At 33.3% G+C, this 57671-nt stretch carries 50 protein-coding genes and 4 tRNA genes (1 of these 54 cut by a window edge); 31 read left to right on the top strand and 23 right to left on the bottom strand.

The genetic code is table 11. From position 1 onward, the window contains the following. Positions 1-504: type I restriction endonuclease subunit R, EcoR124 family (locus IEV63_RS02830; RefSeq protein WP_444544427.1), on the top strand; the 504-nt coding region annotated here is incomplete at its 5' end. 145 nt (positions 505-649) lie between these two features. Here IEV63_RS02830 and IEV63_RS02835 read toward each other — a convergent pair. From IEV63_RS02835 to IEV63_RS02850, 4 genes are all read right to left on the bottom strand, one after another. Next, a tRNA-Arg gene (locus IEV63_RS02835) sits at positions 650-723 on the bottom strand. A gap of 157 nt (positions 724-880) precedes the next feature. After that, the gene (locus IEV63_RS02840) at positions 881-1726 is read right to left on the bottom strand and encodes an OmpA/MotB family protein (RefSeq protein WP_188405249.1); all 846 of its coding nucleotides are present in this window, start codon (positions 1724-1726) and stop codon (positions 881-883) included. A gap of 94 nt (positions 1727-1820) precedes the next feature. Next, positions 1821-2525, bottom strand: a complete 705-nt coding sequence (locus tag IEV63_RS02845; protein WP_188405250.1) for an acetolactate decarboxylase — start codon at positions 2523-2525, stop codon at positions 1821-1823. 4 nt (positions 2526-2529) lie between these two features. Further along, positions 2530-3129: a class I SAM-dependent methyltransferase gene (locus tag IEV63_RS02850; protein WP_188405251.1), complete on the bottom strand. Its 600-nt coding sequence runs from the start codon at positions 3127-3129 to the stop codon at positions 2530-2532. 68 nt (positions 3130-3197) lie between these two features. On the opposite strand from IEV63_RS02850, the gene IEV63_RS02855 reads away from it, so the two are divergent. Further along, positions 3198-4802, top strand: a complete 1605-nt coding sequence (locus IEV63_RS02855) for a DUF4139 domain-containing protein (protein ID WP_188405252.1) — start codon at positions 3198-3200, stop codon at positions 4800-4802. Positions 4803-5092: 290 nt separating this feature from the next. On the opposite strand, the gene clpB is transcribed toward IEV63_RS02855, so the two are convergent. Next, a complete protein-coding gene (gene clpB, locus IEV63_RS02860; protein WP_188405253.1) occupies positions 5093-7702 on the bottom strand; it encodes an ATP-dependent chaperone ClpB in 2610 nt (869 codons plus the stop codon). A 417-nt stretch (positions 7703-8119) separates the two neighbouring features. Between clpB and ytxJ the strand changes: the two genes are divergently transcribed. Both ytxJ and IEV63_RS02870 read left to right on the top strand, forming a co-directional pair. Continuing rightward, positions 8120-8527, top strand: a complete 408-nt coding sequence (gene ytxJ, locus IEV63_RS02865; protein WP_188405254.1) for a bacillithiol system redox-active protein YtxJ — start codon at positions 8120-8122, stop codon at positions 8525-8527. A gap of 66 nt (positions 8528-8593) precedes the next feature. After that, positions 8594-10132, top strand: a complete 1539-nt coding sequence (locus IEV63_RS02870) for a YifB family Mg chelatase-like AAA ATPase (RefSeq protein ID WP_188405255.1) — start codon at positions 8594-8596, stop codon at positions 10130-10132. 117 nt (positions 10133-10249) lie between these two features. On the opposite strand, the gene yidC is transcribed toward IEV63_RS02870, so the two are convergent. The 9 genes from yidC to IEV63_RS02915 form a co-directional block, all read right to left on the bottom strand. Further along, positions 10250-12145 carry a membrane protein insertase YidC gene (gene yidC, locus IEV63_RS02875; protein ID WP_188405256.1) on the bottom strand — a complete coding sequence of 632 codons (1896 nt, stop codon included), beginning with the start codon at positions 12143-12145 and terminating at the stop codon, positions 10250-10252. 108 nt (positions 12146-12253) lie between these two features. Further along, on the bottom strand, positions 12254-13873 hold the full coding sequence (gene pyrG / locus IEV63_RS02880) for a CTP synthase (RefSeq protein WP_188405257.1): 1620 nt from the start codon (positions 13871-13873) through the stop codon (positions 12254-12256). A 470-nt stretch (positions 13874-14343) separates the two neighbouring features. After that, a complete protein-coding gene (locus IEV63_RS02885) occupies positions 14344-15555 on the bottom strand; it encodes an RsmB/NOP family class I SAM-dependent RNA methyltransferase (RefSeq protein ID WP_188405258.1) in 1212 nt (403 codons plus the stop codon). Positions 15556-15585: 30 nt separating this feature from the next. Next, positions 15586-16131: a hypothetical protein gene (locus IEV63_RS02890; RefSeq protein ID WP_188405259.1), complete on the bottom strand. Its 546-nt coding sequence runs from the start codon at positions 16129-16131 to the stop codon at positions 15586-15588. 1 nt (position 16132) lies between these two features. Next, positions 16133-16663 carry a hypothetical protein gene (locus tag IEV63_RS02895; RefSeq protein ID WP_229737161.1) on the bottom strand — a complete coding sequence of 177 codons (531 nt, stop codon included), beginning with the start codon at positions 16661-16663 and terminating at the stop codon, positions 16133-16135. A gap of 30 nt (positions 16664-16693) precedes the next feature. After that, the gene (locus IEV63_RS02900; RefSeq protein ID WP_188405261.1) at positions 16694-17233 is read right to left on the bottom strand and encodes an RNA polymerase sigma factor; all 540 of its coding nucleotides are present in this window, start codon (positions 17231-17233) and stop codon (positions 16694-16696) included. 92 nt (positions 17234-17325) lie between these two features. Next, positions 17326-17856 carry a DUF4136 domain-containing protein gene (locus IEV63_RS02905; RefSeq protein WP_188405262.1) on the bottom strand — a complete coding sequence of 177 codons (531 nt, stop codon included), beginning with the start codon at positions 17854-17856 and terminating at the stop codon, positions 17326-17328. 5 nt (positions 17857-17861) lie between these two features. Next, entirely contained in the window at positions 17862-19895 is a 2034-nt protein-coding gene (hutU, locus tag IEV63_RS02910; RefSeq protein WP_188405263.1) for a urocanate hydratase, read from the bottom strand. After that, on the bottom strand, positions 19896-20057 hold the full coding sequence (locus tag IEV63_RS02915; protein WP_188405391.1) for a C1orf53 family protein: 162 nt from the start codon (positions 20055-20057) through the stop codon (positions 19896-19898). A gap of 303 nt (positions 20058-20360) precedes the next feature. Between IEV63_RS02915 and IEV63_RS02920 the strand changes: the two genes are divergently transcribed. From IEV63_RS02920 to hemL, 7 genes are all read left to right on the top strand, one after another. Next, positions 20361-20951: a hypothetical protein gene (locus IEV63_RS02920; RefSeq protein ID WP_188405264.1), complete on the top strand. Its 591-nt coding sequence runs from the start codon at positions 20361-20363 to the stop codon at positions 20949-20951. 50 nt (positions 20952-21001) lie between these two features. Further along, positions 21002-21886, top strand: coding sequence for a S8 family peptidase (locus IEV63_RS02925; RefSeq protein WP_188405265.1), 885 nt, complete (start codon positions 21002-21004; stop codon positions 21884-21886). Beyond that, positions 21849-22076 (top strand): T9SS type A sorting domain-containing protein, encoded by a 228-nt coding sequence (locus tag IEV63_RS02930; RefSeq protein ID WP_188405266.1) that lies wholly within the window; start codon positions 21849-21851, stop codon positions 22074-22076. The genes IEV63_RS02925 and IEV63_RS02930 overlap by 38 nt, the downstream gene beginning before the upstream one ends. A gap of 125 nt (positions 22077-22201) precedes the next feature. Next, complete coding sequence (gene guaD / locus IEV63_RS02935) at positions 22202-23533, top strand: guanine deaminase (RefSeq protein ID WP_188405267.1); 1332 nt, start codon at positions 22202-22204, stop codon at positions 23531-23533. Beyond that, positions 23533-24477 carry a 1-aminocyclopropane-1-carboxylate deaminase/D-cysteine desulfhydrase gene (locus tag IEV63_RS02940; protein ID WP_188405268.1) on the top strand — a complete coding sequence of 315 codons (945 nt, stop codon included), beginning with the start codon at positions 23533-23535 and terminating at the stop codon, positions 24475-24477. Before guaD ends, IEV63_RS02940 begins: the two co-directional genes overlap by 1 nt. After that, positions 24474-25364 (top strand): glucosaminidase domain-containing protein, encoded by an 891-nt coding sequence (locus tag IEV63_RS02945; protein WP_308419924.1) that lies wholly within the window; start codon positions 24474-24476, stop codon positions 25362-25364. The genes IEV63_RS02940 and IEV63_RS02945 overlap by 4 nt, the downstream gene beginning before the upstream one ends. After that, on the top strand, positions 25361-26650 hold the full coding sequence (gene hemL, locus IEV63_RS02950; RefSeq protein WP_188405269.1) for a glutamate-1-semialdehyde 2,1-aminomutase: 1290 nt from the start codon (positions 25361-25363) through the stop codon (positions 26648-26650). The genes IEV63_RS02945 and hemL overlap by 4 nt, the downstream gene beginning before the upstream one ends. A 10-nt stretch (positions 26651-26660) precedes the next feature. Here the strand turns inward: hemL and IEV63_RS02955 are convergent, their stop codons facing one another. The 4 genes from IEV63_RS02955 to IEV63_RS02970 form a co-directional block, all read right to left on the bottom strand. Next, positions 26661-27224 carry a hypothetical protein gene (locus tag IEV63_RS02955; protein WP_188405270.1) on the bottom strand — a complete coding sequence of 188 codons (564 nt, stop codon included), beginning with the start codon at positions 27222-27224 and terminating at the stop codon, positions 26661-26663. Between the two features lie 41 nt (positions 27225-27265). Continuing rightward, positions 27266-27349: transfer RNA gene (locus tag IEV63_RS02960), tRNA-Leu, on the bottom strand. A 63-nt stretch (positions 27350-27412) separates the two neighbouring features. Further along, positions 27413-27485, bottom strand: a tRNA-Lys gene (locus IEV63_RS02965). A gap of 311 nt (positions 27486-27796) precedes the next feature. Further along, a tRNA-Lys gene (locus IEV63_RS02970) sits at positions 27797-27869 on the bottom strand. 117 nt (positions 27870-27986) lie between these two features. On the opposite strand from IEV63_RS02970, the gene IEV63_RS02975 reads away from it, so the two are divergent. Next, positions 27987-28517, top strand: a complete 531-nt coding sequence (locus IEV63_RS02975; protein WP_188405271.1) for a shikimate kinase — start codon at positions 27987-27989, stop codon at positions 28515-28517. Beyond that, positions 28517-29221 (top strand): DUF4197 domain-containing protein, encoded by a 705-nt coding sequence (locus tag IEV63_RS02980; RefSeq protein ID WP_188405272.1) that lies wholly within the window; start codon positions 28517-28519, stop codon positions 29219-29221. Before IEV63_RS02975 ends, IEV63_RS02980 begins: the two co-directional genes overlap by 1 nt. A 2-nt stretch (positions 29222-29223) precedes the next feature. On the opposite strand, the gene IEV63_RS02985 is transcribed toward IEV63_RS02980, so the two are convergent. After that, entirely contained in the window at positions 29224-30006 is a 783-nt protein-coding gene (locus IEV63_RS02985) for an alpha/beta fold hydrolase (protein WP_188405273.1), read from the bottom strand. A 180-nt stretch (positions 30007-30186) separates the two neighbouring features. Here IEV63_RS02985 and IEV63_RS02990 point away from each other — a divergent pair, with 180 nt between their 5' ends. From IEV63_RS02990 to IEV63_RS03055, 14 genes are all read left to right on the top strand, one after another. Beyond that, complete coding sequence (locus tag IEV63_RS02990; RefSeq protein WP_188405274.1) at positions 30187-30630, top strand: FixH family protein; 444 nt, start codon at positions 30187-30189, stop codon at positions 30628-30630. Continuing rightward, complete coding sequence (locus IEV63_RS02995; protein WP_188405275.1) at positions 30630-31331, top strand: sulfite exporter TauE/SafE family protein; 702 nt, start codon at positions 30630-30632, stop codon at positions 31329-31331. The genes IEV63_RS02990 and IEV63_RS02995 overlap by 1 nt, the downstream gene beginning before the upstream one ends. 73 nt (positions 31332-31404) lie before the next feature. Continuing rightward, the gene (locus tag IEV63_RS03000) at positions 31405-32427 is read left to right on the top strand and encodes a quinone-dependent dihydroorotate dehydrogenase (protein WP_188405276.1); all 1023 of its coding nucleotides are present in this window, start codon (positions 31405-31407) and stop codon (positions 32425-32427) included. Then, positions 32427-33038, top strand: a complete 612-nt coding sequence (locus IEV63_RS03005; RefSeq protein WP_188405277.1) for a LysE family translocator — start codon at positions 32427-32429, stop codon at positions 33036-33038. The genes IEV63_RS03000 and IEV63_RS03005 overlap by 1 nt, the downstream gene beginning before the upstream one ends. 54 nt (positions 33039-33092) lie before the next feature. Continuing rightward, the gene (locus IEV63_RS03010; protein ID WP_188405278.1) at positions 33093-33956 is read left to right on the top strand and encodes a hydroxymethylglutaryl-CoA lyase; all 864 of its coding nucleotides are present in this window, start codon (positions 33093-33095) and stop codon (positions 33954-33956) included. Between the two features lie 200 nt (positions 33957-34156). Beyond that, entirely contained in the window at positions 34157-35485 is a 1329-nt protein-coding gene (ffh, locus tag IEV63_RS03015; protein WP_188405279.1) for a signal recognition particle protein, read from the top strand. Positions 35486-35516: 31 nt separating this feature from the next. After that, positions 35517-36407, top strand: a complete 891-nt coding sequence (locus IEV63_RS03020) for a bifunctional 5,10-methylenetetrahydrofolate dehydrogenase/5,10-methenyltetrahydrofolate cyclohydrolase (protein WP_188405280.1) — start codon at positions 35517-35519, stop codon at positions 36405-36407. Positions 36408-36582: 175 nt separating this feature from the next. Further along, positions 36583-37386, top strand: a complete 804-nt coding sequence (locus tag IEV63_RS03025) for a sulfite exporter TauE/SafE family protein (protein ID WP_188405281.1) — start codon at positions 36583-36585, stop codon at positions 37384-37386. Positions 37387-37443: 57 nt separating this feature from the next. Then, positions 37444-38853 (top strand): MBL fold metallo-hydrolase, encoded by a 1410-nt coding sequence (locus IEV63_RS03030; protein ID WP_188405282.1) that lies wholly within the window; start codon positions 37444-37446, stop codon positions 38851-38853. 146 nt (positions 38854-38999) lie between these two features. Beyond that, positions 39000-39671, top strand: a complete 672-nt coding sequence (locus IEV63_RS03035) for a peroxiredoxin (RefSeq protein WP_188405283.1) — start codon at positions 39000-39002, stop codon at positions 39669-39671. 124 nt (positions 39672-39795) lie between these two features. Then, entirely contained in the window at positions 39796-40788 is a 993-nt protein-coding gene (locus tag IEV63_RS03040) for a c-type heme family protein (protein ID WP_188405284.1), read from the top strand. Continuing rightward, positions 40778-41599, top strand: a complete 822-nt coding sequence (locus IEV63_RS03045) for a carbonic anhydrase (protein ID WP_188405285.1) — start codon at positions 40778-40780, stop codon at positions 41597-41599. Before IEV63_RS03040 ends, IEV63_RS03045 begins: the two co-directional genes overlap by 11 nt. A gap of 70 nt (positions 41600-41669) precedes the next feature. Beyond that, positions 41670-42353, top strand: a complete 684-nt coding sequence (locus IEV63_RS03050; protein WP_188405286.1) for an aspartate/glutamate racemase family protein — start codon at positions 41670-41672, stop codon at positions 42351-42353. Between the two features lie 160 nt (positions 42354-42513). After that, a complete protein-coding gene (locus IEV63_RS03055) occupies positions 42514-43770 on the top strand; it encodes an NAD(P)/FAD-dependent oxidoreductase (RefSeq protein ID WP_188405287.1) in 1257 nt (418 codons plus the stop codon). Between the two features lie 422 nt (positions 43771-44192). Here the strand turns inward: IEV63_RS03055 and IEV63_RS03060 are convergent, their stop codons facing one another. The 4 genes from IEV63_RS03060 to IEV63_RS03075 all read right to left on the bottom strand — a co-directional run bounded on the left by IEV63_RS03060 (position 44193) and on the right by IEV63_RS03075 (position 50822). Continuing rightward, positions 44193-44756: a TolC family protein gene (locus tag IEV63_RS03060; RefSeq protein ID WP_188405288.1), complete on the bottom strand. Its 564-nt coding sequence runs from the start codon at positions 44754-44756 to the stop codon at positions 44193-44195. A gap of 125 nt (positions 44757-44881) precedes the next feature. Beyond that, the gene (locus tag IEV63_RS03065) at positions 44882-48136 is read right to left on the bottom strand and encodes an efflux RND transporter permease subunit (RefSeq protein ID WP_188405289.1); all 3255 of its coding nucleotides are present in this window, start codon (positions 48134-48136) and stop codon (positions 44882-44884) included. Between the two features lie 182 nt (positions 48137-48318). After that, the gene (locus tag IEV63_RS03070; RefSeq protein WP_188405290.1) at positions 48319-49389 is read right to left on the bottom strand and encodes an efflux RND transporter periplasmic adaptor subunit; all 1071 of its coding nucleotides are present in this window, start codon (positions 49387-49389) and stop codon (positions 48319-48321) included. A gap of 131 nt (positions 49390-49520) precedes the next feature. Beyond that, positions 49521-50822, bottom strand: coding sequence for a TolC family protein (locus tag IEV63_RS03075; RefSeq protein WP_188405291.1), 1302 nt, complete (start codon positions 50820-50822; stop codon positions 49521-49523). 422 nt (positions 50823-51244) lie between these two features. On the opposite strand from IEV63_RS03075, the gene IEV63_RS03080 reads away from it, so the two are divergent. The 4 genes from IEV63_RS03080 to IEV63_RS03095 form a co-directional block, all read left to right on the top strand. Next, positions 51245-54481 (top strand): VCBS repeat-containing protein, encoded by a 3237-nt coding sequence (locus tag IEV63_RS03080; RefSeq protein WP_188405292.1) that lies wholly within the window; start codon positions 51245-51247, stop codon positions 54479-54481. Then, on the top strand, positions 54481-55830 hold the full coding sequence (locus tag IEV63_RS03085; RefSeq protein WP_188405293.1) for a vanadium-dependent haloperoxidase: 1350 nt from the start codon (positions 54481-54483) through the stop codon (positions 55828-55830). Before IEV63_RS03080 ends, IEV63_RS03085 begins: the two co-directional genes overlap by 1 nt. 321 nt (positions 55831-56151) lie before the next feature. After that, positions 56152-56889, top strand: a complete 738-nt coding sequence (locus tag IEV63_RS03090; protein WP_188405294.1) for a glycosyltransferase — start codon at positions 56152-56154, stop codon at positions 56887-56889. Further along, on the top strand, positions 56886-57671 hold the 5' portion of the coding sequence (locus tag IEV63_RS03095) for an ArnT family glycosyltransferase (protein ID WP_188405295.1). The gene runs 627 nt beyond the window's last position; only the first 786 of its 1413 coding nucleotides appear in the window; the start codon lies at positions 56886-56888; the stop codon falls past the right edge of the window. The genes IEV63_RS03090 and IEV63_RS03095 overlap by 4 nt, the downstream gene beginning before the upstream one ends.

Consider the following 57671-nt stretch of genomic DNA (forward strand, 5'->3'; position numbering starts at 1 on the left):
GCATCCATTTTAAATGATATTGACTTCGAAATTGAGTTAATGCATAAAGATGAAGTGAATGTAGCTTACATTTTAAATCTTTTAGATCAAATCAATGATAATGATGATACTGAAGAGCAACAAAAGAAACGACAACAAGTTTCAGATTTGTTATCGGGTGATATCGACTTGCGAAGTAAAAAAGAACTCATAGAAAAATTTATTGACGAACAATTAGTAGGCAATAAAGTGGCTAGTGTTCAAGATGCTTTTGATGCGTATTGGAGTAAAGAACAGCGAAAAGCTTTTTTTCAGTTATGTGAAGAAGAAAATCTCAAACAAACTAAGGTAGAAAAAATAATAGAAGAAAAACTATTTGCTGATGAAGTTCCAGCATTACGTGAAAAAGTCCGCAAAGCCATGAAAGAAAAACAATCTATTTTAATTCGTAAAAAAAGCATTCCTAGAATAATAGACAAAATCAACAACTTCATCAATACTTTTATTGAAGGTATGGCAGCTTAGCGATTTTATTTTTAATAAAAATAGAACAAGTAAAAATCTGAAAAGTCAAACTTTTTGGTAGTATTAAAACACAGTTTGTGTCACAAATGTGTTACAAGTGTAAAAAAAAAAAGAGCTACATTTCTGCAACTCTCTGATTATCAAGTGATCGCGACAGGATTCGAACCTGTGACCGTCTGCTTAGAAGGCAGATGCTCTATCCAACTGAGCTACGCGACCATTTCACTATTTCAATAAGCAAAAAAAAACGAAATCAAGTTTTATTTTGCGGTTGCAAATATACGTATAATTACAAGTTTAGCAACTTTTCATTTAAGTTTTGTATAATAAAAAAACCGCTTCAACATCGAAGCGGTTTTTACTATAGTAATGTAGCTTAATTAGCGCCTTTCATTCCATCTTCAATCATACCAAAGAACTGGTCTAATTTAGGTAGAACTACAATGCGTGTTCTTCTATTTTTAGCTTTACCATCGCGTGTTTCGTTAGATGCAACGGGCAAATATTCACCACGTCCAGCAGCCGTCATTCGTTTTGGATCTACGTTAAATTCGTCTTGTAAAATGCGAACAACAGATGTAGCGCGTTTCACACTTAAATCCCAGTTATCTTCAATTACTTCTCTAGCAATAGGATCAGTATCTGTATGCCCTTCTACCATAAATTCGAAGTCTTTTTTATCGTTTACAACTTTAGCAACTTTCTCTAAAACTTTTCTAGCTTCTTTAGTAACGGTATATTGTCCGCTTCCAAATAATAATTTGTCAGAAATAGATACAAAAACAACACCTTTTTCAACCGAAATTTCAATGTCTTCGTCATTTACGTTATCCAATGCACCTTTAAGGCTAGTAACTAAAGCTAGTGTTACACTATCTTTTTTGTTAATCGCATCGCGCATGGTTTTTATTTGCAAGTCTTTTTCTTGCATGCTTTCTAAGGACTTTTGAAGATTTTCAGCTCCTTTTTTAGAAATGGTTGCCATTTCGCCTTGTGTATTTAATAAGGCATTGTTGGTTTTTTCTAAAACACTTATTTGTCGCTCGTAGCTGGTTTTCAAATTTGCTTTTTCATCTTCACAAACACTCAGCTTCATATTAGCTGATTTTAACTCGGTGCTTGTTTCTTGATACTTGTCTTCAAGTTCGCTGAATTTCTTTTTTGAAATACATGAACTCATCAATAGGGCAGCAATACTTACTAATACAATCGTTTTCTTCATTTTTATTGTAAATTTATTAGACACTGCAAATTTAAAGTCTTTTTGGCTACTTGCAACTGCTTAACACTACTTTAATTAAATATTTTAAAGTTTTTTATTTTACTAGATAACTAGGTAGTTTAATAATAAATTTTGAACTTAGCACAATCTGGTCTAAATGCCCAGTCTCTGCTGTATTTGTATTTACGTAATGCAAGTGTAAATAGCTTCCTTTGTGGGTAAAAATTCCTTCATGATGCTTACTGTAAAAACCTAATAAACTTCCATTTTTGTTATTTTTTGTGAATTTTACTTTGGCTTTTTTGTGCATTTCGTGGTTGTGGAGTTTTTCAGATGGATTTTTGTTGATGATGTGTGTTTGTATTTCATCAAAATTTGCTTCAATTATAAATGGAAAAGCTTCATTTGTATTAATTCCTTTTTCTGATGCAATTTCTTCAATTGTTTTTTCTAATTCTTTCAAACTTTTTATGGGTTTTTCAATAAAAAAAGAATCCCACTTGCTAGGGTAGCTGTACACTAAAAATGAAGCACTTAAACTTTTAGGTTTGGTGTTTACAACTTTCTTATTTTGTATGGCACTAACATAAATTTCGCCGTTTAAAATGGTAATTTCACCTTGCAACTCTGCAACCGGCCCAAGTGCAAATAGGCTTTTTTGCACTAGGGTGTCTAGTTTAACTTTAGCGCTTAAATCAATCCCTTTCATTACATCCATGGCTTTACCAATGGTGTATACTTTTTGTGCGTTTACTGTGCTAAACAATATAAGTAAAAGGAGTACTAATATTTTTTTCATTTTATTATTTTGTTGCAAATAAACGAATAATTTCAGCTTTTCCTTTATGGAAATTTCCTTCTTGTAATTCGATGACTTCATGCTTTAGTGAAAGAATTTGTAAGGCTTTAAAATCCTGTTGAAGCATTGCTTCAGTGTACAACATTTCTTCATTTTTAGGACCACCAGAAGCTCTGTTATGATGAAGTTGTTTAACGTGAAATGCTTCTAAAATAAGAGTGCCGCCAGGCTTTAAACTCTTTATGATATTTTGGTGTAATACATGGCGTAAATCAGCTGGCGGGTGGGCAAAAATTAAAGCAGCGGCATCGTATGTGTTTTCACTAAAATCGTAATGGTGTAAATCCGATATTTCATAATTTACATTTACGTTTTTAATTTTTGCTAAAGATTCAGCTTTCTGTTTGGCAGCTTCAGAAAAATCGAATGCATCAACTTTCCAGCCTTGAGTTGAACAAAAAACCGCATTTCTTCCTTCTCCTTCAAAGGGAAGTAAAATTTTGCCAGGTTCTAATTCTTCAATTTTGTTTGCTAAAAACTCGTTTGGTTTTGTTCCGTAGGCAAATTCTTCAGCCTTATAACGTTCGTTCCAAAATTCTTTCATTAAATTTTCTTTCAAAACAAAACAAACTTCATCAGATATCCTGTAACTTTGGTTACAAATTAAATGTTATGCTAAAGCAAATTATTCTTGGTTTTTTATGCTTCCCACTTTTTTTGTTTGCTAATGAAAAAGAAATTGAATTAAAAACAAAAAAAGTAACTGTTTTTTTATCTGGTGCTCAAATTACAGCTCATGCACAATTAAATTTACTAACCGGGAACAACACCTTGGTGTTTTCCGATGTATCACCCAATATAAATCCGAATAGTATACAGGTGAAGGGTTTAAACAAAGTGAGTGTTAATTCTATTCAATTTGATGTAACTTATTTAAAAGAACAGAAAATTTCTGCTGAGTTAGCTCAGTTAAAAGAAAAATTAGAAGTTTTAAAAGATAAGATAGCTGCCAAACAAAGCAGTATTGACGCCTTAGAAACCGAAGAATCGGTTTTGATGCAAAATAAAAAAATAGCTTCGACTGAAACCAATACAAGTTTAGCCAAGTTAAAAGATTATGCATCATACTACCGAGAACGAACGGAAGTGATTTACAATCAATTGTATAAAATTAAGAAAGAACGCGATCAATTTCAGGAAGAACTAAACAATGTTCAACGAGAAATACATAGTCTAGAAAGTAAAAACAGAACTTCTCGGGGCAAAATTAAACTTTTATTAAACAGTGAAGTTACGCAAAACACAAATTTAGAAATATCCTACTTAGTGCAAGATGCTGGCTGGTATCCAAACTACGAGTTACGTGCTGAAAATATAAGTTCTCCCATAAATTTATTGTACCAAGCTAAAATTTTTCAAAATACAGGCGACGATTGGAATGATGTGGATGTTAAGCTATCTACAGCTGATCCGAGTTTGAATAACGTGAAACCAAACTTGTTTCCTTATTATTTGAATTTTAACAGTCTTGCTCCCTCACCACCAGCACCTGAGGTAATTGAAGTTGTTGAAGATGAGTCAGTACTTATTCGAGGCATGAGCTCTACCGTAAGAAATTCGTCAAGTAAACTTTCTAATCTTAACGATGTAAAAAAAATGGAAAAACTAACCGTCATGAATTTTAAACTCCCCAAAAAATACAGCATCAAATCTAACGACGAGCCATTAAAAGTCAAACTCGATCAACAAGATGTTGAAGCGGATTTTGAATATTATTCAGCTCCAGTTTTAGATCCCAAAGTCTATTTAACAGCTACTTTAAAAAATTGGCAGTCCTTTGACTTACTCCCTGGTGAAGCTAGAATCTATTTTGAAGATACCTTTACAGGAACTATTTTTATGGACGCCAATGTAAATACCGAAGATTTTGTGGTTTCTTTAGGAAGCGACCAAAATATAGTGGTAGAACGCGAACAGGTGAATAAACTACAAAGCAAATCTTTTTTTAGAAACAATTCAATTGTTGAAAAAGAATACGAAATCAGTATTAAAAATAACAAAAATGAAGCGGTGGAGGTGAAGCTAGAAGATCGAATCCCAATTTCACAAAACAGCGATATTAAAGTAAGCGATGAAGTGTATGAAGGAGCCGATTTAAATAAAGAAAAAGGTATTTTAACTTGGAATGTGGAACTGGAATCTAAATCTAAAGTGACTAAAAAATTTGCTTTTAAAGTTAGCTATCCAAAAGGTAAGCGCATTAATTTAGAGCGGTAGCAATTCGAAATAAATTTATGGATTGGCTTTTTACAACTAATATAATTTCAATTTTATAAGTCAGTTTTATCGGTATACTTACCCAAGATTGAAGGGAAGAAGTTGAATTGATAGTTGTTTCAAAAACAGGTTTTTAAATGTTGAATTAAATCTTGATTACACCAAGAGAGCAGACGACCTTTTTGCAGCTTAGGATTTTATTGAAGAACAAGCATTAGAGTTAAAAAAAAAATCGGCTTTACTTGTTGTAAAGTAAAGCCGATTTCCAAATCAAATTAACTAATCAAAATTTATTTTTTATCCAAAGCAATTTCATTTTGGTTTCGAAAAACTAATTCACCATCAAACTGATCTAGTAAAATAATGCTTTCTGCACTTACTTTTTGCGCTAAAATTTCTTTAGAAAGCTGATTCAAAACTTCTCGTTGTATAGTTCGTTTTACAGGTCTTGCACCATATTGTGGATCGAAACCTAAGTTGGCCAAATGCGTAATGGCTTCTTCGGTCGCATCTAAGGTAATACCTTGTTTACTCAGCCTGTTTTTTAAAGCTTTCAATTGTATTTTAACAATGGCTTTAATATCCATTTGCGTGAGTGGCGTAAACATAACCACATCGTCAATCCGGTTTAAGAACTCTGGTCGAACGCTTTTTTTCAACAAACTTAAAACTTCATTTTTTGCTGCTTCGGTAGCCATTTCAGCATCTTGTAAACTATCAAATTTTTCTTGAATAATGTGGCTCCCAATATTCGATGTCATTACAATAATGGTGTTCTTAAAATCGGCGACACGTCCTTTGTTGTCGGTTAGTCTGCCTTCGTCTAAAACTTGCAATAAAATATTGAAGGTATCGGGATGCGCTTTTTCAATTTCATCTAGCAAAACAACAGAGTACGGTCTTCTTCTAACGGCTTCAGTAAGTTGTCCGCCTTCATCGTAACCCACATATCCTGGAGGTGCGCCCACCAACCTAGAAACGGCATGCCGTTCTTGGTATTCACTCATATCAATTCTAGTCATGGCATTTTCATCGTCAAACATAAATTCGGCTAAAGCTTTGGCCAGTTCCGTTTTACCAACACCTGTTGTTCCTAAAAATAAGAATGATCCTGTGGGTTTGTTTTGGTCTTGTAATCCAGCTCGGCTTCTGCGTACAGCATCGCTTACGGCAATAATTGCTTCGTCTTGTCCTACTACACGTTTGTGTAATTGCTCTTCTAATTTTAGTAATTTTTCGCGTTCGGTTTGCAGCATTTTTGTAACTGGAATTCCAGTCCATTTGGCTACCACTTCAGCAATATCGTCGTAATTTACTTCTTCTTTAATCAAGTTATTTTCCCCTTTTTGTGCATCAACCGCTTCTTGATACGTAGCCAATTTTTCTTCTGCATCTTTAATTTTCCCGTAGCGAATTTCTGCTACTTTTCCATAATCTCCATCGCGTTCAGCTCGTTCAGCTTCTAAACGAAAATTTTCAATATCGGTTTTGGCTTGCTGAATTTGGTCTACTACATCTTTTTCGTTTTTCCACTTGGCATTAAGTTCATTTCGCTCTTCTTTTAAATCGGCCAATTCTGAACGAAGCATTTTCAACTTATCTTCATCTTTTTCGCGTTTAATGGCTTCAATTTCTATTTCTAATTGCATGATTTTTCTGTCTAATACATCCAACTCTTCTGGTTTAGAATTGATTTCCATGCGCAATTTAGAAGCGGCTTCATCCATTAAATCGATGGCTTTGTCAGGTAAAAATCGATTGGTAATGTAGCGTTGAGAAAGCTCTACTGCACCGATGATGGCATCATCCTTAATACGTACTTTATGGTGAGTCTCGTATTTTTCTTTAATTCCACGTAAAATCGAAATAGCTGCTTCGGTATCGGGCTCGTTCACCATCACTTTTTGGAAACGACGCTCTAGAGCTTTGTCTTTTTCAAAGTATTTTTGAAATTCATCTAAGGTAGTAGCTCCGATGGCACGTAATTCTCCACGAGCTAAAGCGGGTTTTAAAATATTAGCTGCATCCATGGCACCTTCACCACCGCCAGCACCTACTAAAGTGTGAATTTCATCAATAAATAAAACAATATCGCCATCGCTAGAAGTTACTTCTTTAATTACCGCTTTTAGGCGCTCTTCAAACTCACCTTTGTACTTGGCACCGGCGATTAATGCACCCATATCTAAGGCATAAATCTTTTTCGATTTTAAGTTTTCAGGTATATCGCCAGCAATAATTCGATGTGCTAAACCTTCTGCAATAGCGGTTTTACCTGTTCCGGGCTCTCCGACTAACATGGGGTTGTTTTTGGTTCTTCTCGAAAGAATTTGTAATATTCTTCTAATTTCTTCATCACGACCAATTACAGGGTCTAATTTTCCTTCTTCGGCCATTTTATTCAAGTTGTTGGCGTATTTGTCTAGAGAATTATAAGTTTCTTCAGCACTTTGTGAAGTCACTTTATCGCCTTTTCGAAGTTCATCAATCGCTGCTTGAAGTCCTTTTTCGGTGGCTCCTTGATCTTTTAAAATTTGTGCAATCTTAGATTTACTCTTAAAGATAGCCAAGATTAAATGCTCAATAGACACATACTCATCGCTTCCTTTTTTAGCAAGTAATGAAGCTTCATTTAAGGTTTTTCCAGCTTCTCTAGAAAGCATAATGTCTCCACCTTCTACTTTTGAAAAACTAGCTAAACTTTTGTCTACTATTTGTGTTAGTAAACTCGGATTAATATTTAGTTTTTTCAATAAATATGGAGTTACGTTTTCATCTACTATGGAAATGGCTTTAAATAAATGCTCATTTTCAATTTGCTGATGCTGTAATTCTTGAGCAAGTTGCTGCGCTTGCTGTACAGCTTCTTGAGACTTTATGGTATAATTGTTAAAGTTCATCTTTTCTTTTTACAATAGTATTAGCAACTAATATGCCGAGTAAAAAATGTGTCAAAATGACAATTAAATGGATTAAAATAATGTCAAAATGACATTGTTATAAATGTTTTCTTGTATGTTTAATACAAACATTTCTAGTCTTCGCTTATTTCAACAAAGCTCAGCACAAGCAAGGGAAGAAGTTTGGATTGAGAATTAAGGACAAATAAACAAAACATCAGATTACAAACTCTCTATTATTATCTAACGACCTTTTCTCTTTAGGCGATTTACTGCGTATAATCGAAGTGGAAATGCCTAAAAGGTAAAGGGTGTTTTTATTCAAAAACTGAAACTCAAATCATTCTTGAATAAAACAAACATTTAAGATTTAAATGCTTATTAATTAATAAATTTGAATCTTAATTCAACATATCAATGGGGCTATTTAAAAATCTATTTTCAACTAAGAGCGAAACGAATGAGAATTCAAATCAATCAAATGCTACGAATTGGTTCAAACTAACAAAGGCAGATCAGCTTTCTAGTTTAAAACAGATTTCTAATAAAAAGTTAGTTGTTATTTTTAAACATTCTACCCGATGTGGAATTAGCCGTATGGTGTGGAATCAATTTCAAGCTTCTGCTGATTTTCCAAAAGATGAAGTAGAATTGTTTTACTTGGATTTATTGTCTTATCGAGAAGTTTCTGATGCCATAGCACAAGAATTTCAAGTGCTGCATCAATCGCCACAACTCATTATTTTAAAACACGAAGAAGTAGTACATCATGCATCGCATTCGGCTATTACGGTTTCTTCAATACATTCATTTTTAAATAATTAAGCGATATTTCGCTTTCATTTTTAAAAAATAGTAGTAAATTAGTTTTGTAAACTAATTTTTCATCCTATGCTCGTAAAAATCTACGGAAGCGCTGTTTTTGGGGTAGAAGCGCAAACCATTACCATTGAAGTTAATACCGCAAAAGGAATCGGTTACCATTTGGTAGGACTACCCGATAAAGCCATACAAGAAAGCAGTTTTCGTATTCAAGCTGCTTTAAAAAATACAGGCTATAATTTTCCTGGTAAGAAGATTACCATTAATATGGCACCAGCCGATTTACGCAAAGAAGGTTCGGCTTACGATTTGAGTTTAGCCATTGGCGTTTTAGCAGCTTCATCGCAAATTATTTCTGAAGATTTACACAAATACATCATTATGGGCGAATTATCCTTAGATGGAAGTTTGCAGCCCATTAAAGGGGCTTTACCTATCGCCATCAAAGCGAAAGAAGAAGGTTTTGAAGGTTTTATTTTACCTAAGCAAAATGAAAAAGAAGCAGCGATTGTCAATGGTTTGAAGGTGTATGGTGTTGAACATATCGAGCAAGTAATCCGCTTTTTTCATGAAGGAAAAAAACTGGAACAGTGCATTGTAGATACTCAACAAACCTTTTACGACTGCCTAAGTAAACCTGAATTTGATTTTGCCGACGTGAAAGGTCAAGAATCCATTAAACGCTGTATGGAAATTGCTGCAGCTGGTGGACATAATATTATTATGATTGGTCCGCCAGGTTCTGGTAAAACCATGTTAGCGAAACGTTTACCGAGTATCTTGCCGCCCATGTCTTTACAAGAAGCTTTAGAAACCACTAAGATTCATTCTATTGTTGGACGGGTAAAAGAAAATCAAGGTTTAATTGCCGAACGCCCATTTAGAAGTCCTCACCACACTATTTCTGATGTAGCACTCGTTGGAGGCGGCAGCTATCCACAACCTGGAGAAATTTCTCTCTCGCACAATGGAGTTTTATTTTTAGATGAATTACCCGAATTTAAACGTACGGTTTTAGAAGTAATGCGCCAACCTTTAGAAGATCGCGAGGTAACCATTTCGAGAGCGCGATTTACCATTACGTATCCGTCTAGTTTTATGTTGGTGGCGAGCATGAATCCGAGTCCTGGTGGTTATTTTAACGATCCCGATGCGCCGGTAAGTTCTTCACCAGCAGAAATGCAACGGTATTTGAGCAAGATTTCAGGCCCATTGCTCGACCGAATCGATATTCATATTGAAGTAACTCCAGTTCCATTTGATAAATTAAGTGAAGAACGCCGTGGCGAAAGTAGTGTCGACATTAGAAAGCGGGTAACGGAAGCCAGAAATATTCAAACGGAACGCTTTGCTGGGCTAGACAATATTCATTACAACGCACAAATGGGAGTGAAGCAAATTAGAGCTTTTTGTGCATTAGATGAAACTTCTAAAACTTTATTGAAAACCGCCATGGAACGATTAAATCTTTCTGCTCGCGCTTACGACCGAATTTTAAAAGTAGCGCGCACCATAGCCGATTTAGAAAAACAAGAGCAAATTCAAGCTAACCACATTACAGAAGCCATACAATACCGTAGTTTAGATCGCGATGGTTGGTTAGGGTGATGTATTTTTAAATCTGCCATTCCGCACTTAGATGCGGAATCTAAAAACATCAATGCAACCTGTCTTTCCGCACTTGATGCGGAATCTTAGGAATTTGACCTATAACTTAAATTAAACTTACTTCTGATTTTTGCGCTTTTGCTCTTCAGCTTGTTCCATAATTTGCTGCATTTTTCGAGCAAATTTGCCTTTTTTCTTTGGCTTTTTCTTGTTCATTTCAATCTTAGCCAAGATTTTATCTTCGTCGATAATTACTTTTTTAATGACTAACATAATTCCAATGGTAATTAAATTAGAAACAAAATAGTATAATGAAAGTCCACTAGCGTAATTGTTGAAGAAAACCAACATTACCAATGGCGAAATGTACATAATCACTTTCATATTCGGCATACCGGGTTGTTGCATCTGCTGCATGTTTTGACCTGTGGTCATTCGCATATAAAAGAAAATAGCTACAGATGCCAGAATTGGAAATAAACTTACATGATTTCCATATACCCAAGAAATTAAAGGAATATAGGTATCCCATTCAAAAATAACATCGTAACTCGATAAATCATCTGCCCATAAAAAGCCTTTTTGGCGCAAATCGAATGCACTGGGGAAGAATCTAAATAAGGCATAAAATACAGGGATTTGTAATAAAGCAGGAATACAACCACTTAACGGACTCACGCCTGTTTTGCTGTACAGCTTCATGGTTTCCTGCTGTTTTTTCATGGCGTTGTCCTTGTATTTCTTATTCAACTCGTCAATTTCAGGACGCAAAACCTTCATTTTAGCTTGCGATAAATAGGACTTGTAAGTAACTGGCGAAAGCACAATTCGAACCACAATCGTCATTATAATAATCGCTAAACCATAACTAGGTAAAACACCACTTAAAAACCCGAAAAATGGGATAAATAAATATTTATTAATCCAGCCAAAAATTCCCCAACCTAATGGAACGGCCATATCTAAATCACGTTCGTAGATTTCTAAAATTTTAATATCGGTAGGTCCATAATACATGTTCATACCTTTGGTGAATTCTCCAGCTTCTAATTGAAGTGGCAATTCAGCTTTATAATTTTTAGTAAAAACGGTATCTACTTGTTCATCTTGAACTAAATTTTCAGAAATGAATTTACCTCTTGAAAAAGGCGAATCGGCTAATAAAATAGAACTAAAAAAGTGTTGTCGAAAAGCTACCCAATCAATGTTTTTTTCTTCTTCTTCGGTTTGCTCTCGTTGGTTGGTATAATCACTCGTATCATCATATTTAAAAATAATTTCCGAATATTGATTTTCATACGAAATACTTTTTGCAAAGCGATAAGCTTTTATTTGCCAAGTAAGTAAGGGTTCTTCAGCAGTATTTAAAATTTGATTTAAACCTCGCGAACGGATGTTGAAATCCATCATATAATCATTGGGTTTCAATCGGTACTCAAACGCCAAGTAATTTTGCTCAGTAGCTTTTAACTTCATTTGTAGCACTTGGTCTTCACCTTCTTGTGTAAGTTTAGGTTCAAAATACAAATCTTTGGTGGCTAGCTTTTTGCCATCTTTGGTATGTAAATCGATGGAGAAGTTAGCATTACCATCTTTAATTAAATAAATGGGTTTACCGTTATAGGTTTCGTAATTCAGCACTTCAGCTTCAATAATTTGCCCACCGCGGTTACTTATTTTTAAGCGTAAAACATCGTTGCTAATTTCGGTAACTCCATCTTTATTCGATGCAGCCATTTCAGCGTAAGCAAATGCTCCAAGTTGTTGTTGCGCAATAATACGTGCAATAGAATCGTTCTGTAGCTCAGCAGGTTCTACACTTGTTTGCGTAGCTGCATTGGTTGTGGTGTTAGTAGTTGATGCTTCGGGTTTAGCTTCTTCAACTTGCTCGGTAGTGGTTTGTTTGGTTGCGCTTTCTTCATCTTGGTTCATGTATAACATCCAAAAAAGGATCAAACCTATTAGCACAAAGCCAATTAATGAATTGACATCAAATTTTTTATTTTCTTCCATCCAGCTTAATTTGCTTGAAAAATTTTATAATTGATTTGCAAAAGTGGTTAAATTATCTCAATTTTTGATTGAATTTACTTTAAAATTGCAAGTTTAGGAGATTAGCCTTTAGTTTTTATTGTCTTTTTGTTTTTTTGTTTTTGCAGCACCAATAAACGAAACAAAAAGCGGATGTGGTTCTGCTACCGTGCTTTTATACTCTGGGTGATATTGTACGCCCATAAACCAAGGGTGATTAGGCAGTTCAACAATTTCTACTAAGCCTGTCTCTTTGTTTTTACCAGAACACACTAAGCCAGCATGTTCTAAATCATCAATGTATGCGTTATTTAATTCGTACCGATGTCTATGTCGTTCAGTAATAGTTGGTTTGCCATACACTTTTTCGGCTAAACTATGGGGTGTTAATTCGCATTTCCAAGCGCCTAAACGCATGGTACCGCCCATATTTTCAAGGTTTTTTTGACTTTCCATGATATCGATAACAGGATTCTTGGTTTGTTCGTCCATTTCTGTAGAATTGGCATCTGCTAAACCAAGAATGTTACGGGCAAACTCAATTACAGCCATTTGCATACCAAGACATATTCCGAAAAAAGGAATTTTATTTTCACGAGCAAATTTTACTGCAGCTATTTTCCCTTCAATTCCCCGTTCACCAAAACCTGGCGCCACTAATATTCCGTCTAATTCTTTTTCGGCGGCTTTATGGGTTTCAAAATATTCAGAATGTAAACTCTTAACTTTAACCACTACATCATTCATTGCACCAGCATGAATAAACGATTCTAAAATAGATTTATACGAATCTTGTAATTCTACATATTTGCCAACAAGCCCAATGGTTACCTCTTCGGTAGCATTTTTATGCCGTTGTAAAAATTCATTCCATTTGCTTAAATCTGGCAAAACTTCTTGCGATAAATTTAATTTTTGAAGTGTAATTACATCTAATCCTTCTTCTAACATTAGGTTAGGCACATCGTAAATAGTCGATGCATCGATAGACTGAATAACAGCTTCGCGTTTTACATTACAAAACAAAGCTAACTTTCTACGTAAATCTTCGCTTAACTCGTGTTCGGTTCTACAAACTAAAATATCAGCTGCAATACCGCTTTCCATCAACGTTTTTACACTATGTTGTGTAGGTTTAGTTTTTAGCTCTTTAGCAGCAGACAAATAGGGCACAAGGGTTAAATGAATGACCAAGGAATTGTAATCGCCCAATTCCCATTTTAATTGGCGAACGGCTTCAATGTAGGGCAAAGACTCAATATCGCCAACAGTTCCACCAATTTCGGTAATTACAATATTGTACTCGCCTGTATTGCCTAAAATTTGAATGCGTTCTTTAATTTCGTTGGTAATATGCGGAACCACTTGTACCGTTTTACCCAAATAATCTCCACGGCGTTCTTTTTCAATTACACTTTGGTAAATTCTACCTGTAGTAACATTATTAGCTTGCGAAGTATTTACATTCAAAAAACGCTCGTAATGCCCTAAATCTAAGTCGGTTTCTGCTCCGTCTTCAGTTACAAAACATTCACCATGTTCGTATGGATTTAAAGTCCCTGGATCTACGTTAATGTACGGATCTAATTTTTGAATAGTGGTTTTATAACCACGAGCTTGTAGTAATTTCGCTAATGAAGCGGCAATGATTCCTTTCCCGAGAGACGAAGAAACACCGCCAGTAACAAAGATGTATTTTGTTTGGGCCATTGTGTTGTATTGATGTCTATACGGGACGCAAAAATATGGTTTTCCTAGTAAACAAACTTCCCATTTATATAGAAAATATTATTATTTTTTTGGGGCTTACCACATTCCGACTTGGGTCGGACTGTGGTCGGGCTTTTCGTTGCAATGCTTCACCCCAAAAGCACAAAACTAAAAACTCCAGTTGGCTTCTAGCGTCGCCAGCTGGAGTTAAGTTTTGTAAGCTTTTGGGTCTGCAGGATTTTCACTACAATCCCTAAGCCAGTCTTCAGTTAACAATTTACAGACAACGGTCAACAGACATCAGTCCTTTTTGTCTTTTTTTCTTTTTGTCTTTTTGTCTTTTTTTCCTTTTGTCTTGAATCTTTTCTCTATTTTCTCAAATCTCAAATCCTTTCAGTCTAGTCTCTAGTTTTGTCTCTTGTCTCTAAGAGCACAGCGAAGTCATCTCTCTAAAACCCAAGCAAAAGCCTTTATTTCTTCAATAATTTGGCCATGTAAAATCCATCGTGACCAGTTTCACTAACTAAAACTTTTTCTTCTTTGGCCAGTTGAAAATCAGCACCATCTTCACTTGCTAAAAAGGCTTCTACTTGTTTTTCGTTTTCGATGGGTAAAATGGAGCACGTAGCATATACTAAAGTACCACCTTTTTTTACAATTTTGCTGTAGTCGCGAAGTAGGTCTTGTTGTTTGTTAGTAATTTCTTCAATAAAACTTGGTTTCAATTTCCATTTAGCATCAGGATTTCGGCGCAAAACACCTAATCCAGTACATGGAGCATCAATTAAAACTGCATCTGCAGACTCATGTAATTTTTTAATCACTTTAGTAGAGTCGATTAAACGGGTTTCGATATTATGAGCACCGGCGCGCTTTGCTCTTCGTTTTAATTCCTTTAGCTTTTGTGGAAAAATGTCTAAGGCAATTAATTGTCCTTTGTTTTCGGTAATGGCTGACAAATGCAAAGTTTTACCACCAGCGCCTGCACAAGTGTCTACTACCCGCATGCCTGCTTTGGGCGATAAGTATTTACTCACTTTTTGAGAAGAAGCATCTTGAACTTCAAACCAGCCTTTTTCAAAACATTTGGTAGCAAATACATTAGCACGATTAGAGAGTTGTAATGCATCTGGAAAACCATCTATAAACAAGGTGTCTATTCCTTCTTTTTCGAGCTCTAATTGCAATTTGGCTTTGTTGGTTTGTAGCGTATTTACTCTTAAAATAACCGGTGCTTGTTGGTTTAAAGCAGCTAATTCTTTTTCCCAAACATCGCTCCCTAGCTGTTCTTCGCCAAGTTCATCTAACCAATCTGGAATGGACTCTCTGTATTTTCTTATTTTGCTTAACTCATCAAATTTTCCTTTTATTTTTCGAGTTGGGGTATCTTCAAATTGTTTCCACGCTGGAATTTCGATACCACGTAAGGTTGCCCAAACCGTGAAAAGCCTAAACAGATTTGTTCTAGAATAATGCTTATTTATATCGGCTATTTCACTATACAAGCGCTTCCATCTTACAATGTCGTAAGTGGTTTCTGCAATAAAACTTCGGTCTCTAGAGCCCCAACGCTCATCGCGTTTTAAGGTTTTAGAGATTTCTTTATCGGCGTAGGCTTCTTTATTAAAAATTGAGTCTAAGGTATCGATTACTGCAAATACCAAATTACGATGTAAACGCATAGTTTTGAATTAATTTGCAAAATTACGCAATTACTTTGTAGTAGCTTCGCTAGAGCGATATTGTTTCAATAGTTTTTTGTTGAAATTGTATTCAGCATGTTTTAGCTGCATAATTTTTTTGGCAGAAATTACGCTACTTAAATCGTCCATAAAATTTAAACGGTTTTCCAGCCGCTGATTTAAATACAGTTTATATCGAGCAAGCAGCTGTGATGCTTCTTGGTCAGTGTAGGTGTCCACTTCTCGTAAACCTTCTTTTATAGTATTCCACTCTGTGTCTCCTAAATCTTGATAAATTCGATTATGTTTGTTGTAAATTGGCCAAAACTTTTCTGCTTCTTGAGTACTTAAATTTAATTCTGATGTAAAATAAGCTACTTTAAGCGATTGAATTTTATCTTCACTTAAATCTTCTTGCGTGCTTTTAGTATGAGCATCTGCGTTGTTAGCATCTTTTTTTGATTCATTTGAGCTTTCAGTTTCAGGTTTAGCCGCATTTGACTGAGATTGATCTGCATTTGGATTGCATCCAATAAGCATCAATATTGCAAATAATAAATGTAATGTAAGTTTCATTTTATTCATCTAATAGTTCAATATCTTCTAATTCGTGATCTAGGTATCTTAATATAACATCTTGGTTGATGCCTTGTAAATTACTTTCAGCAATGTCTAATTCGCTTTCAGTTATATACAAGTTTCTCATTTCTGAATACGGTAGAATATTATTTTCAATATAAATTTCAATATCAGATTCATTTAAACTTGAAAAGTTATTGCTTTTTGTATTTTGATTGGTGTTATTTACTTTTAAAATGCTATAACTTGTTATAATAATTAATAAAATAGCAGCAATTCTAGCTACTTTATAATACCAAAGTGTTCGTATTTTAGTTTGGTTTTTGACTTCGGTTTGTTTTAAAATTTTATTTTCTACATCATCAAAATAAGCTTCAGGAATTTTAAACCCAGTAGCAGGAAGCTCTTTAATTTTATGGTTTGTATGTAAATCTAAGGTGTTTATTAGCCTAGCTTCGAAGTTCTCGAAATAGTGCTTTGGGGTTTTAAACCCACTAGGTTGTTTAGATTTTTTTTTATTCAATTCCATATATTTAAGACCAGTTTTTTTTCAGATGGTTTAATTGTTTTTTAAGTAGTCTTCAATTTTATTTACCGCATGATGGTAATTCGATTTTAAGGCGCCAATACTGGTATTTAAAATTTCTGCCATTTCTCTATATTTCATTTCCTGAAAATACTTCATGTTAAAAGTAATACGTTGTTTTTCGGGTAATGTTGCTATTGCTTTTTGAAGTTTCAATTGTATCTCATCTCCTTCAAAATATACATCGCTTTCTAAATTATTGATAATGTAATCTTGAATTTCTTCGTTAGAAATTTTTAGTTTTTTTGCTTTTTTGTTTAAAAACGTAATGCTCTCGTTCGAAGCGATGCGGTACATCCAAGAATATAATTTGCTTTCGCCTTTAAATTTATCGATGTTTTTAAAAACTTTTATAAAAACATTTTGCAAAACATCGTCAGCATCTTCGTGTATTTTTACAAAATTACGGATATGCCAATACAAGCGAATCTTGTATTCTTTTACAAGTATAGCAAATGCTTCGTTTTTTTTAGCTGGATTTTGAAGTAGTTGTACTAGCTCTTCGTCTTGCAATTGGGTTGATTTTTAGCAAAGCTAACTGAAAATTAAAGTTTCAATTTAGTTTTAGGCTAATTTTTAGAAATTTCACTTCTAATAAACTGAATTTACTTTTGTTTTGGGGGATATTTTTTTAAAATTTCCGTAACTATTTCATTAATTCGTTCTTCTTTTTTATCCATTTCCATGCTTAAAATACCTTTACCTAAACCTTGCCAAACCAACTGGTTTTTGTTTCGATCTATTAAATCAATAAATAAAGAACCTTCTACGTTTTTGCTAACGCTAGTCATGGGCATTCCCCATCCCCAACCCCAGCCAGGACCCCATCCCCAACCAAAATTATTTTGATAAATATTGATGTTTTCTTCAGCTTCAGTAAAAATATTGACTAAAACATCTGGATTTTCAGATTTAATCATTCCTTTAGCAGTTAATTCACGATCAATTGCACGTAAAATTCTACGTTTATCTAAATCAGATATTTCAACTTCATCGATACCGGGTTTGTAAAAAGCAAAGGTTTTGTAATTGTCAAAACTTACTTCTTTGTCGTAGTCTACGGCTACGCTAACCGAAGAACATCCGTGTAATGCTACGAATAAAATTAGTACGGGTATTAATTTAAGAACCTTCATTGTATTTAGTTTTTAAAAAGCGCATCGTCTACTAGATTGGGAATCGTAACTTTTAAATTGGGCTCCATTTGCATAGCTCTTTTAATTGCAAAAATCGCTTCATCATTTCTTGCCCAAGATCGTCTTGCAATTCCATTATTTACATCCCAATGTAACATAGCGTGCAACTTTCGATTTGCATTAGTACTACCATCAAGAAGCATACCAAATCCACCGTTTATTACTTCACCCCAGCCAACGCCACCGCCATTGTGAATGCTTACCCAAGTAGCACCACGAAAGGAATCGCCAATTACATTTTGTATGGCCATATCTGCGGTGAATTTACTTCCATCGTAAATATTAGATGTTTCTCGATAAGGAGAATCTGTACCAGAAACATCGTGATGATCGCGCCCTAAAATTACTGGCCCAATTTCTCCTTTTTCAATTGCTTTATTGAAAGCAGCCGCAATTTTCATTCTGCCTTCTGCATCTGCATATAAAATTCGCGCTTGAGAACCGACTACTAACTTATTGGTTTGAGCACCTTTAATCCACTTAATATTATCGGCCATTTGTTGCTGAATTTCAGCTGGAGCTTCAAGTTTTAAATCTTCTAAAACTTGGGTTGCGATGGCATCGGTTTTAGCTAAATCTGCTGGTTTTCCTGAAGCACAAACCCAACGGAAAGGACCAAAACCGTAATCGAAACACATCGGTCCCATAATGTCTTGTACATAACTTGGGTAGGCAAATGCTGCATTGGAATTATTAAGTTGACCTGCATCAACCAAATTCCCATTTTCATCTTTAAACACTTTTGCGCCAGCTCGCGAAGCTTCTAGTAAAAAGGCATTTCCATAATCGAAAAAATAAGTGCCTTTTTGGGTGTGTTTATTTACCGCTTCAACATGTCTTCGTAAGCTTTCCTGAACAACTGTTTTGAATTTTTCAGGTTTAGCAGACATCATTTTGTTAGCTTCTTCATAGGAATAACCAGCAGGATAATAACCACCAGCCCATGGATTATGCAAGGAAGTTTGATCACTTCCTAAATCAATATGAATGCCGTCTTCGTCAAATTTTTCCCAAACATCAATTATATTTCCATCGTAAGCAATGGAAACTACTTCTTTATTGGCTTTGGCATGCTGAACGCGTTTTGATAATTCATTTACATCAGAAATTACTTCATCTACCCAACCTTGTTCATATCTAGTTTTTGTAGCTTTTGGATTTACTTCAGCACAAACGGAAACACAACCCGCAATATTTCCAGCTTTGGGTTGAGCACCACTCATTCCGCCTAAACCTGCTGTTACAAATAAGCCACCTTCTGGACTTTTATTTATTTTTCGGAAGCCGTTTAAAACGGTAATCGTTGTGCCGTGTACAATTCCTTGCGGACCGATATACATATAACTTCCTGCCGTCATTTGTCCGTATTGTGAAACGCCTAGCGCATTGAATTTTTCCCAATCATTGGGTTGAGAATAATTAGGAATGACCATACCGTTGGTTACGACAACTCGTGGAGCGTTTTTATGCGAAGGAAATAAGCCCATAGGATGACCTGAATACATCACCAAAGTTTGTTCGTCTGTCATTTCAGCTAAGTATTGCATGGTCAATAAATATTGCGCCCAATTTTGAAAAACACCACCATTGCCACCGTAAGTAATTAACTCATGTGGATGTTGAGCTACAGCTGGGTCTAAGTTATTTTGAATCATCAGCATTAGCGCTTTGGCTTCTAGACTTTTTCCAGGATAAGCTTCAATTGGCCGAGCATACATTTTATAATCAGGTTTAAAGCGATGCATGTAAATTCTTCCGAATCGATTTAATTCTTCTTTAAATTCAGGAAGTAATACGGCGTGATGTTTTTTGTCGAAATAACGCAGTGCATTACGAAGAGCAAGTTTTTGCTCGTCAGCGCTAAGAATTTTTTTGCGAATAGGAGCGTGGTTTACATTTGTATCGTATGTTTTTTTAGGTGGTAATTCGTTTGGTATTCCTTGTTGAATTTCGGCTTCAAAAGTTAAGGTAGTGTTCATCTATTCTGTTTTTTTATCAAATCCGTAAGGGCAATGTCGGCAACCGCTTTTACAGCAATAACCACGCTTTAAGTGATATTGTTCTGTAAAACATCGGTAGCCTTCTGGAGTTAAGTAATAATCTCCATCTTCTAACGGAATGTGTTTTTTCTTAAAAGTCATTTCACAAAAATAAGGATTCTTTAATCTTATGGTCATTAACTAGCTAAATTTTAGCAATTCTTCATTAGATTTCTTTAAAATTAATGTTTCATAATTTTATAAACTTAAAGCAACAAAATGAAAATCTTCTAATGCAAATTATTTAACAAATTATTTAGAAAAAAACTTGCGTTGATCCATAAATATAATTATTTTTAAAAAATTATTTAATTAGATATTATTAAAAACACCGCAACACCGCAACACCGCAACACCGCAATTAACAGATTTTCTTCAATTATTATCGTGCTAATATGTTGTATAATGAATACAACAAATCTATTTGTACAAAGCTCTAACCCTGTAATACATTACTATTATATTGAAGAAGCAAGCCGAGATTTGCTAAATCCTACTAAAATAATTGAAAATGCTAATGGTACTAAAACTTTAGAATTTAGAGATAATTTTTTAGAAAACTTCTTTAACCAATTTACTATTTATCATTATGACAGAGAATTTAAGTGGTCTAGAAATACTGAATTACATAAATATTATCTTATTGGCGTTCACTCCCAACATATCCTTAATAATTTAAATTCTATTAATGAAATTGTTTTTGCTGAATATATTGGTACAGGAGAAGAATATCCATTAAATACAATGAATTCTCCAAATCCTGATGATTATATAGATAATAATGATGTTATAAATGCTTGGGTGCCACTCCCAACCGAACCAAACGAAGGTTTTACAGTATTTAATGTAAGACCTTATGAGCATTTAGAGTTGGTTAATGCTAAGAGGGCATGGAATATTACTACAGGTGATCCAACAATAGCAATTGGAATTAAAGACATAAATTTTTATCTAGATCACCCTGATTTAGAAAATGAAGTTTTGCATCTGAAGTAACATCTGAAACTGGTATGCCAGGTTCAGGAAATTCTCACTGAAACAATGTAATGGGAGCAGCAGCGGCAGATACAAATAATAGTTTCGGTATAGTATCCATTGGTTATGATAGTTCTTTAATCCCTTTTTACAATACTAATTTTTTTCATCATACGGCCGCACTTTATCTTGCTGAAAATTATGATGAAATTAAGGTTGTTAACATTAGTATGTCAGGTACTTCTTCATATGTTGCAGGGTTAGTATTTAAAACAGTTTGGGAAGATGAAGGTGTTACAATTGTCGCCGCAGCTGGTAATGGCTGGCAATCTAATTCAGATGGAGAAGCGTATTATTACCCTGCATCTTTTGAACATGTGATATCAGTAAGTAGTGTCGGAAGTCAAAACAAATATGGAACTGTTGATGAAAATAATAGAAGTTATGATTGGAAAGACGTGCACCAACTGCATGTAAACAATCCTAATTATACACACCAACATAATGATAAGGTAGATTTAGTTGCTCCTGGATATTCTGTAGCAACAACTACTGGGCATAATGGATATAGACTTTCTTATGGTACTTCATTTGCTTCTCCTATGGTTGCTGGAACAGTAGCTTTAATGTATGAAGTTTATCCAGGTATTACACCAGATGAAGTAAAACAAATTTTACAAAGTACAGCAGATGACATTTATCATATACCAGAAAATCAACCATATATAGGTGAGCTAGGAGCAGGAAGACTTAATGCTTATGCAGCTGTTTTAACTGCTAAATGTATATACGAAGACAATCCTAACCCTGATTTAGATTTAATGATGCAAAATTCTAAAGATGATTTTGGTGTAGAACCTAATACAGAAACCGATGTAATTTGGAATAGTCCAGATATTTGGGTACGAAATCAACCAGATGGGCATTTATACATGGATGTTTTGTTTTTTAAGTAGAATTGTAAGTAGTGATGATTTAATGACTACGCCAGAAGGAAACAATGCTGCATTAAATACTAGAAATAATAATAATATCGCATATAAGAATGAAACGGTGATTGATGTAAGCAATTTAGCTAAAGGCATGTATTTGGTAAAAGTTAAAACAGAAGAAGGAAGTGCATCTAAGACGTTGATAAAAAACTAGTAAATTATTTTTATCTAAATTAAAACCCTGCAAGCGTTCTAAACGCTTGCAGGGTTTTATATTAACATAATAAGTTTGTTACTTTTGTATAGCCAAATAAATATTTCAAATTCTTTATATCATTCATGACAAATACTTCTTCTAAAGCAAAACACATTCGCGCATCCTTTTTTCATTTTTTTGAGGATCCAAACCTTGAGTCTGAAGCTCATCAATTTATTGAAGATGGAATTTTATCTGTTGAAAATGGAAAAGTAGAATCACTAGTTCCATTTGAAGCTTTTCAAATTGAAAATCCTGATGCCATTTTCGAAGATTACTCAGGTAAATTAATTATGCCCGGATTTGTAGATATGCACATTCATTACCCACAAACCGAAATGATTGCTGCTCACGGTGAAGAATTATTGCAGTGGTTAAACACTTATACTTTTCCTACTGAAACTAAATTTAAAGACAAAAAGCATGCTCGTAAAATAGCTGATTTCTTTTTGAAGCAATTATTAAAAAATGGAACCACAACTGCATTGGTTTTTGGTACAGTCCACCCACAATCGGTTGAAGCTTTTTTTGAAGCTGCCGAAAAAATGAATTTACGCATGATTTGCGGAAAAGTAATGATGGATCGCAATGCACCAGAAGAATTATTAGATACGGCAGAATCTAGCTATGAAGAATCTAAAAAATTGATTGAAAAATGGCATAAAAAAGAGCGTTTGCTCTATGCTGTAACTCCGCGTTTTGCTATTACTTCGAGTCCAGAACAGCTTCAAAAAGCAGGCAAATTACTAAAGGAATTCTCCGACGTGTATTTGCACACGCATTTGTCTGAGAACAAGTCTGAAATTGAATTTACCAAATCCTTATTTCCCGAATGTAAAAACTACTTAGATGTCTTTCAGCAAGCTAATTTGCTACAAAAACGTTCAGTCTTTGCACACGGAATTCATTTAGAAGAAAACGAATGGAAACAACTGCAACAACACGACTGCAGTCTAGCCTTCTGTCCAACTTCCAATTTATTTTTGGGTAGTGGTTTGTTCAACTTACAAAAAGCCGAAGAACTCAACATAAAAGTAGGTTTAGGAACCGATGTTGGAGCAGGAACTAGTTTTAGTATTCTACAAACTTTAAATGAAGCTTATAAAGTTACTCAATTGAGAAAAGCTTACGCTGAAAATCCATCAACTATAAAACCACTATCTGCGTTAAAGTCTTTTTACTTGGCCACTTTGGGTGGAGCTAAAGCGCTTCATTTAGATCATGTAATCGGTAATTTTGAAGAGGGAAAAGAAGCAGATTTTGTGGTTATTGATTGGAAAGCTACTGACTTACTAAAATTCAGAATAGAAAACAGCTCTACTTTTGAAGAGAAATTATTTGCTTTACAAATCATAGGAGATGATCGAGTAGTGGAAGCGACTTATATTTTAGGTGAAAAACAAAACTTGGACTAGTGCAAGAACTTGATTTTTTCCATACAAAGATTCGTACTCGCCATCAGTTGGTATGCAAAGATGCTTCAACTGGAATAGAATTATGGATAAAGCGCGAAGACGAAATTCACCCAGTAGTTTCGGGTAATAAATTCAGAAAACTCAAATACAATCTGCTTCAAGCTCAAAAGGAAGGAAAAACCAAACTGCTCACTTTTGGTGGTGCTTATTCTAACCATATAGCAGCAACAGCAAAAGCTGCTCGTTTAAGTGGGTTACAAAGCATTGGTATAATTCGGGGAGACGAATTGGCAAAGAATTTTTCTACTGTTTTACAAGAAAATTCAACTTTGAAGTTTGCTCATCTAAACGGAATGCAGTTTTATTTTGAAACACGAGAAAACTACCAAAATAAATATGCTTCATCTCAGCTGGAAAAATATAAAAATTTATTTGGTGAAGTTTTTGTAATTCCTGAAGGTGGAACCAATGCCTTAGCCATTCAAGGTTGTAAAGAAATTCTTTCTAATGAAGATTCAAAATTCGATGTAATTTGTAGCTCAGCTGGAACTGGTGGTACAGTTGCTGGATTAATTGAAGCGGCTTCAAATCATCAAGAAGTAATTGCTTTTTCTGCTTTAAAAGGAAATTTTCTGAAAGATGAAATCAAGAAATGGACTTCAAAAACCAATTGGCAGTTAAATACAGACTTTCATTTGGGAGGTTATGCAAAAGTTTCAGAAGAATTAATTCAGTTTATCAATTCGTTTTATACAACATATCAAATTCCATTAGATCCAATTTATACGGGTAAAATGTTGTTTGGTTTGTTTCAACTTATAAAATCGGGCTATTTTTCAGAAAATACTCGTATTTTAGCGATTCATACAGGCGGACTACAAGGAGTAGAAAGTATGAATAAAAAGTTACAAAGTCAAAATAAAGAAATTATAACATTCAAGTGAAAATCAACACCATTTTTCAATTTTCAAAAGCTACTTTAATTGCATTAGTGCTTTTATTTTTGTTAGCATCATGTGGAACAAAACGAAAAGTAAGCACAACGAATTCATCAAAACCGAAATCTACATCAACACAGGAGATAAAAAAATCAACACCTTCAACAACAGTTAGCAAAGTTGAAGTTGAAACTCCAACTAAAGTAAGTCCCAAAACCGTTGATAAAGAACCTGTATTTAAAAATCCAGTTGAAGCCTATATTTGGCAATATTCGGATATTGCACAAGAAGAAATGCGTTTGTATGGAATTCCTGCAAGTATAACCATTGCACAAGGAATTTTAGAATCAGGATCTGGAAATGGAAATTTAACCAAACGTTCCAACAATCATTTTGGTATTAAATGTAATGGTTGGCAGGGTGAAAAAGTTTATCATGATGATGATGAATTGCAAGAATGTTTCAGAAAATATAAAGATCCTAAATATTCGTTTAGAGACCATTCGCTTTTTTTATATGAACGACCACGATATGCTTTTTTATTCAATTATAAAATATCAGATTATAAAGCTTGGGCAAAGGGACTTCGAAGAGCAGGTTATGCAACCGACAGAAAATATCCAGATAAGTTAATCAGTTTAATTGAACGTTTTCATTTAGACGAATTAGATGCAGAAGTTATCAATGGAACACCACCACCACATTTTCCAAAACCTAAAAGCAAAGTAGATTATACAACCAGTGTTTACTATGTAAAAGCTGGAGATACCTTATATAAAATTTCCACACAATTTAACCTTACGGTAGAAGAGTTAAAACAGCTTAATCAATTAAAAAGCAATAATTTAACTATTGGTCAGAAATTGTATTTAAAACCCTTAAACAAAAAATGATTTACAAAAGAAGCAGTGCGTTATTCAACGAAGCTAAAAAATATATTCCAGGAGGTGTAAACTCGCCTGTTCGAGCATTTAATTCGGTAGGAGGAGAGCCTATTTTTGTAAAAAAAGCCAAAGGCGCCTATTTGTATGACGAAGATGGAAACCGTTTAATTGATTATATTTCTTCTTGGGGTCCGATGATTTTAGGACATGCGCACCAACCTGTAATAGAAGCCGTAACCGAAAAAGCCAAAGACGGTACTTCTTTTGGAATTCCTACAGAATTAGAAACCAAAATAGCCAAATTAGCGGTAGAAATGGTTCCTGGTATCGATAAAATTCGTTTTGTAAATAGCGGGACAGAGGCTTGTATGAGTGCCGTTCGATTAGCGCGTGGCTTTACAGGAAAAGATAAAATTATCAAATTTGCTGGTTGTTACCATGGTCATTCTGATTCATTTTTAATACAAGCAGGTAGTGGAGCGGTTACTTTTGGAGCTCCCAATAGTCCTGGCGTAACCAAAGGAACTGCAAAAGATACCTTACTAGCCAATTACAATGATTTAGCTGGAGTAAAAAAATTAATTGAAGCCAATAAAGGCGAATTAGCCTGTATTATCGTAGAACCCGTACCTGGAAATATGGGCTGTATAATTCCTAATAAAGGATTTTTAGAAGGCTTGCGAAAATTATGTAACGAACACGAAATTTTATTGGTTTTCGATGAAGTAATGACGGGTTTTCGATTAGCCCAAGGTGGTGTTCAGGAACGATTAGGTGTCTTGGCAGATATTGTAACTTTTGGAAAAGTTGTGGGTGGCGGTTTACCCGTTGGCGCTTTTGCAGCTCGAAAAGAAATTATGTCGCATTTAGCTCCTGAAGGACCGGTTTATCAGGCTGGAACTTTAAGTGGAAACCCTTTAGCCATGGCCGCAGGTTTCGCTATGCTAGATGAATTAAATAAACATCCAGAAATTTTTGAAGAACTTGAAAAAAAATGTATCTATTTACATAAAGGCTTAACAAATGTGCTTCAAAAACACGAAATTCCACATAGCATTAATCGAATAGGTTCGATGCTTTCAGTTCATTTTGAAGAAGAACCAGTTGTCGATTTTAAAAGCGCAGCTAAGGCTAATAATGAAACCTTTAAAAAATATTTTCATGGCATGTTGAAACGTGGTGTTTATTTACCACCTAGTGCTTTTGAAAGTTATTTTTTGAATAATGCTTTGAGTTACGAAGATATTGACTTTACGGTTTCAGCTTTAGAAGATTTAGCTCACGAATTGAAATAAAAAATTCGAGTTAGTCAGTTAAATTTGTTTTTGGCTTTCCAGTATAAAACTTCTCATAAAGACGATCGTAAAAAATAATTTCTCGCTCTATTGTTTGGTTGTTGAAGCCAAAAATAAGAGCACTTTCGTTTTTACTGATGTCAAATATTAAGTTATCGTCGTTTCCCATAAAAATACGTTTGCCATTGTTCCATTGCAACCAAACTAATGGTGGCACACCTAAAGCTCCCCAAGTTTTATGTAAATAGAAACCACCTTGTTTGTGCTTTCCTTTAACTTGCTTGATGTAGGTTTCTCCTGCATGTTTAAAGCTTATTTGCAGTGTTTTTTTGTCGATAAATTCCAATTGAATGAAATTAACTCGCTGAGGTATATTCATTTCAAAAACTTCATCCAACGGAATTCCTTCAAAGCTATATGCACTTTCATATGGATTAATTTCGTAATATCCATTCATTAAATGCAATTGGTCTTTGTATAATGGAACCGCTTGGCTTGGAGTAGGAAGCTTTCCGCAAGAAGCTAGGCTAAAGATAATTAAAAAGAAAAAAGTGAGAAGTTTAAAGAGTTTCATAAAATTTTAAAACTCAAATATAAACTATTTTGTGAATAAAGTGCCCAGAGCGGGACTTGAACCCGCACGCCCTAATGGACACATGGCCCTCAACCATGCCTGTCTACCAATTCCAGCACCTGGGCATATATTTCCCAGATACACTGGGGACTTATAACTAAAAACCCCCAATTATTAACGGGGGTTTGTGATCTGGCTGGGGCTCGAACCCAGGACCCTCTCCTTAAAAGGGAGATGCTCTACCAACTGAGCTACCAGATCTTGTAAATAAAAAAAGTTGATAATCAACTTTAGAACTTGTTTTTAATTTTATCAAGGCGTTTTTAAAATAAACAATCGGTTTTTATTTAGATAATCCCGATACTTTTAAAAAACCCATTAAAATCAGAACTTAAATTAGTGATCTGGCTGGGGCTTACTTCGACTTTACCTATCGGTTTCGCTCAGTATGAACTTCTCGCCCAGTTAAATCAGAACTTAAATTAGTGATCTGGCTGGGGCTTACTTCGACTTCACCTACCGGTTTCGCTCAGTATGAACTTCTCGCCCAGTTAAATCAGAACTTAAATTAGTGATCTGGCTGGGGCTCGAACCCAGGACCCTCTCCTTAAAAGGGAGATGCTCTACCAACTGAGCTACCAGATCGGAAAAAGTATCCACTTTTTGCGGGTGCAAATATAGTATGTATTTTTGTTTAATCAAGTAAAAAATGCTTTAAATTTGAAGTTTTTATAACTTGTTCTAATTTTAAAAAATAAAGTCTTGAAAACTGTTCTTTTAGGCTATATGTCGTCAGGAAAATCAAGTGTTGGTAAATTACTTGCCAAACAAATGCAATATGATTTTATCGACCTTGATCACTATATTTCTGAAAACGAAGGAATGCCCATTTCTGAAATATTTAATTTAAAAGGCGAATTATACTTTAGAAAAAAGGAAAAAGAATACTTAGAAAAAATTTTACGATCTTCTACTACAACTAATTTAGTTTTATCCTTAGGTGGAGGAACCCCATGCTACTATAATAACATGCGTTTAATTCTTGAGCAAACAGGTATTAATTCTGTTTATTTAAAAGTTAACATAGAAACTTTATTGCAAAGACTCTGGAAAGAAAAAGAACACAGACCATTAATTGCACATTATAAAGACAAAGAAGGTTTAGAAGAGTTTATTAGAAAACATTTGTTCGAACGTCAGTTTTATTATTTAAAAGCACAACATGTTATCGATGTTTCTAAGCTTAGTTTTAATCAAATTGTAGAGAATATTCAACTAAAAATAAATAACTAATGAAAAGAATTGTATTTATAATGGCTGTGCTTTTTGCCAGTTCTTGTGCAGAATTGCAGCAAATAGCCGATGAGGCTATGCAAAATCAAAATGTACTATCTAATGCCGATATATCAACTGGATTAAAGCAAGCTTTAAGTCAAGGTGTAGAAGATGGAGTTCAAAATCTTGCAAAAGAAAATGGCTTTTTAGCTAACGATTTAGTAAAAATAATGCTTCCTGAAGAGTTAACAAAACTCGAAAACACTTTAAGACGCGTTGGTTTAGGTAGCTTAGCAGACGAAGGTGTAAAAATGTTAAATAGGGCAGCAGAAGACGCTGTAGCCGAAGCTACTCCAGTATTTTTAAATGCTATTCAAAATTTAACTATAAACGATGCTAAAAATATTTTAATGGGAACTGATGTGGCTGCTACCAATTACCTAAAAGCACAAACCCAAAACGAATTATACCAACGTTTCCAACCCATTATTGAAAACAGTTTTACCGAAGTTGGAGCAGATCAAGTTTGGGCAAATCTTATTAATCGCTATAATCAAATTCCTTTAACACAAAATGTAAATCCAAATTTAACCGATTATGTTACTCAAGAAGCGCTAAAAGGTGTTTTTGTAATGGTAGAAATCGAAGAAAAACAAATTAGAGAACGTATCGGTATGCGAAAAACAGAACTGATGAAAAAAGTATTTGCTTTACAAGATTAAAGCTAAACTACAGATTTAATAAACTGTATACTCATCTTGTTGAAGTCGATTGGGCGTTCAACATTAACAACGTGACCGCAATTTTTAATAATTTGTAAGCTTGCTTTTTTATGGTCTTCCACAATTTTTTTTATAGAAGGCAAAAACAAATGATCTTGTTCTCCCATTACATATAAAGAAGGAATATTTATATCTTTTTGCCTAAATAACTTAAGTAAAGGTTTAATTTCTGAAGTTAATTTAAACCACTTAATAAATTCCTTTTGGTATAATTTTTTAGCTTCATTTACAAATAGTAATCTCGATTTTTTATGATTTTTTCTCGGCATTATAATAAATGCAAATAATTTATAAAGCATCATGTAAGGAATTACCGATTTAAAAATATTGCCTACGCGCATTAAAAATCGAGAACGAATATTCATTTTCATAATGGCTCCACCCATAATCATACTTTTTACTCGCTCTGGGTGTTTTTCTGCTAAATTTCGAATTAAAATTGTGCCTAAAGAAATACCCACAAAATGAGATTTTTCGATTTTTTCAACATCCAAAACTTCTAAAATATCGTTCGTAATTATATCAAAGGTATAATCATCTTTAAAACTATCTGCTAATTTTGGTTTGGAGTTACCATGACCTCGTAAATCTAGCAATAAAACATTAAATTCTTTTTTATAAGCACGAATTTGCTTGTACCATATACTAGAACTTCCACCAGCACCGTGCACAAAAGTAACCCAGGTTTTTGAAGATGAATGAATGTAGGTTTGATAACTAAGCAAAGTAATATTTTTTACAAAAATCGGATAATTAAGCTTAGTTTCTTGGTTTTTACCTTAAAATTTAGAAATTCATCCTGACTTAATTTTTTCTCACAGCAGTTTGTTTTGTTTTATAACTGATTTTCATCATAGTTTTCATTTTATGTAAAACCTATTTTTGTTCGATAAAACTAAATTGATATGAAATTAAATTGGGGTACTTCTATTGTTTTGGCCATGTGTTGTTTTATTGGCTTTATTATGTTTTTTGTAGTACAGATGCTATCATCAAGTAACGAACAAGATTTAGTAACGGAAAATTATTACCATAAAGAATTATTGGTTCAAGATGAAATTGATAAAGTAAATAACAGTGCTCATTTAATTGGCGATTTTAAGCTTGAAAAAACAAAAGATGGGCTATTAATTTATTTTCCATCTTCAATTGAAGCCGATAAAGTTGAAGGAGAAGTTTTAATGTATCGACCATCAGATAAGCAAAAGGATTTTCGTTTTCCAATTCAATTAAAAAATCATCAACTCTTAATTCCAATTCAATTTTTAGAACAAGGCAGATGGAATGTAATGATAGATTTTAAGGTAGATGAACAATCTTTTGCATATAAAAAAGAAATGACTTGGTAATGTTGTGGTCTGCTTTTATATTGGGTTTACTAGGTAGTTTGCACTGCGTAGGCATGTGTGGTCCTATTGCATTTATGCTGCCCGTTGGTAAAAGTAACTCGCTTCAAAAATTTTTTCAAGTTAGCTTATATCATACAGGTAGGTTGCTAGCATATGTATCGATTGGTTTGGTATTTGGTATAATCGGGCATAGTTTTGCTACTTTTGGAGTGCAACAACAGCTTTCTATTGCCATTGGCATACTAATGATTTTGCTAGTGGTTTTGCCTCAAAAACAGTTACAACCTTTCAAAATTACACAACCTATTTATCGATTAGTCGGTAAAGTAAAAACAGAATTAGGTTTAGCATTTAAAAAAAAATCTTATTTCAACTTTTTTCAACTTGGTTTTTTAAACGGATTATTGCCTTGTGGTTTGGTATATATGGCTGTTTTTGCTTCAGTAGCAACAGCTAATTTATCCAATAGCATTTTTTATATGCTGCTTTTTGGACTCGGAACAGTTCCTATGATGACGGGTGTAATTTACTTTAAAGGTTTTATTCAGCAAGCAACTCGGTTTAATTTTAAAAAAGTAATTCCTTATGCGGTTGTTATTATAGGAATTTTATTCATATTACGCGGTATGGGATTAGGTATTCCGTATGTTTCTCCTAAGCCAGCTGTAGAAGAAGTTTCTTCATCGATGGAGTGTCATTAAGTTTTTCTGAATTTCTTCATCTTTTTTTATATACATCCTTTTATATGCTTTATTTTTGCTGAAACCTTCAGGCATGTACAAAACATTTTTACGACCTCTATTATTTAAATTTGATCCTGAAAAAGTGCATCACTTTAGCTTTTCAAGTTTACAAAAAGCTTCTAAAATCCCTGGTTATAAAAGTTTTGCAAAAGCTAATTTTCAATTAAACAATGCAAAATTAGAGCGTGAAGTTTTCGGTTTAAAATTCAAAAATCCTGTTGGTTTAGCAGCAGGTTTCGATAAAGATGCCAAATTATTCAAAGAACTTTCTCTACTTGGTTTCGGTTTTATTGAAATAGGTACTTTAACACCAAAACCACAAGATGGTAATCCTAAAAAGAGACTTTTTCGATTAAAAGAAGACCAAGCCATTATTAACCGAATGGGTTTTAATAATGAAGGAGTAGACGCAGCAGTACAACGCCTTCAGTCTAATCCAAATGTGTTAATTGGTGGCAATATTGGTAAAAACAAGATTACTCCGAACGAAAATGCCTTCGATGATTACCAAATTTGTTTTGAAAAATTGTTTCCTGTGGTAGATTATTTTGTGGTAAATGTAAGTTCTCCAAACACTCCCAACTTACGAGATTTACAGGAAAAAGAACCTTTAACCAATTTGCTATTGAAGCTTCAAAAATTAAATAACGAAAAACCAAAACAAAAACCGATACTATTAAAAATTGCACCAGATTTAAGCAATGCTCAGTTAGATGATATTATTGAGATTGTTGAAACAACAAATATTGCAGGCGTAATTGCAACGAACACTACAATTGAAAGAGAAAATTTAGAATCTGAACATAAAACAGAAACCGGCGGATTAAGTGGTAAACCCTTAACAAAACGCTCAACCGAAGTGATCGCCTATTTGCATGAAAAAGGAAAAGCAAAATTTCCGATTATTGGAGTAGGTGGAATTCTTTCGCCTGAAGATGCCATCGAAAAATTAAAAGCTGGTGCAAGTTTAATTCAACTATACACAGGCTTTGTTTACGAAGGCCCGAGTTTAATTAAAAAAATAAATCGGGCTATTCTTAAAGAAATGCATTGATGCCAGCTGAAATCATTTCGTTTTTAATTGCATCTATTGCACTGACAATCTCGCCAGGTCCAGATATTATTTATGTTTTGGTGCAAAGCATGTCGACTAACAAAAAAGATGGTATAGCGGTTAGTTTGGGCTTGGTAAGCGGAATTATAGTACATACCAGTTTGGTTGCTTTTGGTGTTTCTGCCATTATTAAAACTAATGAAAATTTATTTTTAATTATTAAAGTAGGCGGAGCTACATACTTGTTGTACTTAGCCTTCAAACTCTGGTCGGCTAAACAAGAATTTAATTTATCACAGAAATCTAATGTAAGTGGCTTTAAAAAAATGTTTTCTCGTGGGTTCTTTATGAATGTACTTAACCCTAAAGTAACAATTTTCTTCCTAGCATTTTTCCCAAGTTTTATTTGGAATCCTGACAAAGATTTAATTTTTCAATTTTATGCATTAGGATTATTATTTATGCTACAAGCCTTCATTATTTTTGGAATTGTTGCTTTTTTAGCCGAAAAAATAACTCGTTTTTTAAATAAAAATAAGCAAACTCAATTGTTTTTTACATATGTACAGATTTTTGTTTTCATTGGAATTGCGATTTTAATTTTCGTTTAAATTTAAAATAAAAGACATTCTTTTGCGAAAATGATAAAATTGTATATTTGAAGCATGGAGAAAGTGAAAATAATTGAATGTCCTAGAGATGCCATGCAAGGCATTAAGACTTTTATACCTAGTCACGAAAAATTAAGCTATTTACAAGCTTTGCTTAATTGTGGGTTCGAAACTTTAGATTTTGGTAGCTTTGTTTCTCCCAAAGCTATTCCACAAATGCAAGACACAGCTCATGTTTTAGCTCAATTAGACTTGTCTAAAACCAACACTAAATTATTGGCTATTGTTGCAAATATACGCGGTGCAGAAGATGCTTGCCAGTTTAACGAAATTGATTATTTGGGGTATCCATTTTCAATCTCAGAAAACTTTCAAATGCGTAATACGCATAAAACTATTGCAGAATCTATTGAAGTTTTAAAATCTATTTTAAACTTAGCAAACAAGCATAATAAAAAGGTAGTGGCCTATCTTTCTATGGGTTTTGGAAATCCGTATGGCGATCCTTGGAATGTAGAAATAGTTTCTCAATGGACTGAGAGATTAGCTAAATTGGGAGTTGAAATTTTATCTTTATCCGATACCGTTGGCACATCTAAAGCAGAAAGCATTTCCTATTTATTTCAAAATTTAATTCCAGCTTTTCCTAACATAGAATTTGGAGCTCATTTGCATACGACTCCTAAGAATTGGCACGAAAAAGTAGATGCTGCTTTTCAAAACGGATGCCGTAGATTCGATGGAGCTATACAAGGATTTGGTGGTTGCCCAATGGCCAAAGATGAACTAACTGGAAATATGCCTACTGAAAAATTAGTTTCTTATTTTAATCAACATAAAGCCGAAACGCTGATTAAAATGGGCAGTTTTGAATCTGCATACAACCAAGCTTCAAAATTATTTACTAAGTATCTATAAGATTTTTTCTTTCGACTTATAATAATGGAAAAGAACTTCGCTTAAAATATGGTAATTTTAGCTATTGTTTCTTGTTTATAAAGAACATTAAACCCAAATTGTCGAAAAAAAGCAACAAGGTATTTTCGGCTAAATCATCAAAATAAAAACTTCTCATTTAGCTATCAAATGCTTACTTTTGCAATAAATTTAGAAAGATTATGTTCGATAGTTTAAGCGATAAATTAGATAAAGCCTTACACATATTAAAAGGTCACGGCCAAATAACAGAAGTAAACGTTGCCGAAACATTAAAAGAAGTAAGACGTGCTTTGGTTGATGCCGATGTCAATTTTAAAATTGCTAAAGATTTTACCAATACCGTAAAAGAAAAAGCACTGGGCCAAGATGTTTTAAAAAGTCTGAAGCCAAGTCAGTTAATGGTAAAAATTGTAAAAGATGAATTAACCGATTTAATGGGTGGCGATGCCGAAGGAGTAAATTTATCTGGTAATCCGAGTATAATTTTAATGTCAGGTTTACAAGGTAGTGGTAAAACTACATTTTCGGGTAAACTTGCAAATTTTTTAAAAAATAAAAAAACTAAAAAACCTTTGTTGGTTGCCTGTGATGTGTATCGACCAGCTGCAATAGATCAATTGCATGTGGTTGGTGAACAAATTGGAGTTGAAGTTTTTTCAAATAAAGAAGAAAAAAATCCTGTAAAAATTGCAGAATCAGCCATTGCTCATGCTAAAGCAAATGGACTTAACGTAGTTATTATTGATACCGCTGGTCGATTAGCAGTAGATGAACAGATGATGAATGAAATATCAGATATTCATCAAGCAATCGAACCACAAGAAACCTTGTTTGTAGTTGATGCTATGACGGGTCAAGATGCCGTAAATACAGCAAAAGCTTTTAACGATCGCTTAAATTTCGACGGAGTTATCTTAACTAAATTAGATGGAGATACGCGTGGTGGTGCAGCAATTTCTATAAAATCGGTTGTAAACAAACCTATTAAGTTTATTGGTACTGGAGAAAAAATGGAAGCGATAGATGTATTCTATCCTAACCGTATGGCAGACCGTATCTTAGGAATGGGAGACGTGGTTTCTTTAGTAGAACGCGCACAGGAGCAATACGACGAGGAAGAAGCTAGACGCTTACAAAAAAAGATTGCCAAAAATAAATTCGGTTTTGATGACTTTTTGAAGCAAATTCAACAAGTTAAAAAAATGGGAAATATGAAAGATTTGATGGGCATGATTCCTGGAGCAGGTAAGATGATGAAAAATGTAGATATTGACGATGATGCTTTCAAGCATATTGAAGCAATTATTTATTCCATGACGCCAAAAGAACGTGAAAATCCTACATTAATTAATTCTTCAAGAAAACGAAGAATCGGTAAAGGTTCGGGTACTTCAGTTCAAGAAGTAAATCAATTATTGAAGCAGTTTACTCAAATGAGCAAAATGATGAAAATGATGCAAGGCGGAGGTGGTAAACAGATGATGCAAATGATGAAGAATATGCGTTAACACTAAATAACTCAACTTAAACACACAACAAATGACAATTTTAGACGGTAAAAAACTCAGCAACACCATTAAAGATGAAATTAAAGCTGAAGTTGATAAAATGAAGCAAAAAGGGGAAAAAGTTCCTCATTTAGCAGCTGTTTTAGTCGGTAATGATGGTGCTAGCTTAACTTATGTGAATAGCAAAGTTCGATCGTGTGAACGAGTTGGATTCGAATCAACTTTACTAAGGTTACCTTCTACAATAAGCGAATTAGAATTACTAGATAAAATTGATGAGCTAAATAGCAATCAAGACATCGATGGCTTTATTGTTCAATTGCCATTACCTAAGCAGATTGATACGCAAAAAGTAATTATGCGTATTGACCCTGATAAAGACGTAGATGGTTTCCACCCTACTAATTTTGGTAAGATGGCTCTAGATATGACTACTTTTATTCCAGCAACACCTTTTGGAATTTTAGAATTGTTAGAACGCTACGATGTACAAACCAAAGGAAAACATACGGTAGTTATTGGTCGGAGTCATATTGTAGGAAGACCCATGAGTATTTTAATGGGGAGAAAAGGTTTTCCTGGAAATTCAACAGTAACTTTAACGCATAGCCATACTAAAAATATTACTCAAATTACCAGTCAAGCAGATATTATTATTACTGCCTTAGGTGTTCCCAACTATTTAAAAGCAGAAATGGTAAAAGACGATGTTGTAATTATTGATGTAGGTATAACACGCGTTCCAGACGAAGATAGTCCAAAAGGTTACCGAATAACTGGAGATGTAGATTTTGAAAAAGTTAAAGAAAAGGCTTCGTATATTACACCTGTACCTGGTGGAGTAGGACCGATGACCATTTCAATGCTTCTAAAAAATACATTGTTGGCAAGAGAATTGCACCGTAAACGTAAAAATTTATAGCCTTTCTTTTGTTATATAGGTTTTTGATTTATAGGAATTTATAAAAATATCTATGCTTAGTAAGTAGCTCTTTATTTAACATTTAATTTTTATTCAATAAATTTAAGTAATTGTAACCCAAGTTACTTTCAATAATCTATAATGAGCTTAGTTTTGCCAAAACTAAATGCAATTTATGGAGATTATAGAAATACTAGGATACGTTGGCGCTTTAATTATAGGCGTTGTTTTAGGATTAATAGGTGGCGGCGGTTCCATTCTTACAGTGCCTATTTTAGTCTATATGTTTGGAGTTAATCCTGTATTGGCAACAGCATATTCTTTGTTTATTGTTGGTTTATCTGCTCTTTTTGGCGCTATAAGAAATATTCAAAAAAAATTAGTCGATTTTAAAACGGCTATTGTATTCGCTATCCCTGCTTTTATTGCAGTGTATTCTACCCGAATGTATTTAGTTCCTGCAATACCAGAAAGTTTATTTTTTATAGGAGACTTCGAAGTGACAAAAAACATTGCAATCATGGCATTTTTTGCTCTTATTATGTTGCTTGCTTCTGTTTCGATGATACGTGATAAGAAGAAAACACAAGAAAAACCTGAAGAAAAAATTAGCTACAACTTTCCGCTAATTATAGTAGAAGGTGTTGTAGTAGGAGTAATCACTGGAATAGTTGGAGCAGGTGGTGGATTTTTAATTATTCCAGCCTTAGTTCTGTTAGCTAAATTGCCTATGAAAAAAGCAGTAGCCACATCTTTATTAATAATTTCTGTGAAATCATTAATCGGCTTTCTTGGGGATGTACAAAATTACGAGATAGATTGGTTTTTCTTAGGCATCTTTACCGCATTAGCAGCAGTTGGAATATTTTTAGGAATTTGGTTAAACAAATATATCGACGGAGAAAAGTTGAAAAAAGGATTTGGTTGGTTTTTGGTAGTCATGGGTATTTTCATTTTCTATAACTTGTTAAATGAATAATCTAATTAAAGATACCAAGCAACAAAAACCTATACATTAATATTAAAAAATAAAATTATGAAAATTGAACAAATTTATACAGGATGTTTAGCTCAAGGAGCTTATTTTATAGAAAGTAATGGAGAAGTTGCCATTATTGATCCCTTAAGAGAAGTGCAATCTTATATAGATCAAGCTAACAAAGAAAACGCAACTATTAAATATATATTTGAAACACATTTTCACGCTGATTTTGTAAGTGGGCATATTACACTTGCTGAAAAAACTGGAGCAAAAATAATTTACGGTCCTAACGCAAAAACTGCATTTGATGCTTATATAGCTAAAGATGAAGAAATTTTTAAATTAGGTAATCTACAAATTAAAGTACTGCATACTCCAGGTCATACCATGGAAAGTACAAGTTATTTATTGCTTGATGAACAAGGTAAAGAACATGCCTTATTTACTGGCGATACCTTGTTTTTAGGAGATGTAGGAAGACCAGATTTAGCGCAAAAAGCTGCAGACATGACGCAAGAGCAACTAGCTGGAACTTTATACGATAGTTTGCGTAACAAAATAATGCCTCTGCCTAATAGTATAACCATTTATCCTGGACACGGAGCTGGTTCTGCTTGCGGTAAAAACATGATGAAGGAAACCGTAGATACGCTAGGTAACCAAAAACAAATGAATTACGCCTTAAGAGAAGATATGACTAAAGATGAATTCATTAAAGAAGTTACTGATGGTTTATTACCACCACCACAGTATTTTCCGCTTAATGTAAAAATGAATAAAGAAGGTTATGAATCCATCGATACCGTCTTAAATCGAGGTTTAAAAGCGTTAAATCCATCAGAATTTGAAGCTGCTGCTAATGAAACTGGTGCTTTGGTTTTAGACGTAAGAAATGAAACAGATTTTGCAAAAGGCCATATTCCTAGTTCTGTTTTTATAGGATTAGATGGTAATTTTGCACCCTGGGTAGGTACTTTAATTGCTGATGTAAAACAGCCAATTCTTGTTGTTGCGCCAGAAGGAAGAGAAGAAGAAACAGTAACACGATTATCGCGAGTTGGGTTTGATCAAACATTAGGTGTTTTAAAAGGAAGTTTTGAAGCTTGGAAAAAAGCATCAAAAGAATATGATCGTGTAAATTCTATAACTTCAGAAAAATTTAAAAACATTTATGAAACTAACGAAATCCCCGTATTTGATGTACGAAAGGAAACAGAATATTTATCCGAACGTCTCCTAAATGCAGAAAATACTCCACTCGATTTTTTAAACGAACATTTGGCTGAATTTCCTAAAACCAAAAATTTTTATTTGCATTGTGCAGGCGGTTATCGTTCTATGATTGCTGCTTCAATGCTCAAAAAAAGGGGAATACATAATTTAACGAATATTGAAGGTGGTTTCGATAAAATAAAAGAATTAGGTATGCAGGTAACCGATTACGTTTGTCCGTCTACTTTATAAATTGTTGATTGTAGTTTAAGTTTGTAAGAAGCTGTCTAATAAGATGGCTTCTTTTTTTTTATAAAATTGTGTCAAAAGTAACTATAGTTACATAAGTAACTATAATAAAAACTTATCTTTGTTTGAAATAATAAAAGTTTTTAATTATGGAAAATAATGTAAGTTTACAAGAAAAAGAAGTGTTTACAATGCCAAAAATTGGAGATAAAGCACCAGATTTTAATGCAGTAACCACACAAGGAAACATTCAATTATCAGATTTTGCAAAAGATAAATGGATTGTTATGTTTTCTCACCCAGCAGATTTTACACCGGTTTGTACGACAGAAATGAGTGGTTTTGCTGAAAGAAAAGCTGAGTTTGAAGCACTAAATACAGAGTTACTTGGTTTAAGTATCGATTCTATTCATTCTCATATTGGTTGGGTAGATAGTGTAAAGCAAAACACGGGGGTTTATATGGATTTCCCAATTATTGCCGATATCGATATGAAAGTATCTAAGTTATACGGAATGCTTCAACCTAACGAAAGTGAAACAGCTGCAGTTAGAGCGGTTTTCTTTATTGACCCGAATAAAAAAATAAGATTAATCATGTACTACCCCTTAAATATAGGTAGAAACATGGATGAAATTTTAAGAGCCTTAGAGGCTTTACAGTTTTCAGATAAAAATGGCGTTGCTTGTCCATTAGATTGGAAAAAAGGAGATAAAGCTATTGTACCACCACCAAAAAATTTGAAAGATTACGAAGCTAGAATTAAAGATGATACTGTAGAAAAAACTACATGGTACTTAGCCAAAAAACAAATTGACTAATTCTAAATTTAATCATATTTGTAAAAAAAACCGTTTCTGTAAAATGAAACGGTTTTTTACTTTAGGTAACTTATGTTACCTATATACCGTTTTAGTTTTCATAATTTTATGCAAAATATTTTTGATGAAATACGTTTATTTATTTACTCTGGTGATTAGTATGTTGGCTTGCAATTCAGACAAAAAGAAAAACAATTATACTAAAATAGATTCGGAAGACCCTCAAGTTGAATTGGCTAAAGCAGCAAAGCTAAACATGGAAAACAAATGTTACCTGTGCCATAACCCAACATCTTCAGAACAAAATAGAATTGGACCGCCAATGGCTGCTATAAAGGCAAGGTATCTTAAAGATGCTTCCAGTAAAGAACACTTTATTCAAGCTATTTGGAACTTTGTAGAACAGCCCACTAAGCAAAAAGCTAAACTTAAAGGAGCGGTTAAACGTTTTGGAGTAATGCCTTATCAAAAATACAACCAAGAAGAAATAGAAGCTATTGCAGCCTATATTTTTAGTTATAACATCGAGGAACCCGATTGGTTCAAAGCGCATTGGAAAGAAAAGCACGGAGAAAAATTTAGCCAAAAGGGCAAAAAACTTTCTAACCAAGCAATTAACGACAAAGATTATACAGCAATAGGCATGAAGTATGCTAAAACTACCAAAGCCCAACTTGGTAAAAATTTAATGGGAGCAATACAAAATAATGGAGTTTTGCATGCATTAGAGTTCTGCAATGTTCAAGCCATGCCTATAACCGATTCAATGGCTCAGGTACATCAGGCACAAATTAAACGAGTTTCAGATAAAAATAGAAACCCATTAAATGCTGCAAATTCTTCAGAATTAAAACACATTAAATTTTTTAAAAGTCAAATTGCTGAAGCTAAAGAACCAAAACCTATTATAGAAGAGAATTCGAGTTCGATTAATTTCTATTATCCGATTCTTACAAACGATATGTGTTTAAAATGCCATGGAAAACCAAATGAAGATATTGCACAAAAAAACTACAATAAGATATTAAAACTCTATCCAAATGATAAAGCTATTGGATATGATATAAATGAAGTTCGCGGTATTTGGAGTATTGAATTTGAAAAAAATGAAAAATAGTAAGTACGTATTTTTAAGTTTTAGTATTGTTTTAATTTTGAGTTGTAATTCTAACCAAAACAAACGAACAGAACAAGGCATTGTTGAAAGAGAAGACAATGATCTACAGCCCGAAAACATACAAAAACACACCGATTGGTCGTATACAGGCGAGACTGGTCCTGAACACTGGGCAGAATTAGAAGAAAATTCGGTTTGTTCAGGAAATTTTCAATCGCCTGTAAACATTGTAAAGTACAAAACAGATACTAGTTTAAAACCAATCGATTTTTATTATGCCAAAGAAACAATTTTACATGATGTGGTTAATAATGGCCATACCATACAATACGATTTCGAAGCGGGAGATTATTTAGTTTTTAAAAACCAAAACTTTCATCTTAAACAATTTCACTTTCACGAACCTGCAGAACACACAATTGATGGAGTTCGGTTTCCATTAGCAATACATCTTGTTCATCAAAATAATAATGGGAATTTTTTGGTAATTGAAATACTAGTAAAAGAAGGAAAAGCAAGTAAAACATTCGATTTTTTAGAAAGTTTTTTACCTATTGCAAAAGGCGAAACAAAACTTGTTAATGAAGCATTTGATATGAATTTAAATTTGCCCCAAAACAAAGCTTACTATACTTATGTTGGTTCTTTAACTACTCCACCTTGTACTGAAGGAGTACGATGGATTATTTTTAAGGAATCAATTAGCATATCTTTAGAGCAAGTTGAACTTTTAAAATATTTAATGCCTATCAATAATTATCGAGAAGAGCAACCGCATCATGGCAGAGCTATATTGCAAACTGCTTTTTAATCTCAATAATTCATTAAGTTAAAGCTAAATAATTACATTCATCAGTTTTTAATTTTATAACACATTATATATGAAAAAACTAGGTTTAATTGGTGGCACATCTTGGCACTCTACAGTAGAATATTATAAAAATATAAACCAAAAAATAAGCGAAAAGATAGGACTTTCTTCAAATCCAGAATTAATTCTCTATTCAATAAATATCGATGTAATGCGCAAGCAAGTGCTCAAAGATATTCATCAAAAATACTTAGAAGTAGCTACTAAACTTCAACAAGCTGGAGCAGAAGCTATTTTAATTTGCGCAAATACACCACATATGGCTGTAGCATATGTTCAGCCTAAAATAGCTATTCCTTTTTTACATATAGCAGATGCCACTGCAGAAGAAGCAAAAAAAATGGGATATAATAAATTAGCTCTATTAGGTAATAAACCCACAATAACTAAATCTTTTTTAAAAGATAGATTAGCCCAAAAACACAATTTAAAAATCATAATTCCAACAGAAGATGCCATACAACAATCGCATCATTTTGTGTCAACTCAACTAACACAAGGAAAATTTACAGAAGAAGCAAGAGATTTTTACAAACAACAAATACAAGATTTTAAATCTCAAAATGTCGATGCTGTTATTTTAGGCTGTACTGAGCTTCCAATTCTTTTAAAAGATGAAGATACAGAACTCCCAATGCTACATACTACAGATTTGCATATTCAGAAAGCAGTAGATTTTATTTTAAGTGAATAGATTGTATAATTAGCATAATAATGGCTATAATTTTTATTAGTTCGCATAAATAGCTTCAACAAATTATAAATTCAGTAGTTTTTATAGCTCAATGTAACAATAGTTACAAAAGTTAAGCAAATCTTAATATATATTTGGAAACATTCAAAAATTTATTGAAATGAAATCGAATTATCAAGTGCTCATTATTGGAGCTGGTACAGCAGGAATTATGACTGCCGCTCAGTTGCTAAAAAAAGACCCTAAATTAAGTGTAGGTATTATTGACCCAAAAGATACACATTACTATCAACCAGCTTGGACATTAGTTGGAGCAGGAACTTACGATTACGATAGCACAGGAAAGCCTATAAAAGAATTAATTCCGAAAGGTGCAGATTGGATACAAGATTACGCACAAAGCATAAATGCAGAGCAGAACACAGTGTCTACAAAATCTAATGGAGATTATACCTACGAATATTTAGTAGTAGCACCAGGTTTAGTTATGGCACCAGAATTAATTGAAGGTTTACCCGAAGCTTTAGATAAAGGTGTTGTTTGTAGTAATTATACAGATCCTAAACACACTTGGGAAGTTATCAAAAACTTTAAAAGTGGGAACGCCATATTTACCCAACCTACAACTCCTATAAAATGCGGTGGTGCGCCCCAAAAAATTGCTTATTTGGCAGCAGATTATTTCAAGAAAAACAATATCGATGCACGTGTAGTTTTTGCCACACCTGGGTCTGTATTATTTGGCGTAAGAGAAATTAGAGACACATTAACCAAAGTAGTAGAACGATACGGAATGCATTTTAAGCCTTTTTATGCACCACAAAAAATTGATACTAAAAATAAAATTATAACTTTTAATTACGTTGGAGACGACGAAAACCAATGTGTAACCAACGAAAGTAAAGAAATTGGAGAAAAAATTTCTGGTATTACCAATATAGAAGTTCCTTTCGATATGTTGCATTTAGCACCGCCGCAAGCTGCACCTAAGTTTATAAAAGAATCTAATTTAGTGAACGAAGAAGGTTGGTTAGATGTAAATATAAACTCTTTACAACACAATACATACCCTAATATTTTTGGTTTAGGAGACGTTGCTGCACTACCAACAGCAAAAACAGGTGCTGCCATAAGAAAACAAGTTCCTGTTGTTGTAGAAAATTTATTTTTTATGATAAATAATAAACCTGCAACCAATAAAAGCTACAAAGGCTACTCGTCTTGTCCATTGGTAACTGGATATGGAAAAATGGCTTTAGCCGAATTCGATTATGAAGGTAATTTTACACCAGACCCTAAATTAAAGCAAATGCTTGTTTTTAATTCTGCTAAAGAACATTGGAGATTGTGGATGCTAAAAAAATACGGACTTCCTTATTTATATTGGAATAAAATGATGCGTGGAGAAAACGTTTAAAATTCGTACTTTAATTCATTTAAAAAGCAGTACTAATTGAATTTTTGTTGTGGGTCTTTTTCCCGCTATCATTCCAAATACGCAGCTCATAAGCAAAAAAAGCTAATTACAAAAGGAGCTTGCCTGCTCGCTCTTTTGTAAAGGCTTTTTTAAGCTTATTAGCTTTGCGGGTTTTTCATTCTATCGGGGACAGGGGCAGACTTTTTCAGATTAAACCTTGGTCACTATAACTTACTAACTTAAAATAAAGCAAATTCAACCTAAGGTATCTTTATAGACTTTCAATTAAAAACTAACTTTTAGTCTATTGGTATTAGCACATTATTCCGCCCTTATTCTTTCTGATTTATTGTATAAATTTATACTAATAGAAACTTAGTTTGGTACTAAACAAGATTTGCATTCATGATTTTTAGAAAGTATTAATCCCAATCTCCACCTAAAACACGGTATAAATTTACATAAGCATTAAGTAGTGCTCTTCGTATTTCTGTATAATTGAGTTCAGATTCAAAAGCCTGACGCTGCGATTCGAGTAATTCTAAGTAACTAGTTACTCCTTTATCATAACGTTCGGTAGATAAATACTGCGCATTTAATGAAGCTTCCAAACGGTCTTGTCTAGCATTCATTTGTGCTTTTAAGGTTTTAATTTCGATTAAGGCATCTTCAACCGATCTAAATGCATTTAAGACAGTTCGTTCGTAGGAGAGGAGAGCCTGTTTAGTTTTACTTTCTTCAATATTAAGTTGCCTTTGTAAACGGCCAAAATTGAACAATGGGCCTAAAACAGAGCCACCTACATTCCAAGCCAACGGTCCATCAGTAAGTGTTGATAATTCATTAGAAGCTCCACCCAATAAGCCTGTTAAACTAATATTTGGAAACATATTTACCAACGCAGATCCAGTTAGGGCATTTTGTGCAATTAAGTTTTTTTCAGCTGCCAGAACATCTGGTCTTCTTAAAAGTAAATTACTAGGCAAACTAACAGCAATAGTAAACTTGTATCGATATCTAATAATTTTGTCTCGGGTACAATATTATTATTAACAAAAAAGCCTGTTGTTTTTTTAACAACAGGCTTTAAACAATTTTCTTATCAATTTATTTAGCCATTTTTAGCATATTTTTTTTTCATTACCACATAATAGACCAAAGGAACAACCAATAATGTTAAAAAAGTAGAAACAATGGTTCCTCCCATAAGTGAAAGCGCTAGGCCTTGAAAAATTGGATCGAATAAAATTGCAACAGCTCCAATTACTACTGTTCCTGCTGTAAGTAATATAGGAGTTGTTCGTACTGCTCCAGCTTCAATAATAGCTTGCTTAAAAGCAATGCCATCGTTCAGTCGTATTTCAATAAAGTCGATGAGCAAAACCGAGTTTCGTACCATAATTCCTGCTAGAGCAATCATACCTATAAAAGATGTAGCGGTAAAAAAGGCGTCAAAAATCCAATGTGCTAAAATAATTCCAACTAACGAAAGTGGAATGGCAATCATCATTACAATAGGAGAGCGGAAGCTTTGGAACCAACCTACAATTAGCATATAAATAATAAAGATTACACCGATAAATGCTATCCCTAAATCGCGAAATACTTCTAAAGTAATTTGCCATTCGCCATCCCATTTTACTTTGTAATTATCCGTATCTACTGGAATTTCTGTATATAACTCTTCTATAGAGTAGCCTTCGGGTAAATAAATATCTTTTAAGTATTTTTCCATACCTAAAATAGCATAAACAGGACTTTCTAAATCTCCAGCCATTTCTGCAGTTACATATACTACAGGTCGTTTGTTTTTTCTGAAAATACTTTTCTCTATAGGTTGTTCAACAACTTTTACCAAATCGCCAATTTCTACTGGGTTGCCCTTAGCTGAAATTACTTTAAATTTCAATAACTCATCTAAATTAGCTTTGTCTTTATTTTTAGTTTTATATATAATGTTTACAGTTTGGTTAGCGTTTTCTCTGTAAGCTTGTGCTATGGCGTGTTCACCTAGGCTTAATTGCATAGCTTTAACCAACTGTGCTGGAACGATGCCTTCTAAGCTAGCTCGTTCTCTATCAACTTGAAAATGTAATTCTTTTTGTTCAGCTTCAACTCTCCAATCAATATCTACTACATCTTGAGTTTCGCTAAGAATTTTTTTAATATTTCTAGCAATATTAATTTGTTCGTTATAATTTGGGCCGTAAACTTCAGCTACAATTGTAGATAAAACTGGTGGTCCAGGCGGTACTTCAACAATTTTTATATTTGCTCCATATGGATTGCCAATTTTTTGGACATCTTCTCTAAACGATTTGGCAATATCATGACTCTGCTCGCTTCGCTCGTCTTTATGCGTAATATTAACCTGTATATCGGCCATTCGTGGCTCATTACGTAAATCGTAATGCCTTACTAAGCCATTAAATGTTATTGGAGAAGCTGTACCTACATAGCTTTGGTAATTTACAACTTCTGGTCTACTTTTTACATACTCAATAATTTCTTGAGTTACTGCATTGGTACGTTCTAAGGTTGTTCCTTCAGGCAGGTCGATAACAATTTGAAACTCATTTTTATTATCAAATGGCAGCATTTTTACTAAAACAGACTGGTTTAAAAACAAGACTATAGATGCTAGTAATAACAAGGTTATTCCTCCAATAAAACCCCAGCGTTTTGTTCTGCTTTCTAGCATCGGACGTTGGATTTTATTATACAGCTTATAGATTTTAGTTTGTTGTAAATCTTTATCTTCTTCTGCTGCAGACTCGTTTTCTATTTCTTCAAAATCATCGGTATTTTCATCTTCGCCTTCAACTAATTGTTTACCATCGGCTTTTAAAAAATAGTAAGCTAGGTAAGGTACAATAGTTAATGCTATAAATAACGATAAAATCATAGTAATAGAAGCACCAATTGGCATAGGACTCATGTAAGGCCCCATTAAACCGCTTACAAATGCCATTGGAAGCACTGAAGCTATAACAATAAAAGCAGCTAAAATAGTGGGGTTACCTACTTCATTAATGGCATAGATTGCTGCTTTTCGCAAACTCATTTTCTTCATTTTAAAATGCCGATGCATATTTTCGGTAATAATAATGGAGTCGTCTACAACAATACCGGTAATAAAAATTAAAGCAAAAAGCGTAATTCGGTTTAAGGTATAATCGAATAAATAATAACTCAACATGGTTAATGCAAAAGTAATTGGCACTGAAATAAATACCACCAAACCACCACGCCAACCCATAGAAAGCATAACAACTATGGTAACAGCTAGTATAGCACTAAGTAAGTTGAATAATAAGTCGGACACTTTATCGGATGCCGTTTCTCCATAATTTCGGGTAACTTCCATTTGCACATCTTCTGGAATAATGTATTTTTCCCAGCGTTCTTTTTGATTTACAACTGCTTCTGCCACTTGCATAGCATCAGCGCCTTTTCTTTTGGCTACAGAAATAGTAACAGCTGAATAAGTTGATGGTATTTCATTTTTTAATTTGGATGCAGCACCATATCCAAAGCTTACATAATTTTTGGCAGATTCAGGTCCTTCTGAAACATGAGCTATTTGATGTAAATAAATGGGTTGTTGTTGATGTGTTCCAACAATTAATTCATTTAAATCTGTTGGTCTAGAAATGTAATTACCTGTAGATATTTTAATCTCTTCGTCACTTTTTTGAATATTTCCACTGGAAGATTGCATGTGGTTGGCCTGAATCATTTCAGTTACTTTTAATATATCTAACCCATAATTAGCCATTTCCTGATGGTCCAATTCAATTTGAAGCGCTTTACTTCTTCCACCTATATTTTTTGTGGTTGAAACATTTTCTACTTTTTCAATTTCAACAATTAGTTCGTTGGCCATTTGATGCAGTTGGTAATCGTCGTAATTTTCGCTAAAAAGTGTAATACCCAAAACAGGCACATCGTCTATAGAACGTGTTTTTATAAGTGGTTGTGTAACTCCTTTGGGCATCATGTCCATGTGCTTCATAATTTCGTTATGAAGCTTTACATACGAACGCTCTATGTCTTCGCCTACATAAAATTGTACGATTACCATTCCTTGTTCTTTCATAGAAGTAGAATACACATATTCTACACCTTGAATATTTGAAATTATTCGCTCTAATGGAACGATAACTCTGTTTTCTACTTCTTTTGGGCTGGCTCCCGGATAACCAACAAAGATATCTGCCATGGGCACATCAATTTGTGGTTCTTCTTCTCTAGGAATTAATAAAGTAGCATATATTCCTACTCCCATAAAAACCACCATTAATAAAACTGTGATTTTTGAAGTTAAAAAAGCATTAGCTAATTTTCCTGCTATACCGTTTTTCATTTTTTTCATTTTTTAATAGTTCTAAGTACTAAGAATTAAATATCTTTTTGTGAATTGTTTTTACCAAGTACATTCTTTACAACTGAAAAAAGTGTTTAAATAAATTATTTCAGTCTTATCAATTTTGTCTTTAAAACTTAAAATTCCTTCAACCTTAAACTTGATCACTGCAGCTTCATTATTTAGTACGAAATATTTATTCCATTATATAATTTAGATTCTCCCAAAATAATAATTTGTTCGTCGGCTGCTAATCCACTTAAAATCTCAATGTGTTCATTAACTACACCACCTACTCGTACCCAACGCAATAGGGCTGTGTTCTGTTGACTTACTACATATAATCCTTTTAATTCTCCTCTTCTAATTATACTGTTTTTAGGTACAAAAATTCCTTTACGAAGTTGGTCTGTTTTTAGCGATAAACTAGCATTCATACCAGCAAACAAAGTTTCATTGTTTGTATTAGTTATGCTTGCTTTCACTTTATATTGTCCTCCTGTTGAGGTAGAAGAAGAGCTTACTTCACTTATAAGTGCAGTTAATTTTCTATCCGCATCATCTAAACGCACTACAGCCGAATCTCCCTGTTGAAAATTATCAATATCGCGTTCTGAAACTAAAACTTCTATTTCAAAACCAGACTTTCCTTCCAATTGAAGCATAGCTTGTTGTGGGTTAGCTAAATCTCCTTTTTGAACATTTTTAGCTGTAATTACCCCATTAAAAGGAGCTTTAATTTGGTAATATTTCATTTCAGAATTTACTTCTTGCAATTGTTGTAATGCCGCTTGTTTTTGCGCTTTAACAGAGACCAATTGGAGTTCTATGTTTTCTAATTCTTTTGCAGAAATACTTTGCTTTTCGTATAAATTTTGATAACGTTTTACATCGCGTTGTGTATTGTTTAGTTGCGCATTAATTTGCTGAATTTGTGCTTCAACTTGTGCTTTTTTAGCTTGTAAATCAGTATTATTTAAGCGAATAAGTAAATCGCCTTGTCGTACTTGGTCGCCTGTTTTTACATATACTTCTTCAACAAAACTCGAACCGCGTGTGCGTATACTCGTAGATTCTGCAGCTTTAATTTTTCCTTTAAAACTTAAGGTTTTAGCAACTTGTGTGCTAGGTTTGCTAAGTTTTACTTGAACACTAGGTACTTCATTAACTTGTTGTTCTTCTTTGCTTCCACAGCTTATGAGCAGACCAGAAGTAAAAATTAGTATTCCGAATGTATAGATTATTTTATTCATTTTAAATGGTATTAAGTATTGAGTATAAGGCAATTTATTTTATTAATATTTTTTGAGCATCCTTGCTTACTGCTCCTTGTTACTTTGTAATTCATATTTTAACCGCAATAGGCAAACGAAACAAAGCTACTTTAGTTGGTATTTCCTAAAAATTGAACTTGTAATTGTGCTAAATTAAATTGAAAAATAGATTGATTGTAAAGTAACTCTTGGTTAGCTAACCGAACTTCTGCGTTAAGTAAATCGGTTGCTCTTTCAAGTCCTTCGTCAAATCTGTTTTTTCTAATTTGAAATGCTTCTAGTGCTTGCTCTAATGAAAGTTGATTTCTATTCATTAAATTTTCTGCTTCTTCGAGTTTACGCTTTGCTTTTTGTAATTCAACTTTAGCTGAAGCTTTGTAGTCTTCGGCTTCTATTTTAGCTTGTTGAAGTTGAGCTTTCATTTTTTGGTTCTTAGCTACTCGGCTTCCACCTTCAAATAAATTCCAATTTAATGAGGCTCCAACAAAAAAATTATCAGCTCCTGTACCTAATAAATCTTCATCAAAATACTGTACATTCCCAAAAGCATTTAGCGTTGGCAAGTACATCTTTCCAGCTGACTGCTTCATTTTTTTGTATGCATCTACACTTAAATCCATAGCTAGTATATCCTTTCTTTCTTCCAGTTTTTCTGTTAGATCATTAAGCTTTAAATGTACCTGTAGTTTGTCTGCAGGTGCTAGTAAGCTTCCTTCATCATTCATCATATAATACATATAATCTGAAATAGATTGAAGTTCGTTTTTAGCTATACTTAGTGCATTTTCTACTTCATTAAGTCTAACTTTTGCACTCAGCACATCAGATTTTACTAGTAAACCTTCCGTATAAAAATCTTCTATACTTTTTAAATTCTCTTCAGCGGTGAGTTTAGATTTTTCTAAAACTACAAGGCTTTTATATGCCAGTTGTAATTGCATGTACAAACGCTCGGCTTGCAAAAACAAAGCATCTTTTTTAAAGGTATTTTGTTCTAATTGAGCATCGGCTCTATCTTTTAAAGCTGAACGCATAACTAACTTATCTAAATTAATCAAGGGTTGTTCTACTTGAAAAGTGCTTACAAAGTTTGTAATGGCCGAAGGATTATTTAGGTTATCTATGGCAAAGTCACTTTCTGAAAATATACCTTGGTTTAATAAAGTACCAAACGCCATAACAGGATTATCTGTTCGGTAGGCGGTATGCGATGCACTTAACTGCGGAAGAAATGCCGCGTTGGTTTCACGGTATTCTGCCTTCATTTGCAAATATTCTTGTTCGTTGGCTTGTAATTTTCTGTTGTTTTGCTCTACCTTACTTTTAAACTCATCTAAACCAATTGTTTTTTGTGAAAAGCCCAAAGTGGTAAACAGCAAGAACAAGATTGTTTTTATTAAATAATGTTTCATATCACGTTAATTTATAATGCAAATTTAAAATGATAGAACAGACTTATAGGTAACATTTGTTACTACCCTTTTTGAAATGTTAAAAAAATTGATTTTTATCAATTTTTTGTAAATGCTTATATCGAATAATCACTTCCATGTTTGTACTACATATTTGAAAGTTTTATTATTCAATTTGTAGTAAAATGGCTTTGAACTTTTAATGAATAATAGTTTTTTTAAAAAAAATATCTGTAAGAGTTTATGTAAATTAACAACTTGCTAAATAGCTTAAGGTATAAATCAATTTATTTTGCTTTAAATGTAGTTTAATGTCAACTTTTTATAGGGTATTTTAATTATTGTATGAAGTAATAAACTTTAACCAAATTTAGCTTTAATACTTGTGTTTTTGTAAGTTTGTGTTAACTTATAGTTTATTTATGCGTTTTATTAACACAACATTTGCTTTTTTAATTCTAATCGGATGCACTCCAGATGCTATTAAGAAAGAAAAACCATATTTTTTATTGAACGAGCTTCAAACAGAACAAACAGGAATAGATTTTCAAAATTTAGTATTTGAAGATGAAGAACACAGCATTATCAATTACATTTATTATTACAATGGGGCAGGAGTTGCCACAGGAGATATAAATGGAGATGGCTTACCCGATTTGTTTTTTGTAGCCAATTCGGGAGAAAATAAGTTATATGTAAATGAAGGGAATTTTAAATTTAAGGATGTTTCAGAACAAGCTCAAATAACAGGCAATTCGAGTTGGCAAACTGGAGTTAGTATGGTAGATATTAATCAAGACGGATTGTTGGATATTTATGTTTGTGCGGTTTCAGGCTTATTAGATTTTAAAGGGCACAATGAATTATACATCAATAACGGCGATGGTACATTCACAGAAAGTGCAAAAGCCTATGGCTTAGCCATTGAAGCTTATTCTACACAAGCTTATTTTTTCGATTATGATAAGGATGGCGATTTAGATGTGTATATTGTTAATCATGCAGTACACACCAATTTATCGCATGGTAAAGCAAGCCTAAGAGAAAAACGTGTTGACTTTGTAGGCGATATGCTTTTAAGAAACGACGATGGTTATTTTAATGATGTATCTGAAGAAGCCAATATTTACGGTGGAATAAATGGCTATGGACTTAGCGCAACTTTAGCTGATTTTAATAATGATGGCTGGGACGATATTTATGTTTGTAACGATTTTCATGAAGACGATTATTACTACATCAACAATCAAGATGGAACTTTTACCGAAAGCTTAAATGAATCTTTTTCTACCATAAGTAGGTTTTCTATGGGAAGCGATGCTGCCGATATTAATGGCGATGGCTTTCAAGATTTAATAAGCTTAGATATGTTACCAGAAGAAGAATACTTATTAAAATCTACCGAAGGTGATGACGCAATGTTTAATATGCAAGCGCATTTAAAAAAAATGGGGTATAAAGACCAATATTCTAGAAATATGCTTCAAATTAACAGAAATGGTGAATTTTTTACCGAAGAAGCACTTTTACAAGAAATAGCTGATACCGATTGGAGTTGGGCTGCATTATTTGCGGATTTTAATAATGATATGCACCAAGATTTATTTATTTCAAATGGAATTTACAGAAGACCCAATAGCTTAGATTTTAAAAAATACGTTTCTAGCGCATTTAGAGGAAAATCTGAAGCTGAAGGTTTAAAATGGTTATATAATTCCATTGATAAAATGCCAAGTGGAAACGTGGCTAATAAAATATATAAAGGTAATTCGGTTAATTTTTTAGATAAAACAGGAAACTGGATTAGCAATCAACCCAAACTTTCTAACGGAGCTGTTTATGTAGATTTAGATTTGGATGGCGATTTAGATTTGGTAACTAATAACTTTAATGAAACAGCTTCAGTTTATGAAAATACTTCAACTGAAAGTGGTAATTATTTAGATTTAAAACTGAATTACCTTTCTTCAAATCGAAATGCAATTGGTGCAAAAGCTATGGTTTATAGCCAAGAAAAAACTCAGTTAAAACAATTGTTCACTGCTAGAGGCTTTTTATCATCGGTTGAAGCAAAATTACATTTTGGATTGGGCAATACAACGGCAGATTCTTTACAAATTATTTGGCCTAATAACGAAAGGCAGGTTGTACTTAATCCAGAGCTAAATACCACTTTAGAAATTGATTACAAATCAACTGGAGAAATGTATGCATCTACTGATGAAAAAAGAGATACTAATTTAATCTTCAAAGAAACCAATGCAATTGCATATACTCATCAAGAAGATGATTACAACGATTTTGCTGAAGAAAAATTAATTCCTTATAAAGTTTCTACTTTAGGGCCAGCTTTAGCAATTGGCGATATTACAGCAAATGGTTTTGTTGATGTGTTAATTGGGAATGCAGCAGGTAAACCTGCCGAGTTGTATTTAAATTCAGGGACCAAGTTTACCAAATCGAATCAGTATGTTTTTACTGAAGATTCACATTTTGAAGATAATGCGGCTGTATTTATAGATATTGATCAAGATGGAGATTTAGATTTATATCTTGCTTCTGGAGCAAATAAAAATGCAAGGTATTTAGCCGATCGCTTATATATAAACCATCAAGGTGTTTTCGATAAAACTGAAAACTTAATACCCGAAAACTCAGCCATTACATCAAGCCTTATTGCTTATGATTATGACCAGGATGGAGATGATGATTTGTTTGTTGGCAATTATGCTACTCAAGGAAACTTTGGTGAAACTCCAATATCTTACATCTTAATAAACCATGGAGATGGAAGTTTTTCAAAAGATCCCAATTTTAAATTGCAATCTAGAGTAACTGATGCTAAATGGATAGATTTAAATTCTGATGGAATTAAAGATTTAGTTGTTACTACCGAATGGGATCGGCCTTATTTGTTTTTGAATAACCAAGGGCAATTAACAGCTGTCGAAATACCAGAGCAATTAAATGGTTTATGGCAAACATTAGCTTTTTTTGATGTAGATACAGATGGTCAAAAAGATATAGTTCTTGGTAATTATGGCTTAAACACTAAGTTTAATTTAAATTTTGATGATTCTTTACTTATGTATCATTCAGATTTTGATAATAACGGAGTTGAAGAAACGGTATTGGCTTATAACCACAATGGAAGTTATTATCCTTTAAACACCAAAGACGAATTAGCTGGACAAATGAATGTTATTAGTAAACGATTTAAAGACCACAACAGCATGGCAGGTCAATTGGTAGAAGATGTGCTTACCAAAGAAGCTATACAAAAAGCTAAAGTTTACCGAGTTGATGTCTTAGCTTCTGGTTACTTAAAAAATAATAATGGCACTTTTAGCAGTTTTATTCCTTTGGATAAAGAATTTCAATTAGCACCTATAAATACTATTTCAGAAATTAAGTTAAACTCTACTAATCAACTCCTTTTTGGTGGAAATTCTTACAAAATGAATACCTATCATGGTGCTTACAATTCGTTGAAAGGTTTGTTGTTAAAAAATGATAAAGAATTTGATTTGCTATCTGAGTTTGGCCTTAAGCCACTTCATGAACAAGTAAAACACTTACAGGTTATACCCATGAAAAATGAAAACATTTTATTGATATTAAGTAACAATCAAGCATTAAAAACGTATTCTTTTAAATAATGAAATTGCATAGAATTACATATTTCTTATTCACTTTGTGTTTGTTGGCTTGTAACAAAGAAAAACAACCTATTTCAGTTGAAAGGTCTGATTATCATGCTGCGATGGATGTTTTAACGGAAGTTATGATTCATGATATTTTCTCTCCTCCTGTAGCTAGTCGAATATATGTTTATCCAAATATTGCAGCTTACGAAACTTTAAATTCAAACCCTAAAAATTCAACTTACCATTCTTTAACAGGACAGCTTACTAATTTTGAAGCTTTGCATCTTGTCCCTAACTCAAGCGAAGTAAATTATAATTTAGCCGCTTTAATTGCCTATTTAGATGTTGCAAAAGAGTTGGTTTTTTCGGGTGAAATGATTTTACACTACAGAGACAGCCTTTACACAAATTGGGAAAAAATAAATAAGAGCGAATTTGAATATTCAAAGGACTATGGATTAGAAGTTTCTAAACAGGTAATCGATTGGATGCAAAAAGATGCTTATGCTGAAACCCGAACTATGCAGGATTACAATATCTTTAATAATACACCAAGTGCATGGAAACCTACACCGCCAGCTTATATGAAAGGCATTGAGCCTAATTGGAATAAACTTAGACCATTTACTTTAGATTCGGCTAGTCAATTTCAACCGCAAGCCCATCCCGAATTTTCAATGAAACTTGAAAGCTTATTTTATAAAGAATTAATATCAGTTTACAACGAAGTAAATAGAATAAGAGAACATGGCAATGAAAGTGAAGAAATTGCTATTGCCCGCTTTTGGGATTGTAACCCATTTGTAAGTGTTAATAAAGGTCATTTTATGTTTGCTGAAAAAAAAATAACACCAGGGGCACATTGGGTTGGCATCTGTAAAATTGCTGCAAACTTAACAGAAGCTGATTTGCGAAAAACTGTATTTGCACATACCAAAACTAGCATAGCAATTGCCGATGCTTTTATTAGCTGTTGGGACGAAAAATATAGAAGTAATTTAGTGCGACCAGAAACTTTAATAGTAGAATTTATAGATCCGGATTGGACACCGATTTTACAAACACCACCTTTTCCTGAATATACTAGTGGTCATTCAGTTGTATCTTCGGCTGCAGCAGAAGTTTTAACAGATATTTTTGGCGATAAATTCACTTTTCTAGATAATACAGAATTGCCTTATGGTTTACCCGTAAGAGAATTTGAATCTTTTGAACATGCTGCAAGCGAAGCAGCGATTAGCCGAATGTATGGCGGAATTCATTATCAATCTGCAGTTTATGAAGGGAAGATTCAAGGTGTTGCCATTGGGAAATGGGTAAACAATCAACTTGAGTTTATTAAAAAAAATAATCATCTATAAATCCAATATTTTCTTTACAATTTGGATTAAATACTTTCTTTATCCAAATCTTTTTATTGTAAGAATTACATAAAATTAACTTTAATTATAAGTTTAAGTTTTAAAAATATTGATAATCAAAAAAAGATTTAAAATTATAATCTTTTTTCTTTTTATAGCAATCTAAGCAGAATTCGTAATTGTATTCAAAACAATATTAGATTTTATTAAGTTGTAGTTATGTTATTAATTACAAACAGTTTTCTAAATAAAATATTAAAAATAAGGTAGGGTAGTTCTTTTAAAAATTGTTATAAAAAAGTAACTAAAACTATTTTAAATATGCATTTGGCAATTGTAATTCCTTGTTATAATGAAGCTGATCGTTTTCCTTTTAGTTTATATAAAGATTTTTTAATAAAAGATGCATTAAAAGAAGCTTTACTAGTATTTGTAAATGATGGTTCAAAAGATAGAACTTTTAAAATATTAAAAAATTTACAAAGCCAATTTGCAAAACAAGTTGAACTTATTAATTTACCTACAAACCAAGGAAAAGGCAATGCCGTAAGAGCAGGAGTTTTACATGTTTTACACACAAAAGATAAAGTTAATAAAATTGCTTTTTTAGATGCTGATTTAGCAACATCATTAGATGAATGTTTAGAACTAAGTAAAAAAGTTAAGAATGATATATTATTAGTATTTGGCTCAAGAATTAAGAAATTAGATAATGAAATTAATAGAAAACTATACAGGCATTTGCTTGGAAGAGTTATTGCTACTGCTATTTCTCATTCTTTAGAGCTGAGCGTTTACGATACGCAATGCGGTTGTAAGGTTTTTTCAAAGGCTACTGCTCAAATCGTTTTTAAAGATACTTTTATATCTAAATGGTTATTTGATGTAGAGATATTTTTTAAACTTAAAGAAAAATATTCAATAGCTCTTATAAAGAAGAATATTAAAGAAATTCCTTTAAAACGATGGGCAGACTGTAGTGGCTCAAAAATAAGTATTACTTACTCTTTAAAAGTTTGGTATGATTTACACAAAATAAAAAAACAGTATGCAAAATGAATAAATTCTTGAAAAAAAATCAATACTCCATAACCATAATTATTATTATAGTTATACGATTATTTTTAAATGCCATACTTCCATTAATGGATAAAACTGAAGCACGCTATGCAGAAATTGCAAGAATTATGTTTGAAACAGGTAATTGGATAATTCCACAGATTGATTATGGTGTTCCATTTTGGGCTAAGCCACCTTTATCTATATGGCTAAATGCACTTAGTTTTCATGTATTTGGTGTTAACGAATTTGCTGTTCGTTTTCCTTCATTTTTGTTGAGTTTATTGATATGGCTAGTGCTCTCAAAACTAATTTATTCAAAAAACGAAAAACTAATTTTAGGATTAGTTTTGTTTACTTTACCTCAATTTTTGTTACACGCAGGTGTAGTTTCAACAGATATGACCTTATTATTTTCTATATGTTTAGTAATGGTTGGGTTTTATAAACAAATTACCTTTTCTAAAAAAACATATTGGGGTTTTTTAATTTTTATAGGTTTTGGCTTAGGTTTGTTAGCAAAAGGTCCCATTGTTTTTGTACTCACATTACCAGTTTTATTTCTCTGGGTGTTGTGGTTCAACCAATGGAAATCACTTTGGAAAAAAATACCAATTTTAAGTGGTATTTTAATTACATTTTTGATAGCAGTTCCTTGGTATTATTTAGCTGAAAAAGCTACTCCAGGCTTTATAGATTACTTTATTGTAGGTGAACATTTAAAGCGATTTGTAGACGCTAGTTGGGACGGAGATAAATATGGTTTTGCAAAACAACAACCT

It is taken from the genome of Psychroflexus salis (genome assembly GCF_014640175.1).
GTDB classification, from domain to species: domain Bacteria; phylum Bacteroidota; class Bacteroidia; order Flavobacteriales; family Flavobacteriaceae; genus Psychroflexus; species Psychroflexus salis.

Excerpts from the sequence above, each read along its gene's own strand:
- IEV63_RS03040 (WP_188405284.1), top strand. The coding sequence starts at position 39,796 with ATGAAATACGTTTATTTATTTACTCTGGTGATTAGTATGTTGGCTTGC.
- IEV63_RS03085 (WP_188405293.1), top strand. The coding sequence starts at position 54,481 with ATGAAATTGCATAGAATTACATATTTCTTATTCACTTTGTGTTTGTTG.
- IEV63_RS03010 (WP_188405278.1), top strand. The coding sequence starts at position 33,093 with ATGGAGAAAGTGAAAATAATTGAATGTCCTAGAGATGCCATGCAAGGC.
- ffh (WP_188405279.1), top strand. The coding sequence starts at position 34,157 with ATGTTCGATAGTTTAAGCGATAAATTAGATAAAGCCTTACACATATTA.
- IEV63_RS02870 (WP_188405255.1), top strand. The coding sequence starts at position 8,594 with ATGCTCGTAAAAATCTACGGAAGCGCTGTTTTTGGGGTAGAAGCGCAA.
- IEV63_RS02990 (WP_188405274.1), top strand. The coding sequence starts at position 30,187 with ATGAAATTAAATTGGGGTACTTCTATTGTTTTGGCCATGTGTTGTTTT.
- IEV63_RS03055 (WP_188405287.1), top strand. The coding sequence starts at position 42,514 with ATGAAATCGAATTATCAAGTGCTCATTATTGGAGCTGGTACAGCAGGA.
- IEV63_RS03050 (WP_188405286.1), top strand. The coding sequence starts at position 41,670 with ATGAAAAAACTAGGTTTAATTGGTGGCACATCTTGGCACTCTACAGTA.
- IEV63_RS02920 (WP_188405264.1), top strand. The coding sequence starts at position 20,361 with ATGAATACAACAAATCTATTTGTACAAAGCTCTAACCCTGTAATACAT.
- ytxJ (WP_188405254.1), top strand. The coding sequence starts at position 8,120 with ATGGGGCTATTTAAAAATCTATTTTCAACTAAGAGCGAAACGAATGAG.
- clpB (WP_188405253.1), bottom strand. The coding sequence starts at position 7,702 with ATGAACTTTAACAATTATACCATAAAGTCTCAAGAAGCTGTACAGCAA.
- IEV63_RS03090 (WP_188405294.1), top strand. The coding sequence starts at position 56,152 with ATGCATTTGGCAATTGTAATTCCTTGTTATAATGAAGCTGATCGTTTT.
- IEV63_RS02995 (WP_188405275.1), top strand. The coding sequence starts at position 30,630 with ATGTTGTGGTCTGCTTTTATATTGGGTTTACTAGGTAGTTTGCACTGC.
- IEV63_RS02890 (WP_188405259.1), bottom strand. The coding sequence starts at position 16,131 with ATGAAACTTACATTACATTTATTATTTGCAATATTGATGCTTATTGGA.
- IEV63_RS03075 (WP_188405291.1), bottom strand. The coding sequence starts at position 50,822 with ATGAAACATTATTTAATAAAAACAATCTTGTTCTTGCTGTTTACCACT.
- IEV63_RS02895 (WP_229737161.1), bottom strand. The coding sequence starts at position 16,663 with ATGGAATTGAATAAAAAAAAATCTAAACAACCTAGTGGGTTTAAAACC.
- IEV63_RS02845 (WP_188405250.1), bottom strand. The coding sequence starts at position 2,525 with ATGAAAAAAATATTAGTACTCCTTTTACTTATATTGTTTAGCACAGTA.
- guaD (WP_188405267.1), top strand. The coding sequence starts at position 22,202 with ATGACAAATACTTCTTCTAAAGCAAAACACATTCGCGCATCCTTTTTT.
- hutU (WP_188405263.1), bottom strand. The coding sequence starts at position 19,895 with ATGAACACTACCTTAACTTTTGAAGCCGAAATTCAACAAGGAATACCA.
- IEV63_RS03000 (WP_188405276.1), top strand. The coding sequence starts at position 31,405 with ATGTACAAAACATTTTTACGACCTCTATTATTTAAATTTGATCCTGAA.
- IEV63_RS03065 (WP_188405289.1), bottom strand. The coding sequence starts at position 48,136 with ATGAAAAACGGTATAGCAGGAAAATTAGCTAATGCTTTTTTAACTTCA.
- hemL (WP_188405269.1), top strand. The coding sequence starts at position 25,361 with ATGATTTACAAAAGAAGCAGTGCGTTATTCAACGAAGCTAAAAAATAT.
- pyrG (WP_188405257.1), bottom strand. The coding sequence starts at position 13,873 with ATGGCCCAAACAAAATACATCTTTGTTACTGGCGGTGTTTCTTCGTCT.
- IEV63_RS02930 (WP_188405266.1), top strand. The coding sequence starts at position 21,849 with ATGGGCATTTATACATGGATGTTTTGTTTTTTAAGTAGAATTGTAAGT.
- IEV63_RS02885 (WP_188405258.1), bottom strand. The coding sequence starts at position 15,555 with ATGCGTTTACATCGTAATTTGGTATTTGCAGTAATCGATACCTTAGAC.
- IEV63_RS03080 (WP_188405292.1), top strand. The coding sequence starts at position 51,245 with ATGCGTTTTATTAACACAACATTTGCTTTTTTAATTCTAATCGGATGC.
- IEV63_RS03025 (WP_188405281.1), top strand. The coding sequence starts at position 36,583 with ATGGAGATTATAGAAATACTAGGATACGTTGGCGCTTTAATTATAGGC.
- IEV63_RS02905 (WP_188405262.1), bottom strand. The coding sequence starts at position 17,856 with ATGAAGGTTCTTAAATTAATACCCGTACTAATTTTATTCGTAGCATTA.
- IEV63_RS03070 (WP_188405290.1), bottom strand. The coding sequence starts at position 49,389 with ATGAATAAAATAATCTATACATTCGGAATACTAATTTTTACTTCTGGT.
- IEV63_RS02980 (WP_188405272.1), top strand. The coding sequence starts at position 28,517 with ATGAAAAGAATTGTATTTATAATGGCTGTGCTTTTTGCCAGTTCTTGT.
- IEV63_RS02915 (WP_188405391.1), bottom strand. The coding sequence starts at position 20,057 with ATGACTTTTAAGAAAAAACACATTCCGTTAGAAGATGGAGATTATTAC.
- IEV63_RS03020 (WP_188405280.1), top strand. The coding sequence starts at position 35,517 with ATGACAATTTTAGACGGTAAAAAACTCAGCAACACCATTAAAGATGAA.
- IEV63_RS02840 (WP_188405249.1), bottom strand. The coding sequence starts at position 1,726 with ATGAAGAAAACGATTGTATTAGTAAGTATTGCTGCCCTATTGATGAGT.
- IEV63_RS03030 (WP_188405282.1), top strand. The coding sequence starts at position 37,444 with ATGAAAATTGAACAAATTTATACAGGATGTTTAGCTCAAGGAGCTTAT.
- IEV63_RS02955 (WP_188405270.1), bottom strand. The coding sequence starts at position 27,224 with ATGAAACTCTTTAAACTTCTCACTTTTTTCTTTTTAATTATCTTTAGC.
- IEV63_RS02855 (WP_188405252.1), top strand. The coding sequence starts at position 3,198 with ATGCTAAAGCAAATTATTCTTGGTTTTTTATGCTTCCCACTTTTTTTG.
- IEV63_RS03005 (WP_188405277.1), top strand. The coding sequence starts at position 32,427 with ATGCCAGCTGAAATCATTTCGTTTTTAATTGCATCTATTGCACTGACA.
- IEV63_RS03045 (WP_188405285.1), top strand. The coding sequence starts at position 40,778 with ATGAAAAATAGTAAGTACGTATTTTTAAGTTTTAGTATTGTTTTAATT.
- IEV63_RS02925 (WP_188405265.1), top strand. The coding sequence starts at position 21,002 with ATGGGAGCAGCAGCGGCAGATACAAATAATAGTTTCGGTATAGTATCC.
- IEV63_RS02850 (WP_188405251.1), bottom strand. The coding sequence starts at position 3,129 with ATGAAAGAATTTTGGAACGAACGTTATAAGGCTGAAGAATTTGCCTAC.
- yidC (WP_188405256.1), bottom strand. The coding sequence starts at position 12,145 with ATGGAAGAAAATAAAAAATTTGATGTCAATTCATTAATTGGCTTTGTG.
- IEV63_RS03035 (WP_188405283.1), top strand. The coding sequence starts at position 39,000 with ATGGAAAATAATGTAAGTTTACAAGAAAAAGAAGTGTTTACAATGCCA.